31 protein-coding genes and 3 pseudogenes are annotated in these 40,835 nt (G+C 47.1%); 10 read left to right on the top strand and 24 right to left on the bottom strand.

Annotated features, from left to right (window positions below; translation table 11 throughout):
• Nucleotides 1-136: pseudogene (locus tag H6F74_RS28095) on the top strand (IS5/IS1182 family transposase); the annotation flags it as partial.
• Nucleotides 137-213: 77 nt separating this feature from the next.
• Nucleotides 214-974: pseudogene (locus tag H6F74_RS28090) on the top strand (IS5 family transposase).
• Between the two features lie 373 nt (nucleotides 975-1,347).
• On the opposite strand, the gene H6F74_RS28085 reads toward H6F74_RS28090, so the two are convergent.
• From H6F74_RS28085 to H6F74_RS28015, 14 genes are all read right to left on the bottom strand, one after another.
• Entirely contained in the window at nucleotides 1,348-4,284 is a 2,937-nt protein-coding gene (locus H6F74_RS28085) for an NHLP bacteriocin export ABC transporter permease/ATPase subunit (protein ID WP_190445392.1), read from the bottom strand.
• Between the two features lie 8 nt (nucleotides 4,285-4,292).
• A complete protein-coding gene (locus H6F74_RS28080) occupies nucleotides 4,293-6,470 on the bottom strand; it encodes an NHLP family bacteriocin export ABC transporter peptidase/permease/ATPase subunit (protein WP_190445396.1) in 2,178 nt (725 codons plus the stop codon).
• 37 nt (nucleotides 6,471-6,507) lie between these two features.
• Nucleotides 6,508-7,953, bottom strand: a complete 1,446-nt coding sequence (locus H6F74_RS28075; protein WP_190445391.1) for an NHLP bacteriocin system secretion protein — start codon at nucleotides 7,951-7,953, stop codon at nucleotides 6,508-6,510.
• A gap of 292 nt (nucleotides 7,954-8,245) precedes the next feature.
• Entirely contained in the window at nucleotides 8,246-8,503 is a 258-nt protein-coding gene (locus tag H6F74_RS28070; protein ID WP_190445390.1) for a hypothetical protein, read from the bottom strand.
• A gap of 279 nt (nucleotides 8,504-8,782) precedes the next feature.
• Entirely contained in the window at nucleotides 8,783-9,877 is a 1,095-nt protein-coding gene (locus tag H6F74_RS28065; RefSeq protein WP_190445389.1) for a cyclic nucleotide-binding domain-containing protein, read from the bottom strand.
• 70 nt (nucleotides 9,878-9,947) lie between these two features.
• The gene (locus tag H6F74_RS28060; RefSeq protein ID WP_190445388.1) at nucleotides 9,948-11,111 is read right to left on the bottom strand and encodes a hypothetical protein; all 1,164 of its coding nucleotides are present in this window, start codon (nucleotides 11,109-11,111) and stop codon (nucleotides 9,948-9,950) included.
• A 43-nt stretch (nucleotides 11,112-11,154) separates the two neighbouring features.
• On the bottom strand, nucleotides 11,155-11,928 hold the full coding sequence (locus H6F74_RS28055) for a P-loop NTPase (RefSeq protein WP_190445387.1): 774 nt from the start codon (nucleotides 11,926-11,928) through the stop codon (nucleotides 11,155-11,157).
• Between the two features lie 134 nt (nucleotides 11,929-12,062).
• Complete coding sequence (locus tag H6F74_RS28050; protein WP_199301704.1) at nucleotides 12,063-13,796, bottom strand: Nif11-like leader peptide family RiPP precursor; 1,734 nt, start codon at nucleotides 13,794-13,796, stop codon at nucleotides 12,063-12,065.
• A gap of 59 nt (nucleotides 13,797-13,855) precedes the next feature.
• A complete protein-coding gene (locus H6F74_RS28040) occupies nucleotides 13,856-14,149 on the bottom strand; it encodes a Nif11-like leader peptide family natural product precursor (protein ID WP_190445386.1) in 294 nt (97 codons plus the stop codon).
• Between the two features lie 30 nt (nucleotides 14,150-14,179).
• On the bottom strand, nucleotides 14,180-14,407 hold the full coding sequence (locus H6F74_RS28035) for a hypothetical protein (protein ID WP_190445385.1): 228 nt from the start codon (nucleotides 14,405-14,407) through the stop codon (nucleotides 14,180-14,182).
• A 91-nt stretch (nucleotides 14,408-14,498) separates the two neighbouring features.
• Nucleotides 14,499-15,767: a nif11-class peptide radical SAM maturase 3 gene (locus tag H6F74_RS28030; protein WP_190445384.1), complete on the bottom strand. Its 1,269-nt coding sequence runs from the start codon at nucleotides 15,765-15,767 to the stop codon at nucleotides 14,499-14,501.
• A 111-nt stretch (nucleotides 15,768-15,878) separates the two neighbouring features.
• Entirely contained in the window at nucleotides 15,879-16,214 is a 336-nt protein-coding gene (locus H6F74_RS28025; RefSeq protein ID WP_190445383.1) for a Nif11-like leader peptide family natural product precursor, read from the bottom strand.
• Nucleotides 16,215-16,389: 175 nt separating this feature from the next.
• Nucleotides 16,390-16,680, bottom strand: coding sequence for a Nif11-like leader peptide family natural product precursor (locus H6F74_RS28020; protein WP_190445382.1), 291 nt, complete (start codon nucleotides 16,678-16,680; stop codon nucleotides 16,390-16,392).
• A gap of 359 nt (nucleotides 16,681-17,039) precedes the next feature.
• Nucleotides 17,040-17,267: a hypothetical protein gene (locus tag H6F74_RS28015; protein ID WP_190445381.1), complete on the bottom strand. Its 228-nt coding sequence runs from the start codon at nucleotides 17,265-17,267 to the stop codon at nucleotides 17,040-17,042.
• A gap of 605 nt (nucleotides 17,268-17,872) precedes the next feature.
• Here H6F74_RS28015 and H6F74_RS28010 point away from each other — a divergent pair.
• From H6F74_RS28010 to H6F74_RS27995, 4 genes are all read left to right on the top strand, one after another.
• A complete protein-coding gene (locus H6F74_RS28010) occupies nucleotides 17,873-18,208 on the top strand; it encodes an NHLP leader peptide family RiPP precursor (protein ID WP_190445380.1) in 336 nt (111 codons plus the stop codon).
• A gap of 49 nt (nucleotides 18,209-18,257) precedes the next feature.
• Nucleotides 18,258-18,602, top strand: a complete 345-nt coding sequence (locus H6F74_RS28005; protein ID WP_190445379.1) for an NHLP leader peptide family RiPP precursor — start codon at nucleotides 18,258-18,260, stop codon at nucleotides 18,600-18,602.
• Between the two features lie 338 nt (nucleotides 18,603-18,940).
• Nucleotides 18,941-19,093, top strand: a complete 153-nt coding sequence (locus H6F74_RS28000; RefSeq protein ID WP_190445378.1) for a hypothetical protein — start codon at nucleotides 18,941-18,943, stop codon at nucleotides 19,091-19,093.
• Nucleotides 19,094-19,292: 199 nt separating this feature from the next.
• Complete coding sequence (locus H6F74_RS27995; protein WP_190445377.1) at nucleotides 19,293-22,598, top strand: type 2 lanthipeptide synthetase LanM family protein; 3,306 nt, start codon at nucleotides 19,293-19,295, stop codon at nucleotides 22,596-22,598.
• 353 nt (nucleotides 22,599-22,951) lie between these two features.
• On the opposite strand, the gene H6F74_RS27990 is transcribed toward H6F74_RS27995, so the two are convergent.
• The 3 genes from H6F74_RS27990 to H6F74_RS27980 form a co-directional block, all read right to left on the bottom strand.
• Entirely contained in the window at nucleotides 22,952-23,740 is a 789-nt protein-coding gene (locus H6F74_RS27990) for a response regulator (RefSeq protein WP_190445376.1), read from the bottom strand.
• A 132-nt stretch (nucleotides 23,741-23,872) separates the two neighbouring features.
• Nucleotides 23,873-24,442: a response regulator gene (locus tag H6F74_RS27985; RefSeq protein ID WP_242022600.1), complete on the bottom strand. Its 570-nt coding sequence runs from the start codon at nucleotides 24,440-24,442 to the stop codon at nucleotides 23,873-23,875.
• Nucleotides 24,443-24,832: 390 nt separating this feature from the next.
• Nucleotides 24,833-25,507, bottom strand: coding sequence for a PAS domain S-box protein (locus H6F74_RS27980; RefSeq protein ID WP_190445375.1), 675 nt, complete (start codon nucleotides 25,505-25,507; stop codon nucleotides 24,833-24,835).
• 755 nt (nucleotides 25,508-26,262) lie between these two features.
• On the opposite strand from H6F74_RS27980, the gene H6F74_RS27975 reads away from it, so the two are divergent.
• Both H6F74_RS27975 and H6F74_RS27970 read left to right on the top strand, forming a co-directional pair.
• Nucleotides 26,263-28,719 (top strand): filamentous hemagglutinin N-terminal domain-containing protein, encoded by a 2,457-nt coding sequence (locus H6F74_RS27975; RefSeq protein ID WP_190445374.1) that lies wholly within the window; start codon nucleotides 26,263-26,265, stop codon nucleotides 28,717-28,719.
• Nucleotides 28,720-28,895: 176 nt separating this feature from the next.
• Nucleotides 28,896-31,556, top strand: coding sequence for a CHAT domain-containing protein (locus tag H6F74_RS27970; RefSeq protein WP_190445373.1), 2,661 nt, complete (start codon nucleotides 28,896-28,898; stop codon nucleotides 31,554-31,556).
• 40 nt (nucleotides 31,557-31,596) lie between these two features.
• Here the strand turns inward: H6F74_RS27970 and H6F74_RS27965 are convergent, their stop codons facing one another.
• From H6F74_RS27965 to H6F74_RS27940, 6 genes are all read right to left on the bottom strand, one after another.
• Nucleotides 31,597-32,424 (bottom strand): DUF928 domain-containing protein, encoded by an 828-nt coding sequence (locus H6F74_RS27965; RefSeq protein WP_190445372.1) that lies wholly within the window; start codon nucleotides 32,422-32,424, stop codon nucleotides 31,597-31,599.
• Nucleotides 32,421-34,796: a CHASE2 domain-containing protein gene (locus tag H6F74_RS27960; protein WP_190445371.1), complete on the bottom strand. Its 2,376-nt coding sequence runs from the start codon at nucleotides 34,794-34,796 to the stop codon at nucleotides 32,421-32,423. The genes H6F74_RS27965 and H6F74_RS27960 overlap by 4 nt, the downstream gene beginning before the upstream one ends.
• Nucleotides 34,797-34,817: 21 nt before the next feature.
• Nucleotides 34,818-35,801, bottom strand: coding sequence for a DUF1822 family protein (locus H6F74_RS27955; RefSeq protein ID WP_190445370.1), 984 nt, complete (start codon nucleotides 35,799-35,801; stop codon nucleotides 34,818-34,820).
• Between the two features lie 14 nt (nucleotides 35,802-35,815).
• Entirely contained in the window at nucleotides 35,816-36,460 is a 645-nt protein-coding gene (locus H6F74_RS27950; protein ID WP_190445369.1) for a sigma-70 family RNA polymerase sigma factor, read from the bottom strand.
• A 731-nt stretch (nucleotides 36,461-37,191) separates the two neighbouring features.
• A complete protein-coding gene (locus tag H6F74_RS30785; RefSeq protein ID WP_277875886.1) occupies nucleotides 37,192-37,320 on the bottom strand; it encodes a hypothetical protein in 129 nt (42 codons plus the stop codon).
• Between the two features lie 263 nt (nucleotides 37,321-37,583).
• Complete coding sequence (locus H6F74_RS27940) at nucleotides 37,584-39,275, bottom strand: ShlB/FhaC/HecB family hemolysin secretion/activation protein (RefSeq protein WP_347269567.1); 1,692 nt, start codon at nucleotides 39,273-39,275, stop codon at nucleotides 37,584-37,586.
• Between the two features lie 432 nt (nucleotides 39,276-39,707).
• Here H6F74_RS27940 and H6F74_RS27935 point away from each other — a divergent pair, with 432 nt between their 5' ends.
• Together H6F74_RS27935 and H6F74_RS27930 are read left to right on the top strand one after the other, a co-directional pair.
• Nucleotides 39,708-39,878 carry a hypothetical protein gene (locus H6F74_RS27935; protein ID WP_190445367.1) on the top strand — a complete coding sequence of 57 codons (171 nt, stop codon included), beginning with the start codon at nucleotides 39,708-39,710 and terminating at the stop codon, nucleotides 39,876-39,878.
• Between the two features lie 62 nt (nucleotides 39,879-39,940).
• Nucleotides 39,941-40,105, top strand: a complete 165-nt coding sequence (locus tag H6F74_RS27930; RefSeq protein WP_206756370.1) for a hypothetical protein — start codon at nucleotides 39,941-39,943, stop codon at nucleotides 40,103-40,105.
• A 176-nt stretch (nucleotides 40,106-40,281) separates the two neighbouring features.
• Here the strand turns inward: H6F74_RS27930 and H6F74_RS27925 are convergent.
• Nucleotides 40,282-40,657, bottom strand: a pseudogene (locus H6F74_RS27925) (IS4 family transposase); the annotation flags it as partial.
• Nucleotides 40,658-40,835 lie beyond the last annotated feature (178 nt).

The raw sequence follows: 40,835 nt of genomic DNA, 5'->3' as shown, positions 1-40,835 counted from the left end.
CAAAGCCCGTCATTTGATTGAGAACATATGAGCCAGACTCAAGCAGTATCGAGCAATTGCAACCCGGTATGACAAACGGGGTGCCAACTTTCTGGGCGCAGTTTATCTCGCTGTTTCTGTCATTTGGCTCCATTAATGACACGCCCTAGGGCGTGTCATTAATTAGTTAGATTGGACTAGAAATATCCAGGGGAAGCTAAGGAGAGAATACAGATGACTCGACGTTATGCGCTGCGAGATGACCAATGGGAGCGAATCAAAGACTTACTGCCCGGACGAGAAGGAACAGTCGGAGTGACGGCTAAAGACAATCGGTTATTTGTTGAAGCCGTTTTGTAACGCTATCGAGCAGGAATCCCCTGGAGAGACTTGCCGGAAAGATTTGGAGATTTCCGAGTGATTCCTACACGCTTCACCCGATGGTCAAGGAGTGGTGTGTGGAAGCGGGTATTTCAGCACTTGGCAGAAGATGCAGACAACGAATATGCCATGATTGATTCGACCATTGTCCGCGCTCACCAGCATAGTGCGGGCGCAAAAGGGTGGAACCACAGCCAGAAGCAATTGGTCGCAGCAAAGGTGGATTAAGTACCAAGATTCATGCAACGGTAGATGCCTTGGGAAATCCCCTGAGTTTTCACCTTACACCAGGGCAAGCGTGCGATTTAGATGGAGCTGATAAGCTATTGCCTGACCTCGTGGCTGACACCCTACTGGCTGATAAGGCATATGACGCCCATAAGCGGGTGATTGAGCTACTTGAGAGCCAGGGCAAGACAGCCGTGATTCCGCCGAAGCGTAACCGTAGCATACTGCGCGATTACGACAAAGACTTGTACAAAGCCCGCCACCTAATTGAAAACTTTTTTGCCAAGCTCAAGCAGTATCGGGCAATCGCGACCCGTTATGGTAAACGAGCTACCAACTTTTTGGGTGCGATTTATTTGGCTGCTTCTGTTATCTGGTTAAATTGATGACACGCCTTAAGATAAAACGGGCAAACGTCTATTTACCTCTCGGACTCAAAAGTCCAGAATTATGCGGCCTTTTACCAAAGTTCACATTTAGTTAAACGGTGAATCGATTTTAGATTTTAGATTTTAGATTAATTTCGCCCTTACTGGAAGGTTTGCAGATTTAGAAAAGTCGATTTTCGGCTTATTCGGAAACAATTCGTAACGTATATAGAGCGCTCCTACCGTTGGGTCTGCATCTACGATCAAGGGCGAACGGGCGTTGTGACTAGGATGATTCCCAGCGGTCAGAGTCGGAGCTGGCAGTTAGAACTAGGGACTTGGGGAAGTGTTTTAGATGTGTTGGAGCAAACTTGTTACGAATGAATATCAACTACGCCGTCTGCCGAGCCATCAACTGGGCAAATAGCCCCTCCTGAGAAGCCAGTTCCTCAAAACTGCCCTGCTGCACGACCCGACCGCAGTCAAGCACATAGATGCGGTGAGCGTTGCGGATTGTGCTAAGCCGATGGGCAATCACCATCCGGGTAACTTGCAGCTTGTCTAGACTTTCACTGACAATTGCCTGTGTTCTATTATCTAAAGCACTGGTAGCCTCATCAAATAGCAAAATTCGGGGTTTCAATACTAATGCCCTAGCAATGAGCAGCCTCTGCCGTTGCCCTCCAGAAAGATTGCCACCCCCTTCACTGATGACTGTGTGCATTTGCATTGGCATGGCTGCGACATCGTCAGCAAACCCAGACATTCGGGCTGCCTCCCAAGCTTCATCGAGTGTAATCCGAGCACCGCTAGCGATGTTGTCGAAAATGGAAGCGGACGTAATCCGACCAGCTTGCAGGACAACACCCAACTGTCGGCGCACTGCGTCAACATCCAACCCGGACAAATCTTGACCATCGTAATAGATGGTGCCATCTTCGGCAGTTTCAAATCCCAGTAGCAATCTAAATAGGGTGGATTTACCGCTCCCAGAGCCGCCTACCAGTGCAATAAACTCTCCAGGCTCGGCATACAGGCTCACATCATCCAGCGTCAGGGATCCATCTTGTCGGTAGCGGAAGGTGATATGGTCTACGACGATTCTGCCGATTAGTTTGCCTGGATCGGCTTTGCTGAGATCCACTTCCGGTATAGTCTCTAGAATTGGCTGAGCGCGTTTCCACTGAGGGACGACTTGCAAAGCGTTAGTAACTGTATTGCTTACGTCTGTGGCACCTTTAATAAAAGTGCCAAAGGCGCTGTTGAAAGCGAGGAAAGTGCCAATCGTCAGACCGATACCGCCTGTAGTTTGAGCCTCCTCCAGGAGCTTGATCGTAAACCAAAAGAGGACTCCAGAAGTCAGCGTGGGCATCACTGTATTAAACAGTGCGACAAGGTCTTCAACGTTCTGGGTGCTAAGTTCTAATTTTATTTGCCGACTGTAGTTTTTACTCCAAGCGGCGAAACCGCGCTCTTCAGCCCCGGCGACACGCAGTTTAGAAATGCCATTGATAAGCTGCACCGTCTGCCCAAAGATATTTCCTTTTACTTCCAGTAGTGGGCAAACCTTGCGGACGAGGAACACGCCAGAAAGTGTGGTGATAGCGATCGCAACTACAGCCACAGCCACAGCGACTAGGGCTAATTTCCAACTGTAGTAAAACAACAGCGCCAAGTTCAGTAATGAGAACAGACCTGTGATAAGAGTGATTAGGGTTGTGCCACTGAGTTGACGACGGATTGTACTAATTGATGTAACGCGAGACTGAAGATCTCCTGTAGTGTACTCGCGGAAAAAAGATACTGGCAGGTTCAGCAGCCGATCCCAGACAGCGGCTTGGGTAGAAGCATCCGAAACCGTTTCCACCCGCAGGAGGGCAAACCCCTGAGCTAGGCGAAATAGCGCTATCCCGAAAGCAGCAACCAACAGCCCCAACCCGACTTGCAGCAATAACCCTCGATCGCTATCGGGAATCGCGTTGTCAATCAAAATGGCAGTAGCGTGGGGTGTGAGCATCCCCAGCAGCGTAGCGGCAATGCCAGTCAAAAAAATGACAAGCAACTCTCTCCCACGACCCTTGAGCGCGAACCGAAATATATCCAAAGCTTTGAGGACTTTATCGGGCAGAGACCGATAAAACATATAAGCACAAGGGTTCAGCGTTGAGGCACTATGGGCATCTACAGGAACCTTGGTCTTGCTGGTTGGGTCAAAGATTTCGTAGCGAGTGGCAGAAACAGGCAGCAGCGCCACTGGTTGGTTGTCCTGCTGAGTGTAGGCAACTAAAGAACCACAGTCCCTCTCCCACCAGTTGTCCCGTAGCAGAACCTGCCGCATCCTAAGCCTTGAAGCCCTAACAATTGCCTCCAACGGGTCTTTGACCCGCTTGAGGTCTTGTGAGCGAGCAGGGGGACGAATTGTCACACCGAGAGACCTTCCCACAGCACCCGCAACAACTAACAAAGGCGTGCCTTCCAGGAAAAAGGTCGCTTCTTGAGTTCCCAGTGACGAGGCAAGTTCACCCAGAGCCTCTGCTGTCACCTGACGATTGAGACGTTCCCGATCCTGAAGGCGCTGTAGTTCTTCCTGTGCTTCCTGATGCTCTAGGAGATTAATATAGTCAAGGAGTTGAGTATGAAGTTGGGACAGCCCCCCAAGCAGGGTATCTGGGTCTCGAATTGCGATCGCCGTTTGGGTGGCAAGCTGAACTTCCCCTACAGCTTCCAACCACATTCCGGCGGTTAGGGGAAAAGTTCCTGCTGCCGAATCTAGCGTTAGTTCCTCAAACCCCATCAAGCGGACATTTCCTTGGCTGAGGAGTACCCATGCGATCGCACAACGAGACATGGTAGCGTCCTTCGCCTCTGACTCAGGCTGAAGAGTTTCACCATCAACCAGAGAAAATCGCGCTTCTCCCGAAGCCTTTACCTGAATCACTGGCGTAGCGACACCGGAAACTCCAGCGTTAATTTGCTGGAGCCAGCCCTCTACCAAGGCAACTGCTCTACTATCCCCATCGGCGACTAACTGCCTAAAGCATTCTCGATCTACCTTCAGCAGTTCTGTCTCGCCAATCGGCACTGCCAAGAGTCGGCGCTGCTGATTGCCACTAGGCTCAGTTCCGAAAAGTGCTTCTCCTGGATCGCAACTGAATAGATAGCGGCGAGTTCCTTCTACAACACCATTTTCAACCGTAACGGCAAACAACGCTACAGTGCCAGACTGAACCACCCAAACGGTCTGTGGTTCATCCAGTAGTATTGGCTCATTGCCTTTAAGACAGCACAGTTGCCCTTGTAAGTCTGTGTTCGTAAGTTGGTTGACCATAAAACTGCTTACCCCTCACTGCGTATCAACCGCGAGTATGCTCCCTCCACTTGCCACAATTCTTGGTGGGTGCCTCGTTGCATTACTTTTCCACGTTCAAGGACAATGATTTCATCACAGTCCCGGATGGTACTCAAGCGATGGGCAACAATCAGGCAGGTACACCCCCGCCGCCGCAGATTCTGGTCAATGATTTTTTCTGTTTCAGAATCCAGGGCGCTGGTGGCTTCATCCATGACGAGAATCGAGGGGTTGTTCACTAAGGCCCGGGCTATTTCCAGCCGCTGTCGCTGTCCTCCACTTAAATTAGCGGCCCCTTCGATAAGGGATGCATCAAATCCCCCAGACATCGAGAGAACCACCTCATCGATCGCAGCATCGCGGCAAGCTCGCACCAAGCTTTTATCTGATACTGTGGTATCCCATAGGGTCAAATTGTCTCTAACAGTTCCGCCAAACATTGAAATATCCTGCTCCACCATAGCGACGGAGTTCGTTAGTACCGATTGCGGAATCTGATGTCTAGGTAACCCGTCAAAGCGAATTTCTCCCTCCCAAGGTTCGTAGAGTCCGCTTACGAGTTTGGCAACGGTAGACTTGCCAGAGCCACTCCCTCCTACCAAGGCAACTCGCTGTCCCGGCTTGACCGAGAGCGTAAAGTTTTCAATTAAAGGTGCTTCTAAGCGGCTATAGCCAAATGTGATGTTTTCCAGCTCGACGTAGCCTTGCAGACGGGAAGATTGAATAGTTTCATTATCCTTGTGACTTCTGCTTTCTACTTGTGGATCGACCGGATTGTCCAGCACATCATCCAGGCGAATCAAATTACCTTCCATTTCTTGCAGGGTACTGCCGAAGCTAACAAGATTGTTGACAGGCAGCAGAAAGCTCTGCATCAGTCCTTGAAAGGCTATAAGCATCCCAATGCTGAGGTGCCCGTTCATTACCCGTAAACCACCAACAACCAACAAAGCCATAGATGAGAGCGAAGACAGGAGTGCAGGTAATACTGAGAACGTCTGGTTGGTTACCCCCAATTCCTGCTGTGAATTGATTGCCTTGGTGTAGTAACCTGACCAGCGGGCAAAGAAATCTGACTCTAACCCAGATGCCTTGATGGTTTCTATACTTTGGAGAGCGGCAATGGACGCGCCAGCCGCTTTGCCATACTCTTGGATTAATCGCTGATTTGCATCTACGCGCTGACGGGAGATCCACTGCAAGGTTAAGACATTCACGGCAGCAAAGCTGACGACAACCGAGGTTAGTACCGCGTCATATTGCAGCATGACTAGCGCGTAAAACATGACCATCACCGCATCAATAACTGTAGTTGCCAATCTCCCTGAAAGAACATCAGCAACTTGGTCGTTGAGACTAGTGCGATTACTAATTTCTCCGGCAAACCGTTGGGCATAGAAACCAACGGGTAAACGCAAGATATGCCAGAGAAAGCGGCTGGACATCCCTACAGACAGCTTGACTTTCAGACGGCGCAGGTATCGCAACCGTAGTAGCGTCAGTATTCCCTGAAGTATAGCTGCGATCGCCATCCCCAAAAGCAGTGGTCGCAACCAGTGCTGCCGCCCCTGAACGAGGATTTCATCGACAAACACCTGGCTAAATACAGGTACTACCAACCCGACGAGCGTTAGTAGTAATCCCGCCAGTAAACAGTAAGCTAGGACACCAGTAGCACCCTGTAGCCGTTCCCACAGCGCTCTCAACAGGTTGGGTTTACGACCCCCTTTCTGGAACTCCGGACCCGGTTCCATGACCAGCACCACTCCGGTATACCCCTCGTCAAATTCCTGTCGGGACACTTTTCGTGGTCCAGTGCCGGGGTCATTGAGATAAACCTGCTGCTGGCAAATTCCCTCCACGACTAGGAAGTGGTTGAAGTTCCAGAAGACAATATAGGGAGGGCGCAAGTCTTGAAGTTGTTCCAGTTCCTTTTTAAAGCCTTTAGCTTCCAGTCCGTAGCTACGGGCCGCCTTCAGCACGTTGGAAGCCTTGCTGCCGTCGCGGGAAACCCCGCACTCTCGACGAAGTTCTGGCAGTGGCACAATCCGACAGTAGTAACTCAGAATAATTCCTAGAGCAGCAGCCCCACATTCGACGGCTTCCATTTGCAAAAGCGTTGGCGTCTTTACCCGCCTGCTTTGACCTCTCAGCAGTTTTTGCATCTGCTGCAAAGGATTAATCGGTGCCGTTAAGGTCGGATTAGTTGATGCCACTGACCGACCTCAGGATAGGTAAAACAAACGTAATGGGAGCCCGCTCTTCCACCTTGACTCGAACAACAGTGGTAGTTCCAGAAGAGATTTTCAGTTGCGGTCCCTTGGAAGAAGACCAGTTGTAGCCGCTAAAAGTCGTGGAATCCAGCTTTAGGTCTGCGGATACTTGCATTACTCCCTCCTGCTTGTCAGACATCAGACCTTCCACCACTTCTGCATTGCCCACCACATTGGCTGCTGACTCTTTTGTGATTGGAAACCCAGAGACAGTTTTGACAGTACCTAGGATGCCGCCAAAGCGTTCCCGTTTCACAGTTTGTGGCGTAATTTGGAGCGTCATGCCCGGTTGAACTTTCTTGCCATCCCCAACCGCAAAATAGGTTATGCCAACCAGCAAGCTGGATGGATTCTCTGCGTCTATGCTCCCCAATCGGGTTCCCGCCTCAACAACCTGCCCCGGGTTAGTAGTGATTTCTAGTATGCGTCCGCTGTGTTGACTAATAATCTTAGTGTTGTTACCTAATTGCAGTTCCAGTTTGGCAATCTCTCGCTGGACTTCTTGAATCTCTTTTTTTCGAGTTGTTGAAGTTTCCAGGTTTTGTTGAGCTAGAGTTGCTTCCCGGCTATCCTGCTCTTTCAACTGAGTCCGGAGGTCAGAGATCATACTGAGGTTGTCACGATTAGCCTTTTCTTGCTCTGTCTTCTTAGCATCTAGTTGCTTTAACTGAGCTTCGAGATCGGCAATTTTATCGCGGTTTTCCTGGTCTTTTACTTGTGCATCCAGAAGTACATCATTCGTAATCACTCTTTCCTTGTAGAGCTGCCTACGAATCTCCAGTCTCTGCTTGTAAATAGGAGTCATAGCCTGGGCTTGCCGTAGGCTTTGCTGGAGGCTCTGGCGTTGCTGCTGGATCGATTCACTGCTTGTTGATAGGAGGAGAGGCATCAGGGATTGGAGTTCCCGAATGCGTTGCTGGAGGTACTGGCGTTGTTGCTGAATTGTCCGTTTTTCCTGTTCGTTGCGTAGCCCTTGGAGCGAACCGACGGCTTGGTCTTGTGACTGTAGTTCCGCCAGTTTATCGCGCTGCTGCTGTAGTTGCTTCCGGAGTTCAATTTGGTCAAGCGTTCCTAGCACCTGACCCTTTTTGACGATATCTCCGACCTTGACATTTAGAGCTAGTAACTGCCCTGAGCTTTTCGATTGTAGCGGCACAACTTGGCTGGGATAAATTAGTACCCCTCGGCCCTCGACAGTAATTGGAATGCGTCCATAAATACTCCAAATCAAAGCTACCACTACCAAGGAAGCCAAGGATGTTAAAGGCAGCCAGCTCTTGGGACTGACGACCTGCATCAACTGATCTAGTCTTTCAGGAGAAGATAAACGCTCCAGTGACTCTTTTCGGAATAGGTTTTGCTTTTGTTCAACCATTTGGGGTGCGTTGAGAATCGCTTGCAGAAAATCTCCCCTGTTCTGTAGCCCAGATATATCAAGTTCTCTAAACGGGGATTTATACTTAATAAGTTAGGCGGTGCAACATCCGTCCACAATGCTCAATCTTTCTGGTAGATTGCCAATTTTCTGAGTTTTGTTTGGTGCTGAAGTGAAATGCCCTGCATCGAAGAACTGACGGCAACAAGAGGGTTGCCCATCAAGTGCCGCCGGAGCCAGTGAAGCCTAGAACTTTGCCCGTCAAAGAGGTATCACTTTTTAAGCTGCGCTATCACTTCCCTCTTATAAAACCGCCCACGCTGTCTACGACACCTCCAATGGCATTACCGGCAAGGTAGTTCAAGTTTGATTCTCCACTAGATCCGCCATGAAGACCGTCGGAAATTCCTTGTCCAAAATCCCTGATACCTTCTACAATGTCGTTCCCTCCGGCAACTGCTTCTAGCTCTTCAGCATTTAGCTCATCTGAAGTTTGACCTTCAGCTTGCTCTTCGGGTAGTGGCAAGTTTGACTCTTCAATATTTTCCATTGTTCTTTATCCTTTTTTAAACGATTTGCAGGTTTCTAATATTTTCAGAATAGCTAGTTACTGCTTTTCATTGATACCTGCTCTACTAATCAAAGCTTAAAGAATGCAGCTTCTGATCACAATGCACAATCCTTTGGTAAAACTAACAATTTTTTCGATATACAAATGTCAGTTATAAATAGCTGTCTTAGATTAACTGACAACTCCGATTGAAAAAAAGTTCGACAGAGAAATAGGTGTTAGCTCTTGGCTTAACACCTATTTCTCTATACTGACCAATTAAATTCCTCTCAAACGGCTCAACATCCAATCAAATCTTGTTCCAGCTAGTGCCATGCTATCTAAAACATTGGAATCTAGTTCATCCTCATATTCAACATTTTCATCGAGTGGCTGACCTTTGCTATAAACGCGCCTGCCATATCCAAGCCGACTGAGCATCCCCTGCAATCTATTTGAAAGCAAAGTAGCAATTACTCGATAAAAACGGGAAGAAAATCCTACATCTTGCTGTAATTTTGCTGCTAATTGCTGTCGGGGAATCGACAATACAATCGAGTCTTCAAGGGTTTTCACAGTCGCAGAAGGTAAGCGAACATCAATGAAGGGAGTTTCTCCGACAATTTCACCTCTCGATAATCTCGCTATCTCTCGACCTGAAGTTTCACTGTCCTCTAAGACGGCAAAGGCACGGGCTAAGGGATTGCGCTCATCTTCACAAACAGAAACGGTCATTATTCCATTCAGTAGGATATACAGCGCATCCACAGGTCCTCCTGAATGGATGAGTACGGTATTCGCCGCAATTTTTTGCCGACTGCCTGTAGCAATCATCCAATCGATGTCACTGTCATTCAATCCTCCCAAAACAAACAGCATATCCCTCAGTGCCTGACCTTGAGCAAGCTTGCTACGAGTAAGCTGACTGACGATGCTCTGTAGTCTGTCTGAAAGTAGAATCGCGATCGCTCGATAAAAACGGGAAGCAAATCCTACATCCTGCTGCAATTTTGCTGCCAATTGCTGTTGGGGAATCGACATCACAAGCGACTTTTTGATCGCCTTCACTGTGGTAGCGGTCGGGCGAGTACCCAGGAAGGGGATTTCTCCCACTATCTCACCGCTTGATAATCTAGCTATCTCCCGATCTGAAATTTCGCCCCCCTCGATAGCCGCAAAAGCACGGGATAGAGGATTGTTATCAGCTTGAGAAACTGTAACTGTTAAGGTTCCATCTAGGACAATATGTAGGGTATCGGCAGCTTTGCCTTCCTGAACAAGGACAGTACCCGCAGCTATCTCCTGCCGATGACCTGTAGCGCTTATCCAATTAATGTCACTATTACTTAATTCTTTCAGTAGAACTTCTGTCATAACTTTAACTCCCTATTTCTTCTAAGGGGAGGCTGTCCCGAATTACCTCACGTCTCATAACTTTGATGCTTTACACATATAGAGTTGTTCGTAATTCATCTATAGTCTTTTTGAGGCGAATTCTTGCCTCTTGAGAAGCCAATTCCTCTAATGTTAAATAGGTCAATGCTACTAACATGAGAGGTTGATTATTAAGGCTAATTAACTCCCCTGCATATTCAGCATCAAAGCGCTCCAAATTTTCTACAGCCGTCTTTACTAGCGCCTGTAAAATCTTAAAAGCCCCATCTGAAAGTGGTGGCTGACCTCGGTAGTTTTGCAGCCTGCCTCCTTCTCGGAAATGCGGAAACGTTTCCAACCCCAGAAAGCGTAAGAACCAATCAGCCCGATAGTGTCCTGTAGCAGCTACAATGCCTCTGTAGTCGGCAATCAGTTCATCGAGTAGATTATTCCGCATCAAGTCAAACAAGCGGCGTGTGAAGTAGTGGGTACATTCATGTTCCAGCCGAATTGTTAGGGATAAGTTCCGCCACTCCGATTCCGAGAGTCCCATATCGCTGGCTGGGACATCACTATAAGGACCATCACTCAAAATAATCAATCGATCCTGATATAGCTCCTTATGGGGGATGAGCCGCCCGAACTCCTCTGCCCAACTCGATGCTGAGCAATTCAAAGGGTTTTTATCTTCCCATTGTTGTCGATACTGGCGAATCCGATCCCAGTTGTTGAAACCAGCAACCATGCAGGCTCCCATAGATGCAGGAACTGGTTTTGGTTCATTACGCATTGTTAGCGCCTGTACCAGAGAAACAAAATCCTCCCGGTTCCCAGTGAGCAAAACTGGGATAGCTCCTGCAAGACTTTGATGGATTATCAACTGGAGTTTTTCTGGTTGCTTCAAGACCAAACCAGTCGCCTCAGCCATACCATCCACCAGCACACCCTTACGAGTAGCACAGCAATATGCGTCAGTCTGGCTGATGCCCTCCTGGATGGGAAACTGTAACTGAACCAATACGCGCTTGAGTGACTGAAATGCTCCGACTACTCTCGCTTGGGTGGCGTATTCCTCCCAAGCGGCTACATGGGCTTCGGGTTCAAGAGGAAATTGAACGGGGCGTGTTAAACCGCTACGGTCAAAGACGTTTTGATTGTAAATCAGCAGTTCTTCGGTCTCTGAGGCACTGGCACCATAGGAGGTAAGTATGCTCTTGCGAAATTCCTGTTGCATCAAATGCGATCGCCTCCAGTCAGTAGTTTCCTTAACTCAACCCTCACTCTTCAATCTGAGTTGCAATCTTTTCCACTGTCTGGCTGAAGGGATGATCAGGGTAGCGTAGGCAGAAGAGTTCTTTACTACCTAGCAAAATCATTTCTTCCGAGAGCGGTATAATACCAGCCACCGATGTGTTATAAGTTGCCTCCAACTGTTCTCGCAAGGCATCGAAACCCAAAGCTGGCAGCACCTTGTTGACAACCAACAGCATCTTGGGCACCTCCAGCTTTCGAGCCACATCCACCGTTACCGCAGTACCTTGGAAGTCTTGGCTGTCTGGACGCAGGATGACGACTAGAACATTAGAGATACCGATAGAAATTAAGGTTTCTTCATTGAGTCCGGGGTGAGTATCAATGAACAAGTAGTCCAAGTTCAGACAGCGGATAATTTCCTGAAAGCCATCGTTGAGACGAACTACGTCATACCCCTCGCGCAGAACGCGGGAAATTTCTCTAGCTTTAGTACTAGAGGGAATTAGGTAGAGGCTACCGTTTGCTACGGTTATCTCTCTCTGTTCCGCCTTGAGAAGATTGCTAACGTCGTAGGCAGCCTCTTTAATGTGACAGCGACCCCATAGGTAGTCATTGAGGGCAAAGTCCATTTTTTCAATGTCTAGACCAAAAATAACGTGAATCCCTGGCGACTGGATATCGGTGTCAATAATGCCAACCCGTTGCCCGTGACGGGCTATAGTAGCCGCTAGGTTAGCCGTCAAGTTTGATTTACCCGTTCCACCACGGAATGAGTGAATAGATACTATTTTCGCCACAGTGTACCTCCAGGTATAAAACACTATCAAAGCTTTGACATGACCACTCTCGACGGCGTGCTGAGTTCTGGCGCAGGCTAACTGCCTGATTACAGCCACCCAAAAGTGGGAGTAGGTGTACCTTGTTTGCGGATTTATTTACCATCGTCTACCACTCGAACCTTGAGCTGTTGAACCTTTTGTTGCAATCGCTGGTAGTACTCCGTCTCAGTTTCACTAGCTGTTACCGATTGATTTCTGAGCTTTTGCACTTTTTTCTGCAACTGCTGAAAGTCATCCGTTTCCGTAATTTCAGCAACCTGGCGCACCTTTTTGGCTTCGTCAATCTCAACGCGCAGTTCCATCACCTGTTGTTTCAGGTTCTGCTCTCGTGCCTTCAACTTTTGAGCCATCTGTAGGAAGACGCGCACCAGTTGACCAATGTCGTCCTGAGAGTGAGACACCTCAGCCAATCCTTGAGGCTCGAAATCGTCCTCTTCCAGTGCTTGCGCTGCCTTGGTGAGAGCGTGAATCGGTCTGACAATGCTCCGCGCTAGGAGCAGCGCTATGATTGTCGCGATCGCTCCTACTGCCAGTAAGCTGCGGCTATTTTGCCAGATTAGATAATTGAGGGGAGCGGCAAACTGTGCGTTAGGTTTGTTCACCGCCAACACCCAAGGTTGCTCTTCTAGGGGAGCGAAGCCAACCATCTGGCGTGTCTGCTCCTGTGGCAAGTAATAACTGGTGTGACCGATTTCTTTAGTCCCCACCATCGCCGCTGCTAGCTTGGGAATGTCCAAGCTCTCAATTTGCTCCATGCCATAAAGCCTGTCGGTCTCGACCTGCTTACGTTTCTCTGGCGGTAAAGGAGCCAAACTATGGTAAAGAAGAGACTTATCAGGGTGGCTAATGATTACTCCCTGCTGGTCAACCAAAAAGGCGTAGCTCCCAGAGCCTGCCTGTAGCGCATTTACAATCGCCCAGATTTCCTCTCCCTTGATTTTTAAGACCGCCACTCCTACGATCTTGCCACTCTCAGACCGTACAGGGTGGGAGAAGTAAATGCCTGGTCGTCCACTTGTTGTACCAACTAGAACGCTAGAGACGTAAGGCTGTCCCTGGATGCTGGCGCGGAAGTATTCGCGAAAGGCGTAGTTTTGACCTATGAATGTTGGATCGGTGGAAGCGAGGCCGCGCCCCTCTTTGTCTAGGAGATAAACCGCGTCATAGTCGGGGTTGGAGCGGAAAATGTTATCTAGCGATCGCTGCACGGAGGCGCGGAAGGTTCCTTGCCTCTCAGGCGAGGTAGAAGTGAGGAAACCCACCACATTCTTCTCGGTACTGACTTGGACTACAACACGCTGAATATCGATGATTAGTTGGTCGAGGCGACTCGCGTTACTGGTGGCTAACAGTTCCAGTTTGCGGTATTCGCTGTCCTCTGCACTCTTCAGGCTCTGTTGGAGGTTGTAATAGGCAGTGAAGCTCATCGGTATAAGCGTAGCTGAGAGCAGTGCTACCGAGAGTTTAGTCCTGATAGACCAAGCAGGCGGGTAGGACAACTGACGCAAGTGCTTAGCAAAGCCGATTGATTGCTCTAAACCCGACCATACTCTGCTGAGTGGTTGGTTGTTGAACGATGTCTGCTCTCCAGGGACAGTTCCTATCCCTCCAGCGATCGCCTCTAGCTGTGCGTCACTGAGTTTATTGTCATCTGACTCTGAGATTTGAGCCAAGGCGGCTTCCCATTCTTGCTGTGTAAAACTATAGCCAGCAATTCGTACAATCTCTAGGCGTTTATCATCACTGGCAGCATTTCGGAGTTGCTTTTGAAACCCTTCATCCGTGGCTACCCTCTCGTAAAAGGCTCTTGCGCTTTCAACAGACATACATTTTAAAGAGGCTATTAATGGGTTGCCTCAATCCCAAAGAGTGGCAGTAATCTCTGCTATATCCAGGGATCGCTTCGCCTGAGTGGTTGGTTGTTGAACGATGTCTGCTCTCCAGGGACAGTTCCTATCCCTCCAGCGATCGCCTCTAGCTGTGCGTCACTGAGTTTATTGTCATCTGACTCTGAGATTTGAGCCAAGGCGGCTTCCCATTCTTGCTGTGTAAAACTATAGCCAGCAATTCGTACAATCTCTAGGCGTTTATCATCACTGGCAGCATTTCGGAGTTGCTTTTGAAACCCTTCATCCGTGGCTACCCTCTCGTAAAAGGCTCTTGCGCTTTCAACAGACATACATTTTAAAGAGGCTATTAATGGGTTGCCTCAATCCCAAAGAGTGGCAGTAATCTCTGCTATATCCAGGGATCGCTTCGCCCTAATAAGAACGCTTAAAAAAGCTCGTTGGTTTTGCCAGCCAGAACGCGGTAGGAGAGGAGCCTGAGGGTCCATCTGACTGTCCGAGCCACTTCCCGACGACTCAGAACTGTCAGTTCTCTCGTAGGGAAGTGAGTCTTTCTCTAAAGCAAGGGAATCACCAGTTGTTTCGTTCATGGTATTTATTGGTGATATTGAACGAGATTTCAGAATCTCTGAATTTCCTGCCATTCGACTTTTAGCCTCGCTGCTTGTGTCCTGTTGCACTTCATCTTGCTAGGGCGTAGGAAGATTTGGGTTCATCCTGCCAACTGTCTGACCACTGGATGCGGTCAGCCGTGAAGTGTAGTGGGTCATTCTCAGGCCAAGGAGCGTCGAGTGGCTCCTCAATCAGGGCAAACTCACCGTTATCGAAGGGAAGTCCCTGCGCCCGCACTTTCGAGTAGACCCGCTCACGTATCCCCCGCTTCGCTTGTTTGAGGGCGCGGTGGTGGCAGTAAGGGTTGTTGCCTCTGCGATCAAAGAATACGTGTGCTGTCCAGGTGCAGCCTCCACGGCATAGCTCAGCAAACTCACAGGTCTTGCAGAATCCCCACAAGTGATCTGTTCCTTGGGGTGTGCCAGCACCAAGGTTAAACCGCAGTTCTTCTGTCTGTTCAATGACCTCCCGCAGAGAGCGATCGCGGATGTTGCCGCCAGTGTAAGCTGATGTAGGCAGTGAAGGGCAACCTTTAATCGCACCGTCCGCCTCAAGACCCAGCGTAGATAGTCCGGCATTGCAACCCTGCCAAAACCCCCATTGATTCCCGCGCCCACGCATCAACCGCTCATAGGGACCGTAGTAACCGATATTATTACCGGGTTGCACTCGGACTCCTTCTCGGTTAGCCCGCTTGGTGACACGAGCCAGCATTGGGTAGAGGTCTAGCAGTTCATAAGGCTGAAGGAGAATCTCTGCATTATCAGCAGCGTTACCCATAGGCACGGTTAGCTGGATCTGCCAAGCCTTAGCACCTGCATCACGGATTTGCTCGTAAATCAGCGGAAATTCTGGAGCAGACAAGCGGTTGATTTGAGTGTTGCAGCCAAAATAGATACCAACTTCTCGGAAGTGGCTCATGGTTCTAAAGGCAGAATGCCAAGCACCTTTTTTACCTCGCAGGCGATCATGGGTTTCTGCTTTGCCACCATCCATAGAGACGGAAACTGTGGCAATTCCTGCCTCCTTCATCCGGCGTGCGGTTTCCAGCGAAACACCAAACCCCCCTGTTGTCATGCCGCAGAGCATTCCTGCTTGAGTGATAGCTTGAGCAATCTCCAGCCAATCGGGACGCATAAACGCTTCTCCGCCAATTAGCGTTACCTCTTTAATTCCCACTTCAGCTAACTGCCTGACTAAATCCAAGGCTTCCTCTGTAGAGAGTTCCTTAGTGCGGGCTTGCCCTGCTCGTGAACCACAGTGACTACAGGCAAGATTGCACTTTAGGGTAATCTCCCAAACAGCGTAACTAATTCGGCGATACTTGTTTGAAACCACAATTTCCCTCCGTTCAGGGAATAAATCAAACTATATGTCTGCTATGTTCTGTACTGTTTCAGGAGAGAAAATACGCTTTTCTCTCCGCTTTGAGAGATTAGCTGTACTTGTTTAAGCTAGAGGATCGATGGTTGGTGCCCCATATAGGGGAGTGAATGGAAAACCACCAGGGACATCGGGAAAACCAGGGACATCGGGAAAACCGGGGAGAATAGATAACCCACCACTGACTGCTGTTAGTTCCGCGTCACTCAGTTCACCATTAACTGAGTTTGACCCTTGAATTTGAGTTTTGGCAGCTTCCCAGTCTTCCGGAGTGAAATCATAACCAGCAGCTTGCAGAATTTGCTGACGTTCCTCTCCAGTTGACGCTTGTTCAAGCTGAGTCCGGAACGCTTGATCCGTAGTCATTCTTGAATAGAATGCCTTAGCGCTTTCAATAGACATAGATTCCTTTGCTGTAATGTGGGTGGTAAAAGTTATTGCCTGTGCTGCAACTGCTGCCTGAGCTAGTTGGGCTGAAAGGAAGCGATCGCCAATTGTTAGCTAACAATTCGTCCCAGAGTTGTGTGGCAACCGCTCATCGCTTTACATTGCGTCTGTTTACACTCGTCGAGGTGTTCTACTTCAACCATTCCAAGATGTCGTATGGCTGAATCACCCCATATATTGCTTGTGCTACTACTCCACCACTAACTGCTTCTAGTTGTGCGTCACTGAGTTCGTTATCAGCAGAGTTTAAGTCTTGGATTTCAGCTGTGGCGGCTTGCCATTCTTCTGGGGTGAAATCATAACCCTCTGCTTGCAGGATTTGCTTGCGTTCTTCCTTGTTCGCAGCCTGCTCAAATGGTGTCCGAAATGCTTCATCCGTGGTCATCTGTGAGTAAAAAGCCTTTGCACTTTCAATAGACATATACCTGCCCTTCCTTCTCTATTGATACCTAGCAGCTTAGGGGAGGCAATCTCTGGCTACAATGCACGATATTTCTGTAAAACTGACACTTTTTTCGGTTCTGCTTAGTGTGCAGCAGGAGGCGATCGCTGAGTTAATTTGAATAGGAGGCTGAGTCGCAAGTTATCATTAACCGAAATTGATTTAGTAAAAAAAATGAAAAAAAGATGTCTAAAAATTCTTATGCATTACTTCACAGTAAGCTTTCTGAATCTTTAAACAACTAGTTTTCAGACTTCTATTAGATTGATCTAAAGATGTTCTTAGATCGTGTCTTTTACATCTGAGAAAATCACTACCTACGTCTACTACATTACAAACTAAATCTTTGGTAATACATTTTTGACATCTGAAATTAAATCTTTGCCTGCATCTATTACGTCACCAACAAAATCCTTAGCAGCATCTACTATGGGTCTTTCTCCAGAACCACCAGCAACTGCCTCAAGCTCTTCATCAGATAGCTGATTAGGCTCTTGGTTGGGATCTATTTGATTGTTAGTCATGATTTTTTCCCCTTCTCTTTTTGGGTTTACTTCATTAGCCATGATTTTTTTCTTCTCTTTTTGGGTTTACTTCATCTGAACAACTGTAGGTTACTAATAGTGAGTAATCACTTCTACTCTTATTAAACCCATCAATTTGCTTTCAAACAAGTTGGAAGTTCAGATTGATATCTAATAGCTTAGGAAGTTAAAAAACTGGGTTCAATGCACAATATTTATGTGGAGTAACAATTTTTTGGGTTTTGATTTAACTCTGATGATAGTGAAATTCTCAAGCTCCGCTTCATTAAGGCTTTTAATCAACTTTAAGCCAGGCGGGCATTTCCTGTTTGCCGCAGTGCTGATTTGATTTTATATTGAAACCTCTATAGTTTTTCCTTAAACTTTCTTCACAATACAGGATACAGCAGTATGTTTGGTCTAGCAGTACACTAATTAAACTTGAATTTAGCAGTCATTCGACTTGACGATACCAGATATATAAAAAATTGCGAGTCCGATCTAAAAATTGTGCATAGTAATTGCCTCTAAGTCCTTTTACTGTAATTAACAGAGTTAGTGATTGAGAAATGAAGTAGTGATTAAAAACTACCTTATGACTTCAATCAGCTATATCTCTGTGTTATTTCCTTAAAAGGATAGAAAACATGAGCGAACAAACTTCCCCACAGACTCGCCAAGATATCGAAGCACACATTATTGCTCAAGCCTGGAAGGACAATGCCTACAAACAGGAATTGCTCAGCAATCCTAAGGCAGCCATTGGACGGGAATTTGGCGTTCAACTGCCAGATGAAGTGAACGTACATGTAATGGAAGAAGATTCCACCAATCTCTACTTTGTACTTCCACCACGTCCCGATTTATCAAATGCGGAATTATCTGATGAGCAGTTGGAGGCTGTGGCTGGTGGAACTGTTTGGACTGTCACAACAATAACAATACCCATTGTTCATGGTGCCATTGAAGAACACAACAAGTAGTAAAAAAGCAAATCAAGTTAAACCTCACACACTTTAGGAGATAAGTAACATGACCGAACAAAGAAAGACTCGCAAAGATATCGAAGCACATATCATTGCTCAAGCCTGGAAAGACGAAGCCTATAAACAGGAATTACTGAGTAACTCCAAGGCTGTAATTGAACGTGAATTCAGCGTTCAACTGCCTGCTCAAGTGAACGTACATGTAATGGAAGAAGATTCCACAAATCTCTACTTTGTACTTCCACCACGTCCTGATTTATCGAATGCGGAATTATCTGAAGAGCAACTAGAAGCCGTTGCTGGTGGAGCTGTAGCTGCATTAGGTTTTGTTGCAGCAACTTATAATGAACTCAAGGATTTTGGTAGCGAAATCTACAAAGCAGTAACCTGAGAACTTTAGTCTAGATAAATTCCTAAATTTTATAGGTATTTCTAGACTAAATTAGCTTTGAAAACTTCCTTGAATTTTAGATTATATTGGTGTGGGAATTTACTCCCATACTAATATATTTTTTTTGCAAAACTCGATTTTTACTAAACACAAACCGATTCTCAAAACATCATTTATGTATTTATGTAAGAGGGCTACTTAATGATTTAATTAAGTAACTGAATAACATTGACTCTCAACCTGCTCAAAGCTAGAAGACAGGATAGTTAATATCCTGATAGGACGCTGTAAGAGTGGAGTATGTTTGTTATCTGAGAATAAATTGGAGGTAATTCTTTATGATGAACTTGCGCGACCCCAAATCTGTCATTAAAGCGATAGCACTAGGGCTTTTTTGGATTGCTATTATTGTTAATTCGCCTTGGCTCTACCAGCAGGGAAAGAACTTTGGTGCCGAACTCTATAGAGCTACCCAAGGTAGTCGTAAGTAACTCAATCCAACTGACAAAGTATCTAGTAGGAAGTGTCTGAAAAGTCGAAATTGCTACACCAGCTAGGAAAGGATCTTGGTCGCAATATTACACAAAACACTCTCTAGTGAAAGCTCTTGTCACGACCGTCATCGTCACAAATTGCTCAAACCATTCGGCTGACATAGCGAAGTGCTGATTTTGAAGAGTTAAATTTTCCATGAAGTTTTCTAAGCAAGATTTGATTAAAATTGTAGAGCGATCCAGCACAATTTCTGAGCGCCTCAGTGCTGAATTTACTCCCAATGAGTCTCAAACAAATTATACTTTGATCGGCGCTCGATTGGAGAAATGGTGTCAGGTCGTCGCAGGTGGAAACAAGCAAAAATTTGAAAAGCGCTTGGCTTGGGATGATCTAGATGTTGATACTGTTAGCTGTGCATTGGGAACTGTTTGTCTAGCTGATGAGCAACTTCTTCCTAGTTGGGCAAAAACTTTCACTGAAGCAATGCAAATCGCTGCTAACCTGGAAATTTCTGAAAAAGGTGCTTCAAAGAAGCATTGCTATCTAAATTCCAAGCGGCCATTTCCTTTTGAAGAGGTTCTCGTGCCATTTGTTGAAGTAGCCAGGAAGAGATTGGTTGCTCAAGGTAGCTCTAATTATCAGCTACTCTCACAAACAGCTCGCTCCCAGCTTGAGAGCCGTCTCCTAGAACAGTCAACTGGTCTTGCTGCCTTGGGTTTAGAGTTAGAATTCTCGATTTTTCGCTCCTTTAATAACTCTTCATTAGTCCGTTTGATTGGACAACTGCAAGATAATTATTCTAGGGAGCAGTACACAGAGTTTATTAAATGCTTGCTTAACGGAGGGCTGCTATCTTTCTTTCAAGAGTACAGTGTCCTAGCTCGACTAATAGCAACAGCTGTAGACTTTTGGGTTGAGGCAACTGAGGAATTTCTTCGGCGATTAGCATCAGACTGGCTCAAAATTCAAGAAACCTTTCAGGGGAACGTGGAACTAGGTCAAGTTGTTGCGATCAAATCCGCACTCTCTGACTCTCATAATCGTGGACGTTCCGTCATTATAGTCAAATTTGCTTCTGGACTGAAGCTGGTTTATAAGCCTAAAGACCTGGGCTTGGAACAGGCTTATTTTGAGTTACTCGCTTGGTTAAACGAACAAGGCGTTTCTTTACCGTTCAAGCTTCTCAAGGTGATTAACTGTTCTACTCACGGTTGGATGGAGTTTGCGGAAGCTTCGCCCTGTCAAGACCAACAGGAAATTAAGCGATTTTACCAACGGGCTGGTATGATGCTGTGTCTCATATATGTCCTAAGAGGAACAGATTGCCATTACGAAAACTTAATTGCTTGTGGAGAACAGCCAGTTCTAGTGGATTTGGAGACACTCTTACATCACCGAACTTGGATAAGTGGAGATGATGCAGATGCTCAATCGATAGCGAATCAACGCCTACAAGATTCCGTAGCTGGTACTGCTCTGTTACCAGGTTGGCAACTTGTTCCTTATGCAGGGACTGAAGGGTTAACGCTTGACTTCAGTGGACTAGGAAATTTCGGCGAACACGAGATGCATCACCGTGTACTGAAATGGAGTCACATCAACACAGACAGTATGGCGATCGCTTATGAGTACACTAAGTTGCTGCCAAAACAAAATCGTCCTTTTGGAGAGGGTATCAAAGGATCACTCAATAATTACGGCGAAGAACTTGTAGATGGCTTTCGGCAGATGTACCACTTCTTGGTGAAGCGTAAAGAAGCGCTCTTAGCTCCAGGTAGTCCCCTTACAGCATTCGCCCATCAGAAGGTGCGCTTGGTGTTTCGTAACACTAGCGTTTACTTCTCGATTCTGCAAAAGTCCCTAGACCCTAAATATCTTCGAGAAGGTGTCGATCGCAGTATCGAGTTGGACATTCTGAGCAGAGCGTTCCTACTCTCAGAGACCAAACATCCTTTTTGGGGAATTCTGAAAGCGGAACAACAGGCTCTAGAACAGTTAGATATTCCCTATTTCACTGCTTACTCAGATAGTGATGGGCTAGCCATTAATCCTAATCAAACAATTGAAAAATTTCTCACTCAACCTAGTTACGACGACGTGATTTCCCGCCTACAACAACTTAGCGATGCAGATTTAGCACAGCAGATTAGCATCATTCGAGGCTCACTGTACTCAGGGATTGCTAACGAAGCTCACAATTCGTTACTGCTTGAGAGTGCTGAGGTGTGTCTCGATGCGATCGCTCCCTTGACACGAGAAGCAATGGTGCAACAGGCGGTTGCTGTAGCTCAAGAGCTACAGCAACAGGCAATTCATGGGGCTGACGGCAGTGTTACCTGGATTGGTATGGGATACATCCCTGAGGCGCAGCGGTTGCAATTACAGCCACTGGGCTATAGCTTGTTCGATGGTTGTTGTGGCATAGCTCTGTTTTTGGCAGCGCTGACAACTGTTACAGAGCGTACAGAATTTGGCGACTTGGCTTTGGGAGCCTTACAGTCTCTGCGTAAAACTCTACAGGACTTAGAGCCTGAGTTTCAGCACAAGATGGTCAAGCAGATGGGCATCGGTGGCGCTACAGGAGTGGGTTCTATTGTCTATGCCTTAGTTCAAATTGCCCAATTTCTGGGTGAGGCGGCTCTCATTAACGATGCCCAACAACTAGCCAGCTTGATGGTACTAGAGGATACTGCTGTTAATCAAGAACCTGGCGTTATGACTGGCACTGCCGGAGCCATTCTGGGCTTATTGACCTTGCATAAAGCGACAACCGACCCGGTAATACTAGCGCAGGCCACTGCCTGGGGCAAGCATCTATTAAATACTCGCGTTGCCACAGATGTAGGTTTCAGAGCCTGGGCTACCCCAAAGGGGAAACTATTGACAGGATTTGCCAACGGTGCTGCTGGCATTGCCTACACATTGCTACAGTTGTATGCCGTCACTCAAGACTTCGCCTTTCTGTCAGCGGCTGAGGAAGCCATTGCCTACGAGCACAGCGTCTTTTCTCCGGTAGCCAGCAACGAGTCAGACTTCAGTTCAGTTGTAATGGGGAACAGTAAACCTTCATACATATCTGACTCGTGTCATGGCGCACCTGGCATTGCTTTAGCTCGCTTGGGTGGTCTGTCAATTTTAGATACGGATGAAATTCACCGAGAGATTGAAATAGCTTTACAGACAATGCAACAGTCGGGTTTACAGTCCTTAGACAACCTCTGTTGCGGAAACTTTAGCAACATTGAGGTTATGTTGGTAGCAGCTCAACAACTTTCACGTCCGGAATTACTAGAAATAGCCCAAAAGCAGGCAACCTGGGTTGTGAATAGGGCAGAACAAACTACTTCTTTTCAGCTCCTCGCCAACCTACCCGCAGAGCTTTACAGCCCTGGTTTCTTTCAGGGAACAGCTGGCATCGGCTACGAATTATTAAGGTTAGCTTATCCAAACATCTTACCCTCAACACTACTGTGGCAATGTTACAGCACTATTCAAGGATGAGTCCTTTTGTCTTCCCTCTTCAATAATGATGCAACGCTCAATGAGCTTCGCCACCAGTTGGAACAGTAAACAGGACTCCTCATCAGCTAGGCGACTTTACCAATCATTGCTCCGTGCTGTTGGGAACTTGCGTTCCTCACATTCAGAACTGCTAATGGTTCTTAAGCCTGAAAGCTTCGTCTAGACAGGCTCGTTTAAACCTAAGCTTAGAAGTCAAGTTAGCGCGATCGCATTGACAGATTTTTCGCTCTTGATTGATGATTTTTTCGCTGTTTTGTAAGTAGTCTTTTGCAAAAACTTTTTTGAGACGTAAAGCGCCTGTAAGACGTGAGCTAGTTCTGCTAGATACTGAGCTAATTACGCTGCGCGTTGCGCCAAGCTTGAGGTGTGGTTGCGTGATATTGGCGAAACTGGCGGAAGAAATGACCTGCATTCTGATAGCCCACCGCCTCGGCAATCCTATCTACTGAGTGGTTAGTCTCTAGGAGCAAGGAACACGCCTCTGCCATCCGGCGCTCGACAATCCAGCGGTTCACTGTTTTTCCCGTCTGATGTCGCACCAAGTCAGTTAAATAAGCCGGAGAGTAACGAACTGCTTTGGCTACATCCTTGAGGGTAATTGGTTGATTATAATTGGCGTCAATAAAGTGGAAGACTTCATTCAACTTTGGGCTGGATGGAAAAATCGACTGAGGGATTACGGGTTTCGCCGTGTCAGCCGATGGTAGCTCTGAGATTCGTTGGGACTCAATAGCACACCACTGCCTGAGGGCTGCCTGTTTTTCCAGTCGAACTGCGATCGCCTCCAGTAATTCCTCTACCGTAGTGGGCTTGGTGAGATAGTCATCCGCTCCCAGATTCATCCCTTGGCGAAGTTCAGACTTGGTACCCTTAGCCGTGAGAAAAATGAAAGGAATCATTGCGGTAACAGGATCTTGGCGCAGTGTGCTTAAAACGCCGTAACCATCAAGTTCCGGCATCATAATGTCACAAAGTACCAAATCGGGCAACTGTTCCTGTGCTCTCTGGACACCGACACGACCATTTTCTGCACCGATCGCATTGAACCCTTCTTCCTCTAAGCTTTCTAGATAGATATCTCGGCTTTGTGCCTCATCTTCAATCACCAGAATCTTTTTCATTGTCTCCTCCTGATAGATCGTTATTGTCAGTTGGAAAAATCAACAGAGGAGTTACTTCTGACGCTACTAGAAGAGTGCAACAGCAGCATGAGAGTAAACCTAGTGCCTCCGTTCTTCATCACGGCAATTTGCTCACCATGTAAGTTCACAAACATTTGCGATCGCTCTCAATAAGTCCTCGGCTGTACAGGGCTTAGTGAGATAATCATCCGCTCCCAACTCCATGCCGTAGCGGCGTTCCGCCTCAGTCGTCTTAGCCGTGAGAAAAATGACTGGAATAGTTGCTGTGCCAGGGTTCTGGCGTAGCGTGCTTAGGACACCGTAACCATCAAGTTCCGGCATCATAATGTCGCAAATCACCAAGTCAGGCAGATGTTCCTGTGTCAGCTGGACGCCAACAAAGCCATTTTCTGCACTGATGGTGTAAAATCCTTCTGCCTCCAGGCATTCTAGATAGATATCTCGGGTTTGTGCCTCATCTTCGATTACTAAGATTTTTTTCATCGTTTTGTAGCTTCTCAATGTTTGCTGATTCATGTAAAAGGAAAAGAAACCCAGTTCCAATTTAGCCAGCCATTTTTTCAACCACTGGTTCTGCTCTACGCTGTTGTTGACATAGTTAATTTGCTGGGCATAGCTTTCTGGAACGCTTTTTTCTGCTACCAGCCACAAATTTTTGCAACAGAGTCCTTCAACCTTCAAGTTCTCTAATCAATTTTTCGTTGTTCTTCAACCATGTTGAATTCTTCGCAAACGCCTTTACAACTAGAAACTAAAGGATGCAAAGTTTGATAACAATGCCTAATTCTTCGATAAAACTAACACTTTTTTCGCTTCTACTATCTTTAATTTGAAAGAACACTTCTCCATCCCAGCGAGAGAGTTTCAAATCAACTGTGCTATCTAAAGGGGAATATTTGCTAGCTATTCGAGAGTAGATTCGTGAGAATGGGCTACAGTAGTTCTTCATTTACGCAAGCTGTTGAGCCAAGGCTTCCAAAGATAACGGTATGCTGGCTACTGTCGCTCAGTTGTATTTCTGCAACCAAGTTACAGCAGCATGGGTTTAAATCAATTGCTCTGGAGTCAATGTTAGTTTTCCTGCTTCTGCTCTACGGATGATTTAACTTGATCTAACAACTGGCTGAGCTGTTCAACAGCTGTTCGGATGCGCTCGATATACGGTTGTTTTTTCTCCTCAGTCCATTGCTGGCTGTAACGCCTCAGTAAGCTGGTAGAGAATGAGACGATGTTTAGCAGGTTGCGGAATTCATGACGAAACAAAGAGATAAAGTGCGCTCTCTGTTCGCCGAGTTCTTTTTCTTGTTGCAGAGTGGCGCGAATTTCTACTTCTGCTTGTTTGCGCCTGGTAATGTCGCGGACGAAGACATAGCCACACTCCCTGCCGTAGAATTCCAGATAGGTGACGGCGATCTCCACCGGAAAGCTCTGATCATCCTTAGCCAGATGTAGAGATTCAAAGTAGAGGGAACCTTGCTGCTTGATAGTTTTCCAATACTCTGACCAAACTTTTGGCGAAAAGTTTGGGTCTACGTCGTGCATAGTCATGGAGAGCAATTCCTCACGGGAATACCCAACCAACCTACAAATCGCATCGTTGACGTACAGAAAGTGCGCGTCTGGTGCCACACAGAAAACAGCATCTGTGCCACGATCCATCAGGAACTTGGTTAATTGCAACTCCTCTTCTGTCTGTAGTGTGACTTGAGGGTTGCGTTGATCTGAAATACTGTTGCCAAAAACCATAGTTCAACTCACTGCAATTGCTGATTACTCAGGTTTATCCGTCTGCCGTCAAGTTAATGGTTGTACTTGAAACTGACTTTTCCCACCATCTTTTTTTCCAGAGATAAATTAGTGCGATTATCACAATGTGACTTTTAATATTTCTGGCTAAATGTGGCTTATACAGTCTGACCTCCTTTTAGCTGAAACTTTTCTGTACATAATTTTCAGTGCCTCAGGTTGAAGTTCATAAGTATGCTCCTTGAGTACCGGGGAAATTTCGATTTTATTGCGAAGCTGAAACTTGCAAACCTCTATTAGCTTCTCTGGCTCTGAGCAGACAAATTATGTAGAATGTTAAAAAACTTTACACGAGCCGGTGGAAGGTCACAGAGGAAGTGCGAGGTTAAGGGTTTGCTGACAATAGGCGGCAGTTGTTGAGATACTTTGCTCCTGAATATGTCTTCTCAACTACAATCCACCCACAACACCTACCATCTGTGCATAAACGCGCACACGCTCTTCGGGAGACGGACAAAGGCGCTCAAGCCCAAACTCTCTGGAACCAGATATTTCACAAAGCCTTTTCGGATGAGATATCGCTCTAATTGAGCATCTGGCTCAATTAGAGCGATATAGCACTTAACAACGATTGCAACTGCGATCGCAATTATGCGTAGCTATACCAGCATCCTACCGTTTGCTTTCCTGTCTATCCTGATTAGTAATGGGCTGTAGTTCGCTCAACAACTGTTGCTCTGGAGGAGGCTTTTGCTGTGATAGCTCAAAGTGGTCGGAGTTGGAAGTTAGGGCCAGTGAGTGGGTTAGCGATGACTGGGGCGATCGCTTTTTCTGGAACTGGCACTTTTGCCCAGATCACTCCCGACTCTTCCTTAGGAACTGTAGTCACTCCTAACAGCACAACCTTGGAAATTACAGGAGGGACAACTGCTGGCAATACTAATCTATTCCACAGTTTTGAGAACTTTAGCATTCCCGACAGAGGCATTGCTGATTTCCTCAACGCTCCTGCGATCGCCAACATCCTAGCCAGAGTTACAGGTGGCTCTCCTTCTGATATTCAAGGGCTGATTCGAGCTGGAGGCAATGCCAATCTTTTTCTCATCAATCCCAACGGTATTATATTTGGGCAGAATGCTCAGCTAGATATTGGTGGTTCATTTGTCGGGACAACCGCTAATGCGATCGCATTCCCCGGTGGTGGTGAGTTTTCCCTAACTTCAGCCGTTTCTCCCGATAATCCGTTGCTGATAGTTAATCCTTCGGCTTTGCTATTCAATCAAATTGTCGCCCAGCCGACTAATTCCATTGAAGTCAGAGGAACTCTAGCAGTTGATGAAAATCAAAGCTTGCTACTAATTGGGGGTAATGTGTCTCCAACTACCACTTCAACCGGGAAAATCTCGATTGAAGGCGGTTCTTTGAACGCTCCCGGAGGTCGAGTGGAACTGGGAGGATTATTAGGAGTAGGAACTGTTGGGCTAAATGTTGATGGCAATGACCTGCGTTTAAGTTTTCCCGATGGCATCACGCGAACCGATGTATCTCTTACTGATGGTGCAAACGTGAATGTACGCGCTGGTGGTGGCGGGAGTATTGTCGTCAACGCCCAGAATTTCAATATGACAGGAGGAAGCCAACTTCAGGCGGGGATAAATTCACCGTTAGGGTCGCCTGAGAGCAAAGCGGGAGATATTGAAATTATTGCCTTGGATACCATCTCCTTCGATGGGGTCGGGAGCAATGGATTATCGAGTGGTGTATTCAGCACTGTGGAGCGTGGAGCTGTAGGCAACGGGGGGGACATCAGCATCACAACAAAATCTCTTTTGCTAACCAATGGTGCTGTAGTGTCTGCTGAAACTTTTGCACAGGGGGATGGGGGTAGCATCAGGATTACTGCCTCGGATACCCTCTCCTTTGATGGCTTGGGGAGCAATGAATTATCGAGTGGGTTGTTGAGTGGCACCAGGACACCAGCCACGGGTGAGGGCGGTGATATTACAGTTACTACTAATGTCCTGCGCCTAGCGAATGGAGCTGTTTTAAGTGCGCGAACCTGGAACGTCTCTAGTGGCGGTAGTATCACGGTTGATACCAACAACCTTGAGCTTAGTGGTGGCGGACAACTACTCACAACCGGCTACAGCACCGGAGCAGCAGGTAACATCACTGTCAATGCAACTGACAGCATTACGATTTCTGGCTTTGACCCCACCTTCAATGAGCGACTTGCCCAACAGACTGATCCGTCAAGGCTCGATCAGGCTGACGCGGCTAGTGGGGTATTTGCTGATACAATTCAAATTCCTAATCTTGACCCCACAGGTGAGGGGGGAAACTTAAGGATTACGACTGAACAGTTGATTGTCCGCGAGGGAGGTAAAGTCGCTGTGAGTACTGAAGGGTCAGGGGATGCAGGCGACCTTTGGATACAAGCTGACTCTATCCGTCTAGACACTGCTGCACGCCTTGAGGCTGACACCAGAAGCCAAAAGCCTGACAGCCCAGAAGGGCAGGGAAATATCACACTACTTTCTCAGGAATTGGTGTTGCGTCGTGGCAGCAATATCACCACCAACGCCACTGGCACAGCTACTGGCGGCAATATTAGCATTGATACTGGTGTCATAGCCGCCTTAGAAGATAGCAACATCAGTGCCAATGCCGAAGATGCCTTCGGGGGTCGGGTCTTTATCACCGCTCAAGGCATTTGGGGTACAGAATTCCGGGAAGAAGAGACACCCCAAAGTGACATCACAGCCACGTCTGAACTTGGATCTGAGTTCAGAGGGATTGTGGAAATCAATACGCCTGATGTTGACCCCAGCCGTGGATTAGTCAACTTGCCAACCATACCAGTTGATACTGAAGTAGCACAGGGTTGTAGCGCAGGTGGAAGTCAAGCTCAAAGCGAATTTATTATCACTGGTCGCGGCGGCTTGCCACCGAATCCGGGTGAAGCACTCAGCACTGATGCCGTTCAAGTAGATTTAGTTACTCTCAACCCTAGAATAGAGAACCGCTCTATTCCAAATATTTCCACGAATCCAACTAGGCCCACACCAGTTCCTCTCGTAGAAGCTCAGGGGTGGGTAAGGGGTGCCAATGGCAAAGTGGTACTCATAGCGAATGCGCCCACCGTCACGCCCCATCGTTCTTGGCAGAGGCCACCTGAGTGCAGTGCGCTTCAGTCGAACCCTAAGCTTTGATGTAGCAGATATCTCCGAAAATTAATCTGAAACCCTTGCCCTGCCTGAGTCGATATTTAATTTTTGGAGATGTCTAGTAGTTGAGCAACTAAATTCACAACTTGTTGCAGTTGGAGCATTCTTTTCGCCACCACTGCTTTTTCCAGCAAAGACACTCTGCGAACAAAGGCAAGAACATGACAAGAAAACGGTCTGTATTTTTCCGTAGAGTCCGTCGCCTGCTGAAGTACGTGCAGGCAAGAACGTACCGCCTCTTAACCCTACCGCTCCTTTTGGCTATGTTCTTGGGTACGGCAATATTGCCGCCCGCTTTTGCCTATATGGTTGCAGAAAACACCATTGTCCAAAGTAGACCCGATGCCCAAGAGATAGATCGACAAGCTAGAAAACTCTACGAAGCAGAACGGTTTTCTGAGTCAGCTTCCCTCTGGGAACAAGCTGCTACTGACTTCAAAGCCTCTGGGGATGGACTTCAAGCAGCCATGTCCTTGAGCAATCTCTCCCTAGCTTATCAGCAACTTGGACAGTGGACTGAAGCATCTCAAGCGATCGCCCAAAGTCTAAATCTATTACAGACCGGACAAAATCTCGGCACCTCGAAAGAGCGATCGCTTCTCCTCGCCCAAGCCCTAGATGTTCAAGGTCGCCTGCAACTAGCACTCTCGAAATCTCAAGAAGCCCTAACTACTTGGCAGCAAGCAGCTAACATTTATGCACAAGTAGGCGACACCTTAGGGATAACTCGTAGCCGTGTTAACCAAGCCCAAGCCCTTCAAGCTTTGGGGCTTTACCGTCTGGCCCAGCAGACGTTAACCGAAACTACTCAACTTCTGGAAAAACAACCCGATTCCCTTCTCAAGGTTACAGGGCTGCGGAGCCTCGGCAACGTCCTTCGAGTCGTTGGCGATTTAGGGCAATCCCGGCAAATCTTGCAGCAGAGTAAAGAAGTGGCTACGCGAGTGCAATCTCCTCAAGCTATCAGCGATGCCCTGCTCAGTCTAGGCAACACAGCCCGCGCCCAACAAGATACCCAAGCCGCTTTGGAGTTTTACCAGCAGGCTGCCCTCACATCCGTCTCACCCGCTACGCTCATCCAGTCTCAGATGAATCAGCTGAGCCTATTGTTGGAAAACGAGCAATTGAGCGCTGCCTATACATTGTTGCCCCAAATCCAGTCTCAAATTAGCAATCTACCCGCTAGTCGAATGGCGGTTTACGCCCGGATTAACTTTGCCCAAAGCCTGATGAAGCTAGGGACTGGGGGGCTGCGGGATTCCGGAAGCAACAGACAACCAACAACGGACATCGCTCAACTGCTAGCTACAGCTGTCCAGCAGAGCAAAAGCCTCAAAGACCAGCGAGCAGAATCCTATGCCTTAGGCACTCTTGGCGGGCTGTACGAACAAACAAGGCAGTTATCTAATGCCTTTGACCTCACCCAGCAAGCCCGGCTTCTAGCCCAAAGTATTGATGATCCGGATATTGCCTATCAATGGCAATGGCAGTTAGGACGTTTACTCAAGGCTCAGGGAAATATTCAACAAGGGATCGCAGCTTACACGGAAGCATTCAACACTCTCAAGTTTCTCCGCCGCGACTTGGTCGCTATCAACCCAGAGGTTCAGTTTTCCTTTCGGGAAAGTGTGGAACCCGTCTATCGACAGCTAGTTGATTTGCTCTTGCAACCTGTAGGAACTTCCGAACCCAGTCAAGACAATTTTATAAAAGCCCGTGAAGTCATTGAAGCTCTCCAGTTGGCAGAACTAGACAACTTCTTGCGGGAAGCCTGCTTACAAGCAACAGTGGAGATTGACAAAGTAGTTGACCAAGAAAATTCAACAGCAATCATCTATCCAATTATTTTGCCAGACCGGCTAGAGGTTATCCTCAAAGTATCCCAGCAAAAAGACCTGTACCACTACTCCACTCCTATAGCCGAAAGCCAAGCAGAAAGCATTCTAAACGAGCTACGGCAACAACTAACAGAACCTGATGCAACTGAAGAAGTTAAAACCTTGTCCCAACAGGTATATAACTGGTTGATCAAACCTGCTGCGGCAAATTTAGCCCAAAGTAATGTCAAAAAGTTAGTGTTTGTACTAGATGGTTCCTTGCGGAATATCCCAATGGCGGCTCTCTACGACGGTAAACAGTATCTCGTGGAAAACTACAGCGTTGCCCTAACCCCTGGTCTGCATCTGATAGACCCTAAACCTTTAAAGCAGAGACAATTAAAGGCAATAGTCGCCGGAGTGAGTGAACCACGTTCGGGATTTTCTGCACTACCCAACGTGAAGCGCGAATTAGAGGAAATTCAGTCTGAAGTATCCAGTAAGGTACTTCTTAATCAAGAGTTTACCAGCACGGCTCTGCAAGAGCGGGTTAACTCGCTGCCTTTCCCTGTAGTTCATCTTGCAACTCACGGTCAGTTCAGCTCTCAGGCTTCAAAGACATTTATTGTCGCTTGGGATAAGCGCATCTATGTCAACGAGTTGAATAACTTACTGCGAACTAGAGACCAAAGCCAGCCCAACAATGCTATTGAACTACTCGTTCTTAGCGCCTGTCAAACAGCTGCTGGCGACAACCGGGCAGCTTTAGGAATCGCTGGAGTAGCGGTGCGGGCGGGAGCGCGTAGTACCCTAGCTTCTCTGTGGAACGTGGATGATGAGTCTACCGCTCTCCTGATGAGCCAGTTTTACCGAGAGTTAACTAATAATCAAGCATTACCTAAAGCTGAAGCACTGCGTCACGCTCAGCTGGCTCTTTTAAAGAATCCTCAATTTCAACGTCCGATGTTTTGGGCACCCTACATTTTATTGGGTAATTGGCTTTAAAAAATTAAAAAACGAAGATATTTCTTCGTTTTTTTAATTCTTAATTGTTAGTAGGGATGCAGCATTCTACTATTGGCTCTTTTGCAATACTATCCAAGCCAACGCTTTGCAACAGGGCAGCCCAATCAAGAGCTTTCGGATCGGTACGGCGAAGCTGGGAGGCAACAGTCAACGCCTCGTACCAAAAACCGTTGGTGGCATAAAGGGCAACGCGATCGCGTGGTGTCGCTTTCTCTAACTGACTCTCCAGGGCAGGGTTCAGTGAGTTTCTTTGAATCCACCCCTCAACAAAAACAGGTGGTTGTTGTTGTTGTGGCTTACAGTAAACCTTGAAATACCAATGATACTGCTCACCAACCTTTAAGGAGGGAGCTGTGGATGGAAGGGGCAGGCTAACAACCCCCGGCGTCTTGGGTAACGTGACATCAGTCTGGTAGATTAACTTACCATCTTTATCCCGCAGCGTAAATGTTCCACTAAATGGGGGCTGATAAGGCACATAAAACCAGAAAGTGGGATGCTCGGCGGTCGTCGCTCCCCAGACCAATTCCGCATTCAGAGGCTGATAAGCCGGGTAAACCGGAACCAAGGCAGTAAGCAGCTTTTTCTCAGACATAGAACGCTGTTCGTCCATCTCCTCACAGACACGACGGCTTCCTGCTTCAGAGCGACGACCAGGTTCCCCGATGTCGGCGGGTGGAAGCGGTGCGGCAAATATCAATGCTTCGTTTGATTGTCCGCTGGGGTTTAAGTCCAAGCGTTGCACAAGTAATACCGGGTCAACAGGTTGTGCCTGTAATCGTGTGCAGGCAAGGAGCGCCCAACTAATCGCAAAGGTAAGTTTAATCGTTTGAACAGGTAACTTCATTTGGGCGATCGCTCAAAGTTATCAGTGTATGCTACTGTCGCTGTGGCTCTGGAAATCGTGTAGACTAGCAAACTACCGCCAGTAACTACCAAAGCCAAAACTGATGGGACGAGGGGTATCCAAATGCCTTGGGTGAATAGACCAAAGCAAACAACGTATAAAACCGAGAGTGCAGCTCCAGCCGCCAGTCCCAGGTGTAGTCGTGACTGACAGTGCCAGACAAGGATACCTCCCACAAAAGACCAGCTCCAGACCCAAAGAATCTCGCCCCAAACAGGCCAAACTCGTAATAGAGGTCGCCCATCTTTGACCGCACTCAGAATTTGACTCACCATCTGCGCTTGCATAATCACTCCTGGCATTTCTTGGTAGAACCCCTGCCTACCACTGTACGGGGTGGGAATATAATCATGAGCGCTTTCGGCAGTGACACCGATCAGGACAATTCGACCCTTAACTTGATCAGGTTTGACTCGATCGTTAAGAACTTCTGCAAGCGTGACGGTTGGGGCCACCTCTAGAGGGGTGCGGTGGTAGGAGCGGTAATTGAGAAGTATTTGATAGCCCCACGCATCCACTTTTTGATAACCGCCAGTATGAGCTTGCAAGCGATTAAAGACGACGTTGCCCACTTGTAAATCGCCTTGAGGAGTGTACTTGGCAGAAATCCCGTCTGCCTCTAGATAATGGAATGCTAGCTGGGCGCTGAGGCCGTAGGGCGCAGTACAAGGGGATGCGGGGCCTGGTTTCATCGCTAATAGATGGCGACGCAGTACACCGTCTAGGTCTTTGACAACATCACTAAAGCCTTGGCGTTCTGTCGGGACATTAGGAGGGGGCGAAATCCCAGGATGGTTGGCTTCTTGGTCGCGGACTTTGCAAATTGCGAACAAGTTCTCCTGAGTTTGCATACGAGCGGCTAAATCTGCCTGTTTGGGGTCTACAGGATAATCGCGGTAGATATCTAAACCAATCGTTCGCGCTTTGAGTGTCTTAAGTTTCTCCAAGAGTTGAACCAGGGCAAGATCCGATAAAGACCCTTTTCTCTGCTTCTGCTCTTTTAGCTGAAAATCATTTTCGGTGATAGTGACGATGAGGAGGCGCGGATCTTGCCCTTCATCTGGACGCGATCGCATTAACTGGTCGAAAGCTGTAAGCTCCCATGCTTGCAGCATCCCTAGATGGCGCACTCCCATAATCGCAGATGTTACCACCACACTCAAAAGAAGCACTGTTTGCAGACGATGCCATCTAGACAACAAGGAGTGATCGCGCTTTCTCCCATTGCCCTTTTCTGGCCAAGTCATCGGTTCTGCGGCAGGATTGGTGCAGATTACTGGCAACCAAGCTGCACAGGGATATTGCTTCTCTAATCCTTGCAGCCTTTCTCGTGCTTCTCGAACCGCAGCATATAAAGACTGTCCACCCGAAAAAGCTGTTAGAAAATGCCTTAAAAATTCTTGAGCTACCACATCTGGCACTGGTTCCCGCATGACAATTACTTGGGGAATGTGCAAATCCTCCAGATGCTGCACCAAGCCCAAACCATCACAGGAGTTGAAAATCGCTAAGCGTAAACCACGTTCAATTGCTTTTTTTAGGGCATTCCTTAATTTGTCCAGCGTAATCGCGTCTGTTTGATTCAGCTGAAGCAGCCCTTTTTCTTTGCTAGAACTATGTCCGGCAAAAAAGAGGATGTCCCAACCTTGTTTCCAAAGCTGGTCATTTAACTGTTTTGGTTGTGGTTCTACTAAAAATTCTGTTGATGTATTATCTGATAATTGTTCTAGAAAAACCCGGTCTTTTCCCGTATCGATTCCTTGGCTATTACCAAGAATTGCTAAAATCTTTACTTTAGAACCGGGAGTTTGTACGTTAGATTTTTTCAGTCGTTGATACTCCGGGGCGCTCAAGGCAACTTCAGCCTTAGGGTAATCTTCAAAGAATTTCCATAGATGCCAAGGAAGCCGCCGCAGAAGGTTATCGTTAGTTTCAACAATGAAGCGAATTTCTTCGCTTCGGTCTAAGTGCGTTCGTAACTGCTGGTTAATGTTGCCAAACGGTTCCGAGTTGAGCCAAGCATTAATGCTGTTTGACAACCCCTGGCACAAATCGCTAAATTCAACTTCAGAAACATTAGTCACATCGGCTTCTTGAATTTTGATACGAGGACACCAATCCAGACGTTGATACAGAGCCTTATAGAGCAACTGCCAATGTCTGTAAAGTTCGGGAATCTCTGGCGCTGGTGGTAAACGTCCTGTGAACTTCATCGGGTTAGGGTCGCTTTGTTCCCAAAGCTGGGCTGTAACAGCTCCAAAACCGTTCCCCAAATCACCCTTGCCCAAGCTCAAAACAACTAACTTATTCATTGGTGTCTGACAAAAGAGCGGTCAAATTACAAAAGCCTCTTTCATACTGACATCACCGAAAGCCACTTGTAGCTTAAAGCTTTCTCCCGCTCCGCCTTGAAATCGTTTCAGTTGAATGTAGTTATCTTGGAAACGAGATTGTACTTCCTGAAGAGTTTCTCCTGATTCAGAGAGCAAACCTAGTCTGAGGTTGGGTGGCAGATAAGTTTCTCCTCCGACTGGATGCACCTGCACTAAAACCCCCACGTTCTGTTCGTCCTCCGGTGCTAGAGCTACCAGCAGCGCTACGGATTGACTCCCCAGTCTTAGCCCCAAGTCAATCAGCTTCGCCCGCTTGACGCTAGTTTCACCCGCACTGGATGCACTTCTCAGGCTAAAGCCTAAATTCTGTTCTTCTGTGCCTAAAAGTGCTGATATAGACTGCCAACCCGTCTCAAATATATTCTGGAACCATTGGCTTAGGTTAACTGGTTGAGAGTCAGAACCAACAATTGAAGCGAGTTTTTTCTCTGCTTCTAAGGATTGCCCGATCTGATGAATGTGTAAGAGCAAATCTTCGAGCGATCGCAAACAGTCCACAGGTAACTCACCGCTTTCTGGAACCGTTGGAGTAAATCCTAGTAGCGTCGCTTCTCTCAACGATTTGTCAAACTGTACGGCGACATAACCAATTCTATCTGACCAAACTTCTGGCGGAATCTGGACGACAGAGGTATCTGGCAAGACGGGACAACACTCTAATTTACCCTTATTGGGGATGGACAAATCGGCGACATCCATAAAGGTTTGCATCACTGGGTTACGGCTCTGACTAGCTTCCCAATCAGTCTTTATTCCCATACAACTCAAATAGAAATTCACGGCAGATACCGCCAACGTATTGAGATAAACCTGTTTGGCTTTCTTCTGATTGCTTTGTTGTCTGCGAAACTGTTCGGCGAAGCGGTGGGCATCCGAGCTTAGAGGTACGGTGAAAGTTAAAGATTCCGATAGGTTTTCCATCATTTTTTGTCTCTGAATTAAGCAATATTATTGAGATAATATTCTTTCAAATTAGCAGAAAATTTATTTAAACAACGGTAATAAAAACTACTAAGAGTTGGAATTTTCATACCAAGCTCTGCTGAAATTTGTTTCCAGGAATCTCCCAAAATTCGCCGTCTCACTAAGGCTCGGAAGTTAGCTTCTGGATGATTTTCTATATGTTCCTTTTGAAAAAGCTTTTCCGGGTCTGATTCTATATATTCGGTAAGAATTTCATTGAGAACTGGAGGTGATTCCGGTACTGCAAAATTATCCAAGTCTGCAAGGGTCATTTTTTGAATGCCGGGGTTGCCTAAGATTTTCGGAATGGCTTCTTTAAAAAATCGCCGCTCCAAGAGAACATTGGCCCATGCCATCACGCCTCCACGTTCCGGGTCGTACTTGTCAATGTTTTGGCAAATATAAAGTAACAGTTCTTGTCGTGCCTCATCATAAATATCTTCATAAACACCTGAAAATTGACCCCGCTGCGGATAGCAAAGTCTGCCTGATTGCAGAATTCCATTAAGGAGCTTCCTTAAAGCTAGCTGCCGTCCCTGAGTCAACGGTGGATGGTGCTGGGCGCTCTTGGCTAGCTGTTTAAGTTGCTCATCTAGTTCATCAAACGCCGTCTTATTCATTTAAGACACCAAAAGTTATTGAACAGCCGATGCGAACCTCTATCTATTTCTCAGATACGAAACACAAATTTTATGCGAAACGCTGTTTATTGTTACAAAGATTTTCAAAGGCGTTTAGTACAACTAGAACATCGATCTGGTTTAACTACTGCTGTTGAGAGAAATTCCTGCGGAAGCTTTTGAGCCTAGCTAAGACTTAAGGGAGCACCGTTCTTTGGAGAGGATAGTCCGAAGATGATTTGCCAGTAATTAGCTACCAGTCCGAATTCCTGTCAGGTGGCTCAGACTCAGGTCACGCGCCGTGACACTTAAGACTTTCAAACACGGGGAGCGTCCGTGGCCGTATCAAGTATAGATGAACATTGAGAGTGCCAAAGCCAGAACTACAAAGAGCGTCCGCTTAGGTCGTTCAAGTATTTTGGCTGTCACCTTTACAGGGAATAACGTTGACTTTAAAAAGCTTTGACCAGTTGAGTATAAGGTTTCGTATCAAAAAGACGCTTCGGATAAAAGAAGCCGCCTGAACTAGAAAAAGGTAGAGCAACGCATGAGTTCATCCTGCACACAGCACTCATTGCATCACATGACCAATTTGGCGAATTGGGTGAGTGCTGACACTCCAACACACAATTCCATCTCAAAAGGCATAAAGGTGGGTAATTTGCTCAATGCTAAAGGTAGCTAGTCCCCCAGAACGAGGTGCATCTTGCAGCCGCTCACCTATCGGCACCTCACGCCCTGAAAGCTCTAGCCATCGGCGTCGCCATAACCTGACTCATATCACGACTGATGCCTAAACCACGGGCAATCTCTCCATGTCCCTCACCCGTAGCAGCCCGCAGGATAATCTTGGCTCGCATGGCGATTTGTTAACCCGTGCTGGAGCGTTTTAGCAATTTCTCTAATGCTTCTCGTTCGCTCCGACTGAGGGGATAAAGGGGCTGCTTACAGCCTGGACATGACTCATCTAGCTCCACTCAACTATCCCCCTAAATAATAGGCTCATTCGTGCCGTCTCATACTAGGTTTGGAACTTAGGTAAGACGAGCAATCACATACGACACCGCTTTATGCCCCGGCACAACAATTAATAGCGTCAAAGTTGCTCCTAAAAGGACTTACTTTAAAAGGGATTGTATCTGACAGAGAAATACAAACCATTCTCTTGCCATGTTCCATTCCTCGAAGGTAGCTCAATTAAAGGGACACCCCAATCAATGCGAACGCTCAAACGCTCGTGTCGCCACTGTAAGCCCAAACCAACAGATGCCAAAGTATTAGAATTCGTCTCAGCTCTACCAGAGCTATTCCAGACAGTACCAAAATCGACAAACGGGACAATTTGTAAAACACCTTGCCCACTAGAAGTGCGGTAAACGGGTAACTGCAACTCAGCAGATGCAAATATACCATCATCGCTCAACAGGATATCTTGACGATAGCCCCGCACGCTGGCTTGACCGCCTAGTCCAAATTGTTCCAAAGGCATGAGCGCTCTATCTGCTAATTGCACATCAGCACGCACCAACAAGAACTTGTCTGGAGCGAGGCGACGAAACCATTGTCCTTGCCCGCGCCAAGCGAAAAAGCGACTGTCGGGAGCAGTTTCATTAATGGTGGAATCAAACGCATCCAGCCCGAAACTAAATTGAGAACGTAACGCTATAACTTCTCGACTGTTCCGCTGCGTCCATTCCTGAAAAAAACGGAGTGCTGATAACCGCGTCCGTCCTCGGTCGTCAGCTCCCGGCGAAAGGGGGAAGGGGATGTCTAATAGGGAAGTCTCGCTTTCTCGCCGAGAAGCTGTTAAACCGAGGGCTAATTCTTGGGTAGATTGCTGCGTGGCGGTTTGAATGATTGGCTGGCGCAGTGTCAGTTCGTAGTAGCGCGAGGCAGATTTGATATCTAACCGCTCGAAAGGACGTTCAATCACATTGCTCGATGTCGTGCCATAGCTGAAGCGGAGGGTGCCGTTGCGGGGGTTGAAAGGCAACTCATAGCTAACATCTAGGTTATCGCTACCATCTGTATTTGTATAGGCAATATTGACACCATCCCCCTGTCCAAGTAAATTGGCTTCAGTAAGTTGTAATCGGCGTTCAAAGCTGCCAATACTAGGCGATCGCTCATTATCAATTGCTGTTTCGGTGAGAAAGGTTTTTGCTTCTTTTACCCTCACCTCTAGTAAGCTCATCCCTGGTTGGGTTCCTGCTGATAGTTCAGCAGACAGGTTTTCGATCAGGGGATTGAGTTGGAGCAAACGCAAAGCCTCAAGCAGACGTTTTTTATTCAAAGGCTTTGATGTGGCTATAGCTAAACGCGATTGCAGATAGTTGGGGTTGAGTCGCTGGGTACCTGTCACTTTGATACCCTCCAATCCACCCTCAATCACTTGGATTAATACCACACCCCCGTCGATCTGGATTGTTTGATTTTGTGGAATGTAAGCTCCAGAAGTAATGTATCCTCGATTTTTATAGAGTTCAGTCACCGCAGAACGCGCTTGCAGCAGTTGGTCAAAAGTGATGTTCTCTCCAGTGAAGGGATACGTTACCTTTTCAAAGTCTTCGCGGGTGAATACTGTGCTACCGATGACCTGATAACGGTCAACGTTGATGGTACCGGGAGCATTATCCAATGATTCTTCGGGAGTTGTAGTCGCGGGAGGAGACGGTAATGGGTTTAACAGCGGAGGTAGTAGGGGAGGCGTTGGCGACGTTGAGGGAGAAGGTGGTAATGTGTCCTGTGGCGGCGGGGTGACAAGGTTGGGCGCAATAGCCGGATCAACTGTTTGTGAGCGCGCTGTCCCAGCCATCAAAATATTAGTCAAAATGACCAAACCCAGGTAGAGCCACATCTGGCGAGAATGCTGTAACAACTTAATTACCTTTGCACGAAACTACGTAGACCAAGAACTATAGCGAGTCAGAGCGGGTGCTTTGCCTTGAGTACCACTGTCCTATTGTCACCCCTTGCTCAGTTTTGGGCTTCTACAATCGGCTTTAGGGTAAAATTTGTCGGCTGCGTTCTAGTTGAACCAGAGTGATGTTCAGTTAGTGGAGAAGGTAATCAGGTATCTACCTAAGCGCCGTTAGTAGTTAACATCCTGTCTGAATCTATGGCAAACCGCCACGTCTGGTGGTAATAAAGAGTATTTAGACAAACTAGACGACCAAACTACCTCCTAACCTATCAACGAGGGGAGCGCGGGGGGAGGACTCGCACTCACCCCTGAAGAAGTTGAAGAGTGTGCAAACTACTTGATGCTCGCAGATTCTCCAGAGGTAGTGGTTGCAGTATTCGGGATGTTCCGAGACTTCCGGCAGCAGACGAAGCAGGCAATTTGGGCATTGATTCCCAGCTAGAAGAGGGCGCAGCTTTGGGAGATGACGGCAATGGGCTTAACGCGATCGCTTGAACCACGTTCCCGAAAAAGCAGTAACGGAAAATTCCGTCTCAATCCGCCTAAACCCTAAACCCGTGCCCGTGAATCCGTCCATCAAGCAAGGGGCACAAAGAAAATCTAACCCTGGCACTCAGGCAGATGCAATGAGGCTCGGATGCGATCGCGGCGGCGCTGAAGTTGTACCAGCGATTGCAGTCAAACCGCGGCGACAACGAGGCAAGCAACTTATGAACACTTGATGACCCCATGAATGCTTGGATAAGCTGTTGCGCTTTTAAATTACGTTAATAGAATTACCTTTGTTTTTGAGCTTACGCTCCCACTTAATAATTAACTCACCTTCATTTAAAAGTCGATGTAATAAATATTTAAGTTCTTCAATAGAGGTGAAAAGCTGAGGGGGCGACAAAAATAGCTAGAATGGAGATAGAATAAGCTTCATAGCTCTCCGCCCTTGTTGATAATACTTTCGCTTATTAGGATTAAATCTCAATAATGACTCGACTAATTCCCCACAATTCTCTATAAAATTCACCCAAGGCAAGCCCATATAATCCGATATAAAAACTGCTATGCCGCCGAGCTATGCGCCCATATTCTTTAACACGACCGATATATTTCTGGATAGCTTGGCGTTTGATTTTTTGTCCTTGAATTGTGGCTCCAGTATAAGCAAGCGCTATTAATAAAATTGGGGATACTAACCGTTCTCCTGAGACATTTGTACTTTCTAAATTATAATCACCACTCTTAAAATCCCTAAACATTTCTTTAATATCAAATCGTTTTTTATCCCACATTCCGCACCCACAACTGTCACATAGACAGTGGCTTTAAGTGTAGAAGTGAATCATAGTTCAAATATTGAGTATAAATACTCAGTATTTATATATTAATGAGAATCAAGCTCATAATTTGCATCCAATGGCGACTCCTTATGGCAGTTTTCCCTAAATACTGGCGACCCAA

Source organism: Trichocoleus sp. FACHB-90 (assembly GCF_014695505.1).
GTDB lineage: Bacteria > Cyanobacteriota > Cyanobacteriia > Cyanobacteriales > FACHB-T130 > Funiculus > Funiculus sociatus.
This window is presented reverse-complemented; position numbering and strand designations above follow the sequence as displayed.

What these genes read in the sequence shown, in the direction of transcription:
- H6F74_RS28085 (WP_190445392.1), bottom strand. Translation starts at nt 4,284, where the DNA reads ATGGTCAACCAACTTACGAACACAGACTTACAAGGGCAACTGTGCTGT.
- H6F74_RS28080 (WP_190445396.1), bottom strand. Translation starts at nt 6,470, where the DNA reads ATGCAAAAACTGCTGAGAGGTCAAAGCAGGCGGGTAAAGACGCCAACG.
- H6F74_RS28075 (WP_190445391.1), bottom strand. Translation starts at nt 7,953, where the DNA reads ATGGTTGAACAAAAGCAAAACCTATTCCGAAAAGAGTCACTGGAGCGT.
- H6F74_RS28070 (WP_190445390.1), bottom strand. Translation starts at nt 8,503, where the DNA reads ATGGAAAATATTGAAGAGTCAAACTTGCCACTACCCGAAGAGCAAGCT.
- H6F74_RS28065 (WP_190445389.1), bottom strand. Translation starts at nt 9,877, where the DNA reads ATGACAGAAGTTCTACTGAAAGAATTAAGTAATAGTGACATTAATTGG.
- H6F74_RS28060 (WP_190445388.1), bottom strand. Translation starts at nt 11,111, where the DNA reads ATGCAACAGGAATTTCGCAAGAGCATACTTACCTCCTATGGTGCCAGT.
- H6F74_RS28050 (WP_199301704.1), bottom strand. Translation starts at nt 13,796, where the DNA reads ATGTCTGTTGAAAGCGCAAGAGCCTTTTACGAGAGGGTAGCCACGGAT.
- H6F74_RS28040 (WP_190445386.1), bottom strand. Translation starts at nt 14,149, where the DNA reads ATGTCTGTTGAAAGCGCAAGAGCCTTTTACGAGAGGGTAGCCACGGAT.
- H6F74_RS28035 (WP_190445385.1), bottom strand. Translation starts at nt 14,407, where the DNA reads ATGAACGAAACAACTGGTGATTCCCTTGCTTTAGAGAAAGACTCACTT.
- H6F74_RS28025 (WP_190445383.1), bottom strand. Translation starts at nt 16,214, where the DNA reads ATGTCTATTGAAAGCGCTAAGGCATTCTATTCAAGAATGACTACGGAT.
- H6F74_RS28020 (WP_190445382.1), bottom strand. Translation starts at nt 16,680, where the DNA reads ATGTCTATTGAAAGTGCAAAGGCTTTTTACTCACAGATGACCACGGAT.
- H6F74_RS28015 (WP_190445381.1), bottom strand. Translation starts at nt 17,267, where the DNA reads ATGGCTAATGAAGTAAACCCAAAAAGAGAAGGGGAAAAAATCATGACT.
- H6F74_RS28010 (WP_190445380.1), top strand. Translation starts at nt 17,873, where the DNA reads ATGAGCGAACAAACTTCCCCACAGACTCGCCAAGATATCGAAGCACAC.
- H6F74_RS28005 (WP_190445379.1), top strand. Translation starts at nt 18,258, where the DNA reads ATGACCGAACAAAGAAAGACTCGCAAAGATATCGAAGCACATATCATT.
- H6F74_RS28000 (WP_190445378.1), top strand. Translation starts at nt 18,941, where the DNA reads ATGATGAACTTGCGCGACCCCAAATCTGTCATTAAAGCGATAGCACTA.
- H6F74_RS27995 (WP_190445377.1), top strand. Translation starts at nt 19,293, where the DNA reads ATGAAGTTTTCTAAGCAAGATTTGATTAAAATTGTAGAGCGATCCAGC.
- H6F74_RS27990 (WP_190445376.1), bottom strand. Translation starts at nt 23,740, where the DNA reads ATGAAAAAGATTCTGGTGATTGAAGATGAGGCACAAAGCCGAGATATC.
- H6F74_RS27980 (WP_190445375.1), bottom strand. Translation starts at nt 25,507, where the DNA reads ATGGTTTTTGGCAACAGTATTTCAGATCAACGCAACCCTCAAGTCACA.
- H6F74_RS27970 (WP_190445373.1), top strand. Translation starts at nt 28,896, where the DNA reads ATGACAAGAAAACGGTCTGTATTTTTCCGTAGAGTCCGTCGCCTGCTG.
- H6F74_RS27965 (WP_190445372.1), bottom strand. Translation starts at nt 32,424, where the DNA reads ATGAAGTTACCTGTTCAAACGATTAAACTTACCTTTGCGATTAGTTGG.
- H6F74_RS27960 (WP_190445371.1), bottom strand. Translation starts at nt 34,796, where the DNA reads ATGAATAAGTTAGTTGTTTTGAGCTTGGGCAAGGGTGATTTGGGGAAC.
- H6F74_RS27955 (WP_190445370.1), bottom strand. Translation starts at nt 35,801, where the DNA reads ATGATGGAAAACCTATCGGAATCTTTAACTTTCACCGTACCTCTAAGC.
- H6F74_RS27950 (WP_190445369.1), bottom strand. Translation starts at nt 36,460, where the DNA reads ATGAATAAGACGGCGTTTGATGAACTAGATGAGCAACTTAAACAGCTA.
- H6F74_RS30785 (WP_277875886.1), bottom strand. Translation starts at nt 37,320, where the DNA reads ATGCGAGCCAAGATTATCCTGCGGGCTGCTACGGGTGAGGGACATGGA.
- H6F74_RS27940 (WP_347269567.1), bottom strand. Translation starts at nt 39,275, where the DNA reads ATGGCTGGGACAGCGCGCTCACAAACAGTTGATCCGGCTATTGCGCCC.